The sequence below is a fragment of the Streptomyces sp. UG1 genome, assembly GCF_049974585.1.
In the GTDB taxonomy this organism is placed as follows: Bacteria; Actinomycetota; Actinomycetes; order Streptomycetales; family Streptomycetaceae; genus Streptomyces.
On sequence record NZ_JBNGGG010000005.1, the window covers coordinates 1 to 57,671 of the forward strand.

Annotated in this window: 47 protein-coding genes, 1 pseudogene and 1 riboswitch (1 of these 49 running past the window's edge); of the genes and pseudogenes, 31 read left to right on the top strand and 17 right to left on the bottom strand. The window is 70.1% G+C overall.

Annotation, left to right across the window (positions count from 1 at the left end):
- Positions 1-178 precede the first annotated feature (178 nt).
- A complete protein-coding gene (locus ACP4J3_RS06935; RefSeq protein ID WP_426531507.1) occupies positions 179-1,909 on the bottom strand; it encodes a recombinase family protein in 1,731 nt (576 codons plus the stop codon).
- 243 nt (positions 1,910-2,152) lie between these two features.
- Between ACP4J3_RS06935 and ACP4J3_RS06940 the strand changes: the two genes are divergently transcribed.
- The gene (locus tag ACP4J3_RS06940; RefSeq protein WP_426531509.1) at positions 2,153-3,847 is read left to right on the top strand and encodes a hypothetical protein; all 1,695 of its coding nucleotides are present in this window, start codon (positions 2,153-2,155) and stop codon (positions 3,845-3,847) included.
- A gap of 74 nt (positions 3,848-3,921) precedes the next feature.
- On the opposite strand, the gene def is transcribed toward ACP4J3_RS06940, so the two are convergent.
- Complete coding sequence (gene def, locus ACP4J3_RS06945; protein WP_426531511.1) at positions 3,922-4,548, bottom strand: peptide deformylase; 627 nt, start codon at positions 4,546-4,548, stop codon at positions 3,922-3,924.
- 88 nt (positions 4,549-4,636) lie between these two features.
- Between def and ACP4J3_RS06950 the strand changes: the two genes are divergently transcribed.
- Complete coding sequence (locus tag ACP4J3_RS06950) at positions 4,637-6,463, top strand: hydroxysqualene dehydroxylase (protein WP_426531513.1); 1,827 nt, start codon at positions 4,637-4,639, stop codon at positions 6,461-6,463.
- Between the two features lie 55 nt (positions 6,464-6,518).
- Here the strand turns inward: ACP4J3_RS06950 and ACP4J3_RS06955 are convergent, their stop codons facing one another.
- Entirely contained in the window at positions 6,519-7,346 is an 828-nt protein-coding gene (locus tag ACP4J3_RS06955) for a C40 family peptidase (protein ID WP_426531515.1), read from the bottom strand.
- A 724-nt stretch (positions 7,347-8,070) separates the two neighbouring features.
- Here ACP4J3_RS06955 and ACP4J3_RS06960 point away from each other — a divergent pair.
- From ACP4J3_RS06960 to recQ, 15 genes are all read left to right on the top strand, one after another.
- Complete coding sequence (locus ACP4J3_RS06960) at positions 8,071-8,430, top strand: NADH-quinone oxidoreductase subunit A (RefSeq protein ID WP_003992243.1); 360 nt, start codon at positions 8,071-8,073, stop codon at positions 8,428-8,430.
- A 15-nt stretch (positions 8,431-8,445) separates the two neighbouring features.
- A complete protein-coding gene (locus ACP4J3_RS06965; RefSeq protein WP_030174336.1) occupies positions 8,446-9,000 on the top strand; it encodes a NuoB/complex I 20 kDa subunit family protein in 555 nt (184 codons plus the stop codon).
- Entirely contained in the window at positions 8,997-9,758 is a 762-nt protein-coding gene (locus ACP4J3_RS06970; RefSeq protein WP_426531518.1) for an NADH-quinone oxidoreductase subunit C, read from the top strand. The genes ACP4J3_RS06965 and ACP4J3_RS06970 overlap by 4 nt, the downstream gene beginning before the upstream one ends.
- Complete coding sequence (locus ACP4J3_RS06975; RefSeq protein ID WP_426531520.1) at positions 9,755-11,077, top strand: NADH-quinone oxidoreductase subunit D; 1,323 nt, start codon at positions 9,755-9,757, stop codon at positions 11,075-11,077. The genes ACP4J3_RS06970 and ACP4J3_RS06975 overlap by 4 nt, the downstream gene beginning before the upstream one ends.
- Positions 11,074-11,946, top strand: coding sequence for an NADH-quinone oxidoreductase subunit NuoE (gene nuoE / locus ACP4J3_RS06980; protein ID WP_426531522.1), 873 nt, complete (start codon positions 11,074-11,076; stop codon positions 11,944-11,946). Before ACP4J3_RS06975 ends, nuoE begins: the two co-directional genes overlap by 4 nt.
- The gene (gene nuoF / locus ACP4J3_RS06985; RefSeq protein ID WP_426531524.1) at positions 11,946-13,295 is read left to right on the top strand and encodes an NADH-quinone oxidoreductase subunit NuoF; all 1,350 of its coding nucleotides are present in this window, start codon (positions 11,946-11,948) and stop codon (positions 13,293-13,295) included. The genes nuoE and nuoF overlap by 1 nt, the downstream gene beginning before the upstream one ends.
- Entirely contained in the window at positions 13,292-15,796 is a 2,505-nt protein-coding gene (locus tag ACP4J3_RS06990; RefSeq protein WP_426531526.1) for an NADH-quinone oxidoreductase subunit G, read from the top strand. The genes nuoF and ACP4J3_RS06990 overlap by 4 nt, the downstream gene beginning before the upstream one ends.
- Positions 15,793-17,157: an NADH-quinone oxidoreductase subunit NuoH gene (gene nuoH / locus ACP4J3_RS06995; RefSeq protein ID WP_426531528.1), complete on the top strand. Its 1,365-nt coding sequence runs from the start codon at positions 15,793-15,795 to the stop codon at positions 17,155-17,157. The genes ACP4J3_RS06990 and nuoH overlap by 4 nt, the downstream gene beginning before the upstream one ends.
- Positions 17,150-17,752, top strand: coding sequence for an NADH-quinone oxidoreductase subunit NuoI (nuoI, locus tag ACP4J3_RS07000; RefSeq protein WP_426531530.1), 603 nt, complete (start codon positions 17,150-17,152; stop codon positions 17,750-17,752). Before nuoH ends, nuoI begins: the two co-directional genes overlap by 8 nt.
- Positions 17,749-18,591 (top strand): NADH-quinone oxidoreductase subunit J, encoded by an 843-nt coding sequence (locus ACP4J3_RS07005; protein ID WP_426531532.1) that lies wholly within the window; start codon positions 17,749-17,751, stop codon positions 18,589-18,591. The genes nuoI and ACP4J3_RS07005 overlap by 4 nt, the downstream gene beginning before the upstream one ends.
- Positions 18,588-18,887, top strand: a complete 300-nt coding sequence (nuoK, locus tag ACP4J3_RS07010; RefSeq protein ID WP_426531534.1) for an NADH-quinone oxidoreductase subunit NuoK — start codon at positions 18,588-18,590, stop codon at positions 18,885-18,887. The genes ACP4J3_RS07005 and nuoK overlap by 4 nt, the downstream gene beginning before the upstream one ends.
- A 15-nt stretch (positions 18,888-18,902) precedes the next feature.
- On the top strand, positions 18,903-20,849 hold the full coding sequence (gene nuoL / locus ACP4J3_RS07015) for an NADH-quinone oxidoreductase subunit L (RefSeq protein ID WP_426531536.1): 1,947 nt from the start codon (positions 18,903-18,905) through the stop codon (positions 20,847-20,849).
- Positions 20,850-20,854: 5 nt separating this feature from the next.
- Positions 20,855-22,426, top strand: a complete 1,572-nt coding sequence (locus tag ACP4J3_RS07020; protein WP_426531538.1) for an NADH-quinone oxidoreductase subunit M — start codon at positions 20,855-20,857, stop codon at positions 22,424-22,426.
- The gene (gene nuoN / locus ACP4J3_RS07025; protein ID WP_426531540.1) at positions 22,423-24,072 is read left to right on the top strand and encodes an NADH-quinone oxidoreductase subunit NuoN; all 1,650 of its coding nucleotides are present in this window, start codon (positions 22,423-22,425) and stop codon (positions 24,070-24,072) included. Before ACP4J3_RS07020 ends, nuoN begins: the two co-directional genes overlap by 4 nt.
- Before the next feature lie 160 nt (positions 24,073-24,232).
- Positions 24,233-26,233 (top strand): DNA helicase RecQ, encoded by a 2,001-nt coding sequence (gene recQ, locus ACP4J3_RS07030; RefSeq protein WP_426531542.1) that lies wholly within the window; start codon positions 24,233-24,235, stop codon positions 26,231-26,233.
- A gap of 63 nt (positions 26,234-26,296) precedes the next feature.
- On the opposite strand, the gene ACP4J3_RS07035 is transcribed toward recQ, so the two are convergent.
- Both ACP4J3_RS07035 and fahA read right to left on the bottom strand, forming a co-directional pair.
- Positions 26,297-27,235: a M56 family metallopeptidase gene (locus ACP4J3_RS07035; RefSeq protein WP_426531544.1), complete on the bottom strand. Its 939-nt coding sequence runs from the start codon at positions 27,233-27,235 to the stop codon at positions 26,297-26,299.
- Positions 27,236-27,499: 264 nt separating this feature from the next.
- Positions 27,500-28,720: a fumarylacetoacetase gene (fahA, locus tag ACP4J3_RS07040; protein ID WP_426531546.1), complete on the bottom strand. Its 1,221-nt coding sequence runs from the start codon at positions 28,718-28,720 to the stop codon at positions 27,500-27,502.
- Positions 28,721-29,045: 325 nt separating this feature from the next.
- Here fahA and ACP4J3_RS07045 point away from each other — a divergent pair, with 325 nt between their 5' ends.
- Complete coding sequence (locus ACP4J3_RS07045) at positions 29,046-29,876, top strand: HAD family hydrolase (protein WP_426531548.1); 831 nt, start codon at positions 29,046-29,048, stop codon at positions 29,874-29,876.
- A gap of 3 nt (positions 29,877-29,879) precedes the next feature.
- Here ACP4J3_RS07045 and ACP4J3_RS07050 read toward each other — a convergent pair whose 3' ends face one another.
- Entirely contained in the window at positions 29,880-30,596 is a 717-nt protein-coding gene (locus tag ACP4J3_RS07050; protein ID WP_426531550.1) for a transglycosylase SLT domain-containing protein, read from the bottom strand.
- A gap of 5 nt (positions 30,597-30,601) precedes the next feature.
- Positions 30,602-30,786: riboswitch (cyclic di-AMP (ydaO/yuaA leader) on the bottom strand.
- Positions 30,787-31,525: 739 nt separating this feature from the next.
- Between ACP4J3_RS07050 and ACP4J3_RS07055 the strand changes: the two genes are divergently transcribed.
- From ACP4J3_RS07055 to ACP4J3_RS07075, 5 genes are all read left to right on the top strand, one after another.
- Entirely contained in the window at positions 31,526-32,536 is a 1,011-nt protein-coding gene (locus ACP4J3_RS07055; RefSeq protein WP_426531552.1) for a polyprenyl synthetase family protein, read from the top strand.
- 139 nt (positions 32,537-32,675) lie between these two features.
- Positions 32,676-33,710: a CHRD domain-containing protein gene (locus ACP4J3_RS07060; RefSeq protein ID WP_426531554.1), complete on the top strand. Its 1,035-nt coding sequence runs from the start codon at positions 32,676-32,678 to the stop codon at positions 33,708-33,710.
- A 282-nt stretch (positions 33,711-33,992) separates the two neighbouring features.
- Positions 33,993-35,258, top strand: a complete 1,266-nt coding sequence (locus tag ACP4J3_RS07065) for a LolA family protein (RefSeq protein ID WP_426531556.1) — start codon at positions 33,993-33,995, stop codon at positions 35,256-35,258.
- Positions 35,259-35,790: 532 nt separating this feature from the next.
- Positions 35,791-36,711: an ABC transporter ATP-binding protein gene (locus ACP4J3_RS07070; RefSeq protein WP_426531913.1), complete on the top strand. Its 921-nt coding sequence runs from the start codon at positions 35,791-35,793 to the stop codon at positions 36,709-36,711.
- Complete coding sequence (locus ACP4J3_RS07075; protein ID WP_426531558.1) at positions 36,698-37,630, top strand: ABC transporter permease; 933 nt, start codon at positions 36,698-36,700, stop codon at positions 37,628-37,630. The genes ACP4J3_RS07070 and ACP4J3_RS07075 overlap by 14 nt, the downstream gene beginning before the upstream one ends.
- Before the next feature lie 95 nt (positions 37,631-37,725).
- Here the strand turns inward: ACP4J3_RS07075 and ACP4J3_RS07080 are convergent, their stop codons facing one another.
- Positions 37,726-38,967, bottom strand: a complete 1,242-nt coding sequence (locus tag ACP4J3_RS07080; protein WP_426531560.1) for an amidase — start codon at positions 38,965-38,967, stop codon at positions 37,726-37,728.
- 71 nt (positions 38,968-39,038) lie between these two features.
- Positions 39,039-39,560, bottom strand: a complete 522-nt coding sequence (locus ACP4J3_RS07085) for a DUF6668 family protein (protein ID WP_426531562.1) — start codon at positions 39,558-39,560, stop codon at positions 39,039-39,041.
- A 270-nt stretch (positions 39,561-39,830) separates the two neighbouring features.
- On the opposite strand from ACP4J3_RS07085, the gene ACP4J3_RS07090 reads away from it, so the two are divergent.
- Entirely contained in the window at positions 39,831-41,543 is a 1,713-nt protein-coding gene (locus ACP4J3_RS07090; RefSeq protein ID WP_426531564.1) for a tetratricopeptide repeat protein, read from the top strand.
- A gap of 12 nt (positions 41,544-41,555) precedes the next feature.
- Here ACP4J3_RS07090 and ACP4J3_RS07095 read toward each other — a convergent pair whose 3' ends face one another.
- The 4 genes from ACP4J3_RS07095 to ACP4J3_RS07110 form a co-directional block, all read right to left on the bottom strand.
- Positions 41,556-42,506 (bottom strand): M28 family metallopeptidase, encoded by a 951-nt coding sequence (locus ACP4J3_RS07095; protein ID WP_426531566.1) that lies wholly within the window; start codon positions 42,504-42,506, stop codon positions 41,556-41,558.
- Between the two features lie 163 nt (positions 42,507-42,669).
- A complete protein-coding gene (locus tag ACP4J3_RS07100; RefSeq protein ID WP_426531568.1) occupies positions 42,670-43,146 on the bottom strand; it encodes a VOC family protein in 477 nt (158 codons plus the stop codon).
- A gap of 73 nt (positions 43,147-43,219) precedes the next feature.
- Positions 43,220-44,182 carry an EamA family transporter RarD gene (gene rarD / locus ACP4J3_RS07105; RefSeq protein ID WP_426531570.1) on the bottom strand — a complete coding sequence of 321 codons (963 nt, stop codon included), beginning with the start codon at positions 44,180-44,182 and terminating at the stop codon, positions 43,220-43,222.
- Between the two features lie 191 nt (positions 44,183-44,373).
- On the bottom strand, positions 44,374-45,228 hold the full coding sequence (locus tag ACP4J3_RS07110; protein WP_426531572.1) for an SDR family oxidoreductase: 855 nt from the start codon (positions 45,226-45,228) through the stop codon (positions 44,374-44,376).
- Positions 45,229-45,317: 89 nt separating this feature from the next.
- Between ACP4J3_RS07110 and ACP4J3_RS07115 the strand changes: the two genes are divergently transcribed.
- The 3 genes from ACP4J3_RS07115 to ACP4J3_RS07125 all read left to right on the top strand — a co-directional run bounded on the left by ACP4J3_RS07115 (position 45,318) and on the right by ACP4J3_RS07125 (position 46,612).
- Complete coding sequence (locus tag ACP4J3_RS07115) at positions 45,318-45,713, top strand: winged helix-turn-helix transcriptional regulator (protein WP_426531574.1); 396 nt, start codon at positions 45,318-45,320, stop codon at positions 45,711-45,713.
- 95 nt (positions 45,714-45,808) lie between these two features.
- Positions 45,809-46,324 carry a DUF6082 family protein gene (locus ACP4J3_RS07120; RefSeq protein ID WP_426531576.1) on the top strand — a complete coding sequence of 172 codons (516 nt, stop codon included), beginning with the start codon at positions 45,809-45,811 and terminating at the stop codon, positions 46,322-46,324.
- A gap of 15 nt (positions 46,325-46,339) precedes the next feature.
- The gene (locus ACP4J3_RS07125; protein WP_426531578.1) at positions 46,340-46,612 is read left to right on the top strand and encodes a hypothetical protein; all 273 of its coding nucleotides are present in this window, start codon (positions 46,340-46,342) and stop codon (positions 46,610-46,612) included.
- A gap of 108 nt (positions 46,613-46,720) precedes the next feature.
- Here ACP4J3_RS07125 and ACP4J3_RS07130 read toward each other — a convergent pair whose 3' ends face one another.
- From ACP4J3_RS07130 to ACP4J3_RS07150, 5 genes are all read right to left on the bottom strand, one after another.
- Positions 46,721-47,800 carry a 2-oxoacid:ferredoxin oxidoreductase subunit beta gene (locus ACP4J3_RS07130; protein WP_426531580.1) on the bottom strand — a complete coding sequence of 360 codons (1,080 nt, stop codon included), beginning with the start codon at positions 47,798-47,800 and terminating at the stop codon, positions 46,721-46,723.
- Positions 47,793-49,721 (bottom strand): 2-oxoacid:acceptor oxidoreductase subunit alpha, encoded by a 1,929-nt coding sequence (locus ACP4J3_RS07135; RefSeq protein WP_426531582.1) that lies wholly within the window; start codon positions 49,719-49,721, stop codon positions 47,793-47,795. The genes ACP4J3_RS07130 and ACP4J3_RS07135 overlap by 8 nt, the downstream gene beginning before the upstream one ends.
- Positions 49,722-49,995: 274 nt before the next feature.
- Positions 49,996-50,694 (bottom strand): LuxR C-terminal-related transcriptional regulator, encoded by a 699-nt coding sequence (locus ACP4J3_RS07140; protein ID WP_426531584.1) that lies wholly within the window; start codon positions 50,692-50,694, stop codon positions 49,996-49,998.
- 240 nt (positions 50,695-50,934) lie between these two features.
- Positions 50,935-52,299, bottom strand: a complete 1,365-nt coding sequence (locus tag ACP4J3_RS07145) for a sensor histidine kinase (protein ID WP_426531586.1) — start codon at positions 52,297-52,299, stop codon at positions 50,935-50,937.
- Between the two features lie 159 nt (positions 52,300-52,458).
- Complete coding sequence (locus ACP4J3_RS07150) at positions 52,459-53,688, bottom strand: sensor histidine kinase (protein ID WP_426531588.1); 1,230 nt, start codon at positions 53,686-53,688, stop codon at positions 52,459-52,461.
- A 368-nt stretch (positions 53,689-54,056) separates the two neighbouring features.
- On the opposite strand from ACP4J3_RS07150, the gene ACP4J3_RS07155 reads away from it, so the two are divergent.
- From ACP4J3_RS07155 to ACP4J3_RS07170, 4 genes and pseudogenes are all read left to right on the top strand, one after another.
- The gene (locus ACP4J3_RS07155; protein ID WP_426531590.1) at positions 54,057-54,479 is read left to right on the top strand and encodes an NADH-quinone oxidoreductase subunit A; all 423 of its coding nucleotides are present in this window, start codon (positions 54,057-54,059) and stop codon (positions 54,477-54,479) included.
- Complete coding sequence (locus ACP4J3_RS07160; RefSeq protein WP_426531592.1) at positions 54,470-55,162, top strand: NADH-quinone oxidoreductase subunit B; 693 nt, start codon at positions 54,470-54,472, stop codon at positions 55,160-55,162. Before ACP4J3_RS07155 ends, ACP4J3_RS07160 begins: the two co-directional genes overlap by 10 nt.
- Positions 55,159-56,319 (top strand): annotated as a pseudogene (locus tag ACP4J3_RS07165) (NADH-quinone oxidoreductase subunit C); the annotation flags it as partial. The gene ACP4J3_RS07160 and the pseudogene ACP4J3_RS07165, both read left to right, overlap by 4 nt.
- A 962-nt stretch (positions 56,320-57,281) precedes the next feature.
- Positions 57,282-57,671, top strand: partial view of a complex I subunit 1/NuoH family protein gene (locus ACP4J3_RS07170; protein ID WP_426531594.1) — the 5' end (the start) only. The gene runs 579 nt beyond the window's last position; 390 of the gene's 969 nt are visible here — the first part of the coding sequence; it begins with the start codon at positions 57,282-57,284; the stop codon falls past the right edge of the window.

A 57,671-nucleotide genomic window follows, 5' to 3' on the forward strand; every position in this document is an offset into this window, starting at 1 on the left:
GCGGGGCGCCGCCCCGGCCCCCCCCCGCCCCCCCCCCGCGCCCCCCCCCCCCCCCCGCCCGCCGCCCCCCCCCCCCCCCCCCCCCCCCCCCCCCCCCCCCCCCCCCCCCCCCCCCCCCCCCCCCCCCGCGCCCCCGCCCCCCCCCCCCCCCCCCCCCCCCCCCCCGCTGGTCTACGCGCTAAGCGGCCTTTACGAGCTCACGCTGCGCGGGCCGCTTCGGCAGGACCGACAGCCGTTGCTCGATTGGTACCGTGCCGCCCTTGGCGCCCTTCTTGAGGCGAACGTCGAGCAGCGCCTCGGCGACGAGTCGACGCTGAGCGATTGCGATGCGGCTCCATGCCGCGGCTACCTCGTCGGGTGTCGCCGCCACGAGATCCCGGACAACGGAGGGTGCCTTAAGGGCGTTTGCCTTCGTCTCGGCATCCTTGATCTTGGGCAGCAGGCCAGCCTCGACCGCCGCGAGGCTGTCGGCCGATAGCGTGCCGGCGATCGCGCGATCTTGGAATTCCTTGAGTCGAGCACGGAGCACTTTGACCTCGGCCTCGGCCTCTTCTAGCTGCTTCATGGCCTCGGCGTCGTCCCGGTTGAACGCGGCCACGAACGACGGCGACGACAACCACTCGAACAACTTCTTCTCCACGAACGGGTCGACGTCACTCGTCTTGCCGGACACGTGGTAACCCTTGCCCTCGTGCAGCCCCTCGACGGCCGGTTGCATACAGCGGTAGTAAGGGCCGTACTTGTTGCGCCCCGATCCGACCTCCACACCGCAGACGTCACACTTCATGGAGCCAGAAAGCCAGTTGACGGCCTTGCCGGGGCGGGAATTGTGCTTCTTCCCCTTCCGCTCGGCGATGATCGCCAGACACCGGACATGCGTGGCCTTCGAGACGATCTGCGGCCACGCGTCCTCGGCGGTCACCTGCCCATGGTGCGTCCGCGCGCCCAAGTACCGGGGGTCGCTGGCGTAGTCAACGATCGTGGCCGCGTGCCACCTCGCGAGCAGCAGGGGCTCGCCTCGGCCGTTGAAGTCGCGAGCGATGTCGAGCGGCTGCTCGCCGGCCGCCAACCGTTCACGGGCCTCGTCCCGTAGGTCGACGTGATCGGCGATGCGCCGCACCCAATCAGGGTGCAGCTCGGCGTTTTCCGGCAGGTCCTCGTGCCACTCCGCCAGGCGCTTGATCTGTTCTTTCCGCCATTCACGAGCAGGCGGCGTGACCCCTCGCAGGTTGAGCTTTCGCCGAATCACCGCGTACGCCTCGCCCGCGGCTACGCATCGACAGATCTCACGAACGATCTTCGCCTCGTCCGGCTCCAACTCCGTACGGAGCAGCTCCCGAGTGTGGGGGTCATAGACGCGTCGGTACCCGTAGGCGCGCTGTCCGTGCGGGCGGCCGTTCACGGCGTTCGCTCGCAACGACCGGAGTACGTTCTTACGCATCTCGTCGACCTCGCGCTCGCCGAGCAGCGCGTCGAGACCGGTGCGGAATCGGTCGTCGGCGTTGCTGAGGTCGTAGACCTTTCCGCCGTAGCACCAGAGCACACCGTTCGCGGCGCAGGCGTCGCGCAGCCGGGCGTATACGGCGATGTCTCGTTGCAGGCGCGTGGATGCCCACGCGTACACGATGTCGAGCTTGCCGCCCTCGATCCACTCGATCATCCGCTCGAAGTCTTCGCGCTCTCTCTGGCGGTACGTCGAGGCGGATCGGTCGTCGTCGATGAACCTCTCAATGATCCGGACACCGTCGCGGTCAGCGTCCGCCTGGCCGGCGTCGAGCTGCTCACGGACCGAACGGCCCTTGTTCGCGACTTTCCCTCGGTATGCGCTCTTCCGGGCGTAGAGCCCACCGCGCAGACCGACGAGCGTCCTGTGTCCCCCTGTCTGACCTGCGAATGTCCCTATCGTCACTCGAACCCCCTTGCGAACCTCAGTATGCCTGCTAACGCGGCATTACCAAGGTGGCGCCGAAGGCGTGAAAAGGTCCTCCGGGGCCCTTTGGGGCCCTTTGGGGTTCTTGATGCGGTCGAGACCGGTGGTGTTTGCGGGAATGTGACCCCGCTGTGATCACTCTGTGGACAACGCACCGGCGCCGGCTCAGGTCGAAGGAGGTGTGCCCGCCCGGGCACCCTCCCATCGACGAGAGAGCACTCGATGACCCTCCAGTCAGTACGGCGGACCTGGCCGCTCAGATCCGTGGCGCTGCTGGCCGCCACGGGGCTGGCCGCCGCCGGTTTCGCGGGCACCGCCCAGGCCGCGGACGAGCCGCTGCCCGTGACGATCACCGGCGCGAACCGGGTCGACCTGTCGCTCGACGGCGACAACGGAGAGCCCACGGAGCCGCAGGTCGACCTGCGACTGAACGTCCCGGGTGAGGAGTTCGAGGGCGACGGCGACATCCCGACCGTCTTCCAGGGCGACTACAAGATCCGCATCGACGCCTCCGAACTCGCGGGCGTCGCCTCCGTGAAGCTGCCCTGCGCCGCCGACGGCCTCGTCGCGGTCTGCGACGGCTACGAGCTGTACGCCGGTGAGACGTACAACCGCGTCGGCGGCATCCGCGTCGACGTGGGCGACGACAGCGAGGTCGGCGACTTCGGCACCATCAAGGTCACCGGCGAGGGCGAGGGGCTGGAGTTCACGCCGCTCGACATCGATGTGCTGGTGGGCGGCGCCGAGTTCGTCAACCGCGAGCTGTCGCTGCCGAAGGACCTCAAGGCCGGCGACACCTATGAGGCGCCCGTGGGCCTGCGCAACAAGGGCGGCATGGACGCCGAAGGCGTGGTACTGCGCTTCCGCGGCTCCCGCGGCCTGTCCTTCCCCGACTCGTACGGCAACTGCGCCTACGCCGAGGTGACCACGGGATCCCTGCTGCGCCAGGGCACGGAGGCGATCTGCACCTTCCCCGACACCATCAAGGCGGGGACGGCGTACGCGCTGACCGAGCCGCTGAAGGTGAAGACCGCCGACTTCGCCCTGTACGACATCTTCAACTACTCCTTCACCGCAGTCAGCCCGGCCGAGGCGAAGAGCCTGCGCGAGGCCAAGGACTACCGGCCCGGCAGCGGCCCGGACCTGAAGCTGACGGAGGTCCCCGGCGCCGACCCGGCGGACTACACCCGCTACGCCGAGCTGGACCTGCCCACGACGAACAAGTACGACCTGGAGCTGACCGGCGCGTCGCTCAAGGGCGCGGCGGGCGACACCGTCACGGCGAAGCTCGGCTTCCGCAACAACGGTCCGGCCTGGATCAGCGCCCTGCGCTCGGGCGGCGAGCCGATCGGCTTCACGGTGGAGGTCCCCGAGGGGGCGAAGGTCACCAAGGCTCCTCAGGCCTGCCGTGAGACGGACATCGCCGAGGACACCAAGGGCTACCTCTGCTGGGTGAGCACCCCGCTGCTGGAGGACGCCGAGCTGAGCTTCCCGTTCGACCTGCGCATCGACCGCGTGGTGAAGAACGCCAAGGCGAAGGTGGCGCTGCCCGACTGGGACAACCCGCGTGAGTCCGACAAGTCCAACGACTCGGCCTGGATCGTGCTCAACGGCACCGACCAGTCGACCAACGGCGGCACCGGCTCGTCCGACGGCGGCACTTCGAACGGCGGTACGACGGGCGGCGGTTCCTCCTCCGGCACGGACGGCGGCTCCGGCTCCTCCGCCACCGGCGGCACGGGAGGCGACACCTCCGGCGGTGACACGGGAACCGACACCGACGGCGGTCTGGCCCTCACCGGTGCCGGCGGCGTGACGCTGATCGCCGGGAGCGCGGTCCTCGCCCTCGGCCTGGGAGCGGGCCTGGTGCTGTACCTGCGCCGCCGGGCGGGGCAGGGTGGCGGCACCGCCGCCTGACGTGCTCTCGTGCGCTGCCGGGTGCCGCTCCCGTGGGAGCGGCACCCGGCACGCGTTCCGGCGTGGTGGTGTGATCAGCCGCTGAGGGCGGAGGCCCTGACGGTGCGGCGGGCGAAGACCTCCTCGCGCCGGTCCGCCGACTGCCGCAGCGCGTCCCTCCGGTCCCGCTTGGACAGCCGGTCCAGATAGACGTGGCCGTTGACATGGTCGGTCTCGTGGGCGAGGCAGCGGGCGAAGTACCCCGTGCCCTCGATCACGAGCGGCGCGCCGTCCTTGTCGACGCCGCGCACCACGGCCCGGTCCGGACGCGGTACGTCCATCACGGCGCCCGGCACGGACAGACAGCCCTCGGTGTCGTCCAGCAGCCGCCGGTCCGGGGCCTCGAGCGGCTCCAGCACCGGGTTGACGATGTGCCCGACATGGCGGGCCCCGTCGTCGTCCGGGCAGTCGTAGACGAACAGCCGCAGGTCCACGTCGACCTGGTTCGCCGCGAGTCCGGCTCCCTCGGCCACGTACATCGTCAGGAACATGTCGTCGATGAGCGCGGCGAGATCGGGCCCGAACTCGGTCACGTCCCGGCACGGCTTGTGCAGCACCTCCTCACCCACCTCGGTGACCCTGCGCACCGACCCGCGCCGGGCCTCGGGCGCGAGGGGCGGATACGACTGGACGGGCCTGCCCTGTACGAAAACGCTCGGCATCTGTCTCTCCCTGTGGTTGTGAGGATGCTGTGGGTGGCCGGGAAACAGGCTTCCGACCTTCGAAGCCCCTGCCTACCCTCCGGGACTCATGACAACAGAACACGCGCAGGAGCCCCAGGAGAAGACAGGTCATACACCATCCGGCCACACCCGCAGACGCTTTCTGGCCGGTGCCGGGGGAGTCGCCGGCACCCTCGCCTTATGGCCCGCCGGCGGTGCGAGGGCGGCGGCCGGCAAGCGGGTCGCCGTCCTCGGCGGCGGAGTCTCCGGCCTGAGCGCCGCCCACGAACTCGCCGAACGCGGCTACGCCGTCACCGTCTACGAGTACTACGACGCCCTCGGCGGCAAGGCCCGCTCGATGCCCGTCCCCGGGACGGCGGCCGGCGGCCGCGCCGACCTCCCCGCCGAGCACGGCTTTCGCTTCTTCCCCGGCTTCTACCGGAACCTGCCGGACACCATGCGCCGCATCCCCGTCCCCGGCAACGCGCACGGCGTCCACGACAACCTCGTCAGCGGCACCGAGGCCCTCTTCGCCCGCTCCGGTGGCCGCCCCGACCTGCACTTCCCGCTCCGCCGCGCCACCACCCCGCCCCGTCCCGGCGACCTCACCCCAGGCTGGATCCGCGACCAGATCCTGTCGGTCCTTGACCTCGGCACCTGCCTGCCCGCCCACGAGGCGGCCTACTTCGCCGACCGCCTCCTGGTCCACCTCACAAGCTGCGACGCCCGCCGCGAGGAGCACTGGGAGAAGGTCGCCTGGTGGGACTTCATCCGCGCCGAGGAGATGAGCGAGGAGTACCGGACCGTCCTCGGCGTCGGCCAGACCCGCAACCTGGTCGCCACGCGCGCGGAGGTCGCGTCCACCCGCACCGTCGGCCGCGTCATCATCGAGGCCCTGCTCCTGTGGGGCCTGCTCGGCCGCGGCATGGACGGCGACGCCGACATCGACCGCGTCCTCAACGCCCCCACCAGCGAGGCCTGGATCGACCCCTGGGAGGCCCACCTGCGCTCCCTCGGCGTCGAATTCGCCCTCGGCACCCAGGTCCGCGAGGTCCGCTACGACTCCGGACGCGTCACCGGCGTCCGTGTCTCGGCCCGCGACGGCGGCGACGAACGTACGGTCGCCGCCGACCACTACGTCTCCGCGCTCCCGGTCGAGCACGCCCGCCTCACATGGGGCCCGGAACTGCGCGCGGCCGACCCGCAGCTCGCGCGCTGCGACGCCCTGGAGACCGACTGGATGACCGGCGTGATGTTCTACCTGCGCACGCCCACCCCCGTCGTGCACGGCCACATCAACTGCCTCGACTCACCGTGGTCGGTGACCGCCGTCGGCCAGGCCCAGTTCTGGCCCGGACGCGACTTCCCGCGCGACTACGGCGACGGGCGGGCCCACGACTGTCTCTCCGCCATCATCTCGGAGTGGGACAAGCCGGGCATCCTGTACGGCAAGACGGCCAAGGAGTGCACCAAGGAGGAGGTCGTCGCCGAACTCTGGGCCCAGTTGAAGGACGGCCTGAACGACGCCGGCAAGACCACGCTCCGGGACGAGGACCGCCTCGGCTGGTTCATGGACCCGGCGGTGACGGGCCTGGGCGGCCCCGATCCGCGCAACCGCGAACAGCTCCTGATCCACCCCACGGGCACCCTCTACAACCGCCCCACGGCCCGCACGAAGGTCCCGAACTTCTTCCTCGCGGGCGACTACGTCCGCACCGACGTGGACCTGGCGACGATGGAGGGCGCCAACGAGTCGGCACGCCTCGCGGTCAACGCGCTCCTGGACGCGGACCATTCGGACGCCGAGCGCTGCGAGATCCGGGAGCTGTACCGGCCCCCGGAGCTGGAGCCGCTCAAGCGGGTCGACGAGGTGCGCTACCGGCTGGGCCTGCCCAACACCTTCGACCTGGGATGAGGCAGAAGGGCCGCTGCCCCCGAGCGGCTGCGGCCCTTCCGGTGATCCCTGCGACTCAGAGGACGCGCACCGCGCCCGACGCCGGGTACCCCGACAGGTCCTGGATGACGACGCCCTTGGAGGGGTTGGCCGCGTCCAGGTACTGGCCGTTACCGATGTAGACACCCGTGTGGTACGCGGAGCCCTTGCCACCCCAGTAGAGGATGTCGCCGACCTGGATCTGCGAGAGCGGGATGTCGGTGCCGACCGTCGACTGGTCCTGAGAGACCCGCGGCAGGTCGACGCCGACCTGCTTGAACGCGGCCTGGACCAGGCTGGAGCAGTCCCACGCGTCGGGGCCGGTGGCACCCAGGACGTACGCGTCGCCCACCTGTGCCTTGAGGAAGGAGATGACCGTCGCGACGCTGCCGCTGGCGGGAGCGGACACGCTCGCGTTCGCGGAGGCGGACAGGGTGGCCCGCTCGGAGGAACGCGAAGCGGCGGCCTCCGCCGCGGCCTTGCGGGCCTCCTCGGCCTTCTTCTTCGCCTCGGCCTTCTTCTTGGCCTCCGCGAGGTCCTTCTTGGCTTCCTTGGCGGCCGCGGCGGCGGCCGCGTCACGCTCGGCGTCGAGCTCGTAGTTCGCCGCCGCCAACTGGGTGGCGTCGGCGGACTGGGCGAGCTGATCCGCCAGATCACCCGTGAGGGTGGGCAGTTCGATGGTCTGTGTCACCGGCTCGGCGGCGTTCGCCGTGGCCGACGCACCTGCCGCTGCCATGCTGAGGACGCCACCGGCAACTCCGGCGCGCATCGCGATCGACGTCGTCGCGTTGCGGCGGGGCTTCCGGTGGCTGCGTATGTGAGCGGTGTGGGACATGAGAACAACGGGTACCAGGGGCTCCTCCATACCTTCAAGAAACGTGTGCTGCGCCACAGTTGTTCAACGGAGGCCCGAAAATCCGGTCCGGGCGCCCCTTATTGACGCCGTAACGGACATTGCGGGCGCCCCTCACTGCGCCCGTGATCACGGGCTTTCATCATTAAGTCCGGATTGCCCGCCGCCTACCACTTGTTGGGACCGGTGGCCAAGCCCGGTTCTCATGGGTCTCTCATCGTGTGGCGGAGGTCACGCAACGGTTACGGCTTCGTGCGCGTCCTGTGCGCGGATCTTGCCCGCCGTGGGCTGGGTGTCGCTCGTGAACGCGTGCACGCGTCCACATTCGCGCCCGGCTCTCCCTCTGATGTGTGAACGGGCTCCTCTATCAAGGCGTGCCGTCCAGCACCAATTTGCATGCAAGGGAACCATCTTGATATGGAGACGCACCCTCCGAGCTGGGCTGATGAGCGAAAATGTCACCTCTGGTGATCACTCGGACGCTTCTCGTGCGAAGATCACCGCTCATCCGCGTTCATGATCCTTCGTCAGGTGGTGGAGATCACAAAGCTTGTGTAATACCCCGTGTCGCAGATCACAGAGCGGCGGGCATAAGATGCGAGGCAGTTGGGCTTGTGACCTGCTTCACATGTTCTCGATCTTCGCCGGGACGAGCGGAGCTCATGGGACTGGTGGGGCGGCTGTGAGCCCAGTGCAACCGCCAGCAGTCAGTGCCGACTGAGAGGAGCGAGGAGCGGTGAACGCGTATGCGCCCATCCTCGTACTGGGAGCCCTCGGGGCAGGCTTTGCGATCTTCTCCGTGGTCATGGCCACGCTGATCGGTCCGAAGCGGTACAACCGGGCCAAGCTCGAGGCCTACGAGTGCGGAATCGAGCCGACCCCCACGCCGGCCGGCGGCGGGCGCTTCCCCATCAAGTACTACCTGACGGCGATGCTCTTCATCGTCTTCGACATCGAGATCGTCTTCCTCTACCCCTGGGCCGTCACCTTCGACGCCCTGGGGATTTTCGGGCTCGTGGAGATGCTGCTCTTCGTGCTCACCGTCTTCGTCGCGTACGCGTACGTATGGCGGCGCGGCGGCCTGGAATGGGACTGAGGGGCCTTTAACGACATGGGACTCGAAGAAAAGCTGCCGAGCGGATTCCTGCTGACCACCGTCGAGCAGGCCGCGGGCTGGGTGCGCAAGGCGTCTGTCTTCCCGGCCACCTTCGGCCTCGCCTGCTGCGCCATCGAGATGATGACCACCGGCGCCGGCCGCTACGACCTGGCGCGCTTCGGCATGGAGGTCTTCCGCGGATCCCCGCGCCAGGCCGATCTGATGATCGTCGCCGGCCGGGTCAGCCAGAAGATGGCGCCGGTGCTCCGGCAGGTCTACGACCAGATGCCGAACCCGAAGTGGGTGATCTCCATGGGGGTCTGCGCCTCCTCGGGCGGCATGTTCAACAACTACGCGATCGTTCAGGGCGTCGACCACGTCGTCCCGGTCGACATCTATCTCCCGGGCTGCCCGCCACGGCCCGAGATGCTGATGGACGCCATCCTCAAGCTGCACCAGAAGATCCAGTCCTCCAAGCTCGGCGTGAACGCCGAGGAGGCGGCCCGCGAGGCGGAGGAAGCGGCGCTCAAGGCCCTGCCCACGATCGAGATGAAGGGGCTGCTGCGGTGAGCGACGCGAACGGCACCAACGGGGCGAACGGCTCCAACGGGGTCAACCCCGAGAAGGACCTCTCCGCCTCCAACCTCCCCGGCCAGCGCGGCCAGGGCGGCGAGGAGATCCGCGTCCAGCGCGGCATGTTCGGCGCCAACAACGGCGGCGACACCTCCGGCTACGGCGGCCTGGTCCGCTCGGTCCGGCTGCCGGGACCGGCGAGCCGCCCCTACGGAGGCTGGTTCGACGAGGTCGCCGACGAACTCGAGGGCGCCCTGGAGGAACAGGGCCTCCTGCCCGACAACGCCATCGAGAAGACGGTCGTCGACCGGGACGAGATCACCTTCCACATCGAACGCGAGCACCTGCTCCGCGTCGCCCGCACCCTGCGCGACGACCCGGCCCTGCGCTTCGAACTGTGCACCGGCGTCAGCGGCGTCCACTACCCCAGCGACAAGGGCCGCGAGCTGCACGCCGTCTACCACCTGCGCTCGATCACCCACAACCGGCTGATCCGCCTCGAGGTCAGCGCCCCCGACAGCGACCCGCACATCCCGTCGCTCGTCTCCGTGTATCCGACCAACGACTGGCACGAGCGCGAGACGTACGACTTCTTCGGCATCGTCTTCGACGGTCACCCCGCCCTGACGCGGATCATGATGCCGGACGACTGGCAGGGCCACCCGCAGCGCAAGGACTACCCCCTCGGCGGCATCCCCGTCGAGTACAAGGGCGCCCAGATCCCGGCTCCGGACCAGCGGAGGTCGTACTCGTGAGCACGCAGTCAGCATCCGCCCGTGAGACCACCGAGGGCACCGTATATACGGTCACCGGTGGCGACTGGGACGAGGTCGTCGAGTCCGCGGCCCGCGCCGACGACGAGCGCATCGTCGTCAACATGGGCCCCCAGCACCCCTCCACCCACGGAGTGCTGCGCCTGATCCTGGAGATCGAGGGCGAGACCGTCACCGAGGCCCGCTGCGGCATCGGCTATCTCCACACCGGCATCGAGAAGAACCTCGAGTACCGGACCTGGACGCAGGGCACCACGTTCGTGACGCGCATGGATTACCTGACGTCCTTCTTCAACGAGACCGCCTACTGTCTCGCCGTCGAGAAGCTCCTCGGCATCGAGGACCAGATCCCCGACCGCGCCACGATCATCCGGGTGCTCCTGATGGAGCTGAACCGGCTCTCCTCCCACCTGGTGGCCATCGCCACCGGCGGCATGGAACTCGGCGCCACCACGATCATGATCTACGGATTCCGTGATCGTGAAATGATTCTCGACATCTACGAGCTCATCACGGGCCTGCGCATGAACCACGCGTACATCCGGCCCGGCGGACTCGCCCAGGACCTGCCGCCCGGCGCGGTGGACCAGATCCGCGAGTTCGTCAAGAAGATGAGGAAGAACCTCCCGGAGTACGACAAGCTCGCCACCGGGAACCCCATCTTCAAGGCCCGCATGCAGGACATCGGCTACCTCGACCTGGCCGGCTGCATGGCCCTCGGCGCCACCGGCCCGATCCTGCGCTCCACCGGCCTGCCGCACGACCTGCGCAAGACACAGCCGTACTGCGGCTACGAGACCTACGACTTCGAGATCCCGACCGCCGACACCTGCGACTCCTACGGGCGCTTCCTGATCCGCCTGGAGGAGATGCGCCAGTCGCTCGGGATCGTCGAGCAGTGCCTGGACCGGCTGCAGCCCGGCCCGGTCATGGTCGCCGACAAGAAGATCGCCTGGCCCGCCCAGCTCGCCCTGGGTCCCGACGGGCTCGGCAACTCCCTCGACCACATCAAGAAGATCATGGGCACCTCCATGGAGGCCCTGATCCACCACTTCAAGCTGGTCACCGAGGGCTTTCGGGTCCCGCCGGGACAGGCGTACGCGGCCGTCGAGTCGCCCAAGGGCGAACTCGGGGTGCACGTCGTCTCCGACGGCGGCACCCGCCCCTACCGGGTCCACTTCCGCGACCCGTCCTTCACCAACATGCAGGCCATGGCGGCGATGTGCGAGGGCGGCCAGGTCGCCGACGTGATCGTCGCCGTGGCGTCCATCGACCCCGTGATGGGAGGCGTCGACCGGTGACCACCTCTTCTTCCGAGCGGGGCGTCAGCCTGGGCATGCCCCAACTGCCCGCGCCCGGCTACCCGGACGACGTCCGAGCCCGGCTGGAGTCCGACGCGCGCGAGATCGTCGCCCGCTACCCGGACTCCCGGTCCGCCCTCCTGCCGTTGCTGCACCTGGTGCAGTCGGAGGAGGGCCATGTCACGCGCACCGGGATGCAGTTCTGCGCGGACGTACTGGGACTGACCACGGCCGAGGTCACCGCGGTCGCCACCTTCTACACCATGTACCGGCGCAAGCCGGGCGGTGACTACCAGGTCGGCGTCTGCACCAACACCCTGTGCGCGGTGATGGGCGGCGACGCGATCTTCGAGGAGCTCCAGGAGCACCTGGGCGTCGGCAACGGCGAGACCACGGGTGACGGCAAGGTCACCCTGGAGCACATCGAGTGCAACGCGGCCTGCGACTACGCGCCGGTCGTGATGGTCAACTGGGAGTTCTTCGACAACCAGACCCCCGCGAGCGCCAAGAAGCTCGTCGACGACCTGCGCGAGGGCAGGACCGTCGAGCCGACGCGCGGGGCCCGGCTGTGCACCTTCAAGGAGACCGCGCGGATCCTGGCCGGCTTCCCCGACGAGCGGCCCGGGGCCGTCGAGGAGAGCGGCAGTGCGGGACCGGCGTCGCTGATGGGCCTCCGCCTGGCCAGGGGAGAGACCGCACCCGCGCGCGTGGTCCATCCGCGGGAGGGCGGCCCGCACGAGGAGCCGCGGGAGAGGGCAGTGCACGAACCGTCGCCGGCTGAACACCTCAGCTCGCACGACGCGCCGCAGGAATCGTCCGCGTCCGACCCCGCCCACCCGGCAGGGCCTGTCGCCGAGGAGGGGGAGTGATGACATTGGCACCAGAGCTGAAGGAAAACAGCCCCGAGAAGCTGCTCGCACCCGTGCTGTCGGCCTTCTGGGACGAGGACAGGTCCTGGACGCTGGACGTCTACCGAAGGCACGAAGGATACGAGGGCCTGCGCAAGGCACTCGCGATGTCGCCGGACGACCTGATCGCGTACGTCAAGGACTCCGGTCTGCGCGGGCGCGGTGGCGCGGGATTCCCGACGGGAATGAAATGGCAGTTCATTCCCCAAGGTGATGGAAAACCGCACTATCTAGTTGTCAACGCCGACGAATCGGAGCCCGGAACGTGCAAGGACATTCCGCTCCTCTTCGCGAACCCGCATAGCCTCATCGAGGGCATTGTCATCGCGTGTTATGCCATCAGGTCTTCGCATGCCTTCATCTATCTGCGTGGTGAAGTCGTCCCGGTTCTGCGGCGGTTGCACGAGGCCGTGCGTGAGGCCTACGAGGCCGGCTACCTCGGCGAGAACATCCTGGGCAGCGGCCTCAACCTGGAACTCACCGTGCACGCGGGTGCCGGCGCGTACATCTGCGGTGAGGAAACCGCACTGCTCGACTCGCTCGAAGGCCGCCGTGGCCAACCGCGGCTGCGTCCCCCCTTCCCTGCGGTGGCAGGTCTCTACGCCTGCCCGACTGTTGTGAACAACGTCGAGTCGATCGCGTCGGTTCCCGCGATTCTGCAGCGGGGCAAAGAATGGTTCCGGTCGATGGGCAGCGAGAAGTCCCCGGGCTTCACGCTCTACTCGCTCAGCGGCCATGTCGCCAGCCCCGGCCAGTACGAGGCGCCGCTCGGCGTCACACTCCGCCAGCTCCTGGAGATGAGCGGCGGCATGCGCCCCGGCCACCGACTGAAGTTCTGGACGCCGGGCGGCTCCTCGACGCCGATGTTCACCGACGAACACCTCGACGTCCCCCTCGACTACGAAGCGGTGGGCGCCGCCGGTTCCATGCTCGGCACCAAAGCGCTCCAGTGCTTCGACGAGACGACCTGCGTCGTGCGCGCCGTCACCCGCTGGACCGAGTTCTACGCCCACGAGTCCTGCGGCAAGTGCACACCCTGCCGCGAAGGCACGTACTGGCTCGTGCAGTTGCTGCGCGACATCGAGGCCGGCAAGGGCGTGATGAGTGACCTCGACAAGCTGAACGACATCGCCGACAACATCAACGGCAAGTCCTTCTGCGCCCTCGGCGACGGCGCCGCCTCGCCGATCTTCTCCTCGCTGAAGTACTTCCGCGAGGAGTACGAGCAGCACATCACGGGCCGTGGCTGCCCCTTCGACCCGGCCAAGTCGACGGCCTGGGCCGATCACCGCACGGAGGTGAACGCATGACCGTGACCACCAATGCTCCCTCGGGAGGGGGAGAGGCGGCGGTCCCGCCGGAAGATCTCGTGACGCTGACGATCGACGGCGTGGAGATCAGCGTGCCCAAGGGCACCCTGGTCATCCGGGCCGCCGAGCAGCTCGGCATCGAGATCCCCCGCTTCTGCGACCACCCGGCCCTCGACCCAGCCGGGGCCTGCCGCCAGTGCATCGTCGAGGTGGAGGGCCAGCGCAAGCCGATGGCGTCCTGCACGATCACGTGCACGGACGGCATGGTCGTCAAGACCCACCTCACCTCGCCGGTCGCCGAGAAGGCCCAGAAGGGTGTGATGGAGCTCCTGCTCATCAACCACCCGCTGGACTGCCCGGTCTGCGACAAGGGCGGCGAGTGCCCGCTGCAGAACCAGGCCATGTCGCACGGCCACTCCGAGTCCCGCTTCGAGGGAAAGAAGCGGACCTTCGAGAAGCCCGTGCCGATCTCCACGCAGGTGCTGCTCGACCGTGAGCGGTGCGTGCTGTGCGCCCGCTGCACCCGGTTCTCCAACCAGATCGCGGGCGACCCGATGATCGAGCTGCTGGAACGGGGCGCGCTGCAGCAGGTCGGTACCGGCGAGGGAGACCCCTTCGAGTCGTACTTCTCCGGCAACACCATCCAGATCTGCCCGGTCGGCGCGCTCACCTCGGCGGCGTACCGGTTCCGCTCCCGCCCCTTCGACCTGATCTCCTCGCCGTCGGTGTGCGAGCACTGCTCCGGTGGCTGCGCCACGCGCACCGACCACCGGCGCGGCAAGGTCATGCGCCGCCTCGCGGCCGACGACCCCGAGGTCAACGAGGAGTGGATCTGCGACAAGGGCCGCTTCGCCTTCCGCTACGCCCAGCAGCGCGACCGGCTTCAGACACCGCTGGTGCGCAACGCCGAGGGCGAGCTCGAAGCGGCCTCCTGGCCGGAGGCGCTGCAGATCGCCGCGCAGGGGCTGCTCGCCTCACGCGGCCGGACCGGCGTGCTGACCGGCGGCCGGCTCACCGTCGAGGACGCCTACGCGTACAGCAAGTTCGCGCGCGTGGCGCTCGACACCAACGACATCGACTTCCGCGCGCGCGTGCACAGCAGCGAGGAGGCCGACTTCCTCGCCGCACGGGTCGCCGGTCACGGCCGGGACCTGGACGGTACGGGCGCCACGTACACCTCCCTGGAGAAGGCTCCGGCGGTTCTGCTGGCCGGGTTCGAGGCCGAGGAGGAAGCACCCGGCATCTTCCTGCGGCTGCGCAAGGCATGGCGCAGGCACGGCCAGAAGGTCTTCTCCCTCGCCACCCACGCGACGCGCGGCCTTCAGAAGGCGGGCGGCACGCTGCTGCCCGCCGCTCCCGGCACCGAGACCGAGTGGCTGGACGCCCTCGCGAGCGGCGTCGGCCTGGACGAGGCGGGCGCCAAGGCCGCCGAGGCGCTGCGGGCCGAGGGCGCGGTGATCGTCGTCGGCGAGCGGCTGGCCGCCGTGGCGGGCGGGCTCACCGCCGCCGTACGGGCCGCGACCGCGATCGGCGCCGAGCTGGTGTGGGTGCCGCGCCGGGCCGGGGAGCGCGGTGCCGTCGAGGCGGGCGCGCTGCCGTCGCTGCTGCCGGGCGGACGTCCCGCGACCGACCCACGCGCGCGTGAAGAGGTCGCCGCCGCCTGGGGGCTCGCCGAACTCCCCCTGCGCTACGGCCGCGACACCGGCCAGATCGTGGAGGCCGCCGCGACCGGCGAACTCCAGGCCCTGCTCGTCTCGGGCGTCGAGGTCGCCGACCTGCCCGACCCGGCACGCGCGCGTGAGGCGCTCGCCGAGGTCGGATTCGTGGTGTCGCTGGAGCTGCGGCCCGGCGAGGTGACCGAGCTCGCCGATGTCGTGCTGCCGGTCGCCGCGGTCGCCGAGAAGGCCGGCACCTTCCTCAACTGGGAGGGCCGGGTGCGCTTCTTCGAGGCCGCGCTCAAGCCCGACCAGATGACCCGGCGCCTCGCCCCGACCGACGCGCGCGCACTGCAGATGCTGGCCGACGCCATGGACGTACACCTGGGCCTGCCGGATCTGCGCACCACGCGCGCGGAGATCGACCGGCTCGGCCCCTGGGACGGCCCGCGGGCCACCGAACCCCTGGCGACCGCCGGCCAGTTGCCGCGGCCCGCCGCTGGTGAGGCCGTTCTGGCCGGGCACCGGCTGCTGCTCGACCACGGCCTCCTGCAGGAGGGCGACGAAGCGCTCGCCGGGACCCGGCACGCCGCCCACGCGCGCTTGTCGGCCGCGACGGCCGCCGAGGCCGGCGTGAAGGACGGCGACACCCTCGCCGTGACCGGTCCCTCCGGGGCCGTCGAACTCCCGCTGCAGATCACGGAGATGCCCGACCGGGTGGTGTGGCTCCCGCTGAACTCCGTGGGCGGTGGTGTCGCCTCCGACACCGGGGCGCTGCCCGGCTCACTCGTCCGCATCGGCCCGGCGACCCTGGCGTCCGAGGCCCCCGAGGAGGTGGAGGCATGAGCCCTTTCCTCGCCGCTGAAGACCTCTCGATGTTCGGCCGCGACCCCTGGTGGCTGGTCGTCATCAAGGCGGTGTTCTGTTTCGCCTTCCTGATGCTGACGGTGTTGATCTCCATCGTCATGGAGCGCAAGGTCGTCGGCTGGATGCAGCGCCGCGTCGGCCCCAACCGGCACGGCCCCTGGGGCATGCTCCAGTCGCTCGCCGACGGCGTGAAGCTGATGCTCAAGGAAGATGTCGTCGTCAAACGCGCGGACAAGGTGGTCTACGTCCTCGCGCCGATCGTCGCGGCCATCCCGGCCTTCATGGCGATCGCGGTGATCCCCTTCGGGCCGGCCGGCAACGAGATCTCGATCTTCGGCCAGCGCACCACGATGCAGCTCACCGACCTGCCGGTGGCGATGCTCTACATCCTGGCCATCGGCTCCCTGGGCGTGTACGGCTTCGTCCTGGGCGGCTGGTCCTCCGGATCGACGTACCCGCTGCTCGGCGGCATCCGCTCGTGCGCCCAGATCATCTCGTACGAGATCGCCATGGGCGCGGCCTTCGCGTCGGTGTTCCTGTACTCCGGTTCGATGTCGAGCTCGGCGATCGTCGGAGCCCAGGAAGACCGCTGGTACATCGCGCTGCTGCCGGTGTCGTTCCTGATCTACATGGTGACGATGATCGGTGAGTCCAGCCGGGCGCCGTTCGACATGCCGGAGTCCGAGGGCGACCTCGTCGGCGGCTTCAACACCGAGTACAGCTCCATCAAGTTCGCGATGTTCATGCTCACCGAGTACATCCACATGGTGACCGTGTCGATGATCGCGGTGACGCTGTTCCTCGGCGGCTGGCGGGCCCCGTGGCCCATCAGCACCTTCTGGGAGGGCGCGAACCACGGCTGGTGGCCGATGCTCTGGTTCGTCGTCAAGCTCCAGATGCTGATCTTCTTCTTCGTCTGGCTGCGCGGCACCCTCCCGCGGGTCCGCTACGACCAGTTGATGAAGCTCGGCTGGAAGGTCCTCATCCCGGTCGCCGTGGCCTGGCTGATGCTCGTCGCCACGGTGCGTGCCTTCAGGAACGAGGGCTACGACTTCGCCGACATCGCCATCTACGTCGGCGGCGGTGTCCTTGGCCTGCTGCTGCTCTCGTTCGTCGTCGACATGTTCCGCGAGCGGGCGAAGGAGAGCGCGCGGCCCGCCGAGAAACCCGCCGCCTTCGACGCCATGGCGGGCGGATTCCCCGTACCACCGCTGCCGGGACAGGAGTTGCCGCCGGTGCCGCGGCGCCGCTCGCGCCGTGAGCCGGAGCTGATTGTCAGTGGCGGCCCCGATACTCAGAGTGACGGATCTCTGGATGGAAAGGAGGCGTCCGATGGCTGAGGAGCCCAAGGAGACCAAGCCCGGTTTCATGAACCCCGTCGCAGGCTTCGGCGTGACCTTCAAGGCCATGTTCAAGAAGCGGCTGACCGAGCAGTACCCGGAACAGCAGAAGACCACCGCTCCGCGATTCCATGGACGGCACCAGCTCAACCGCCATCCGGACGGCCTGGAGAAGTGCGTCGGCTGCGAGCTGTGCGCCTGGGCCTGCCCCGCCGACGCCATCTATGTGGAGGGCGCCGACAACACCGACGAGGAGCGCTACTCGCCGGGCGAGCGGTACGGGCGCGTGTACCAGATCAACTACGCCCGCTGCATCCTGTGCGGCCTGTGCATCGAGGCGTGCCCCACGCGCGCGCTGACGATGACCAACGAGTTCGAGCTCGCCGACTCCAGCCGCGCCAACCTCATCTACACCAAGGAGCAACTGCTCGCGGGCCTCGAGGACGGCATGGTCGACACGCCGCACGCGATCTACCCGGGGACCGACGAGCAGGACTACTACCGGGGTCTGGTGACGGAGGCCGCTCCGGGGACCGAGCGCCAGGTCGCCGTGTCCAAGGGTGAGAGGCCCGAGGAAGAGGAGGTGGACGCATGACCGAGCAGCTCGCCGCCTACTCCACCTCGACCGGCGAGGCCGTCCAGTTCTGGATCCTCGGCACCGTCGCCGTCATCGGCGCCCTGTGCACCGTGCTCATGAAGAAGGCCGTGCACAGCGCGCTGTGCCTCGCCGGGACCATGATCGTTCTGGCGGTGTTCTACCTCGCCAACGGCGCCTACTTCCTGGGCATCGTGCAGATCATCGTCTACACCGGCGCGATCATGATGCTGTTCCTGTTCGTGGTGATGCTGGTCGGCGTCACGGCCGCGGACTCCCTGAAGGAGACCATCAAGGGCCAGCGCTGGCTGGCCCTTCTGTGTGGGCTCGGCTTCGGCATCCTGCTGACCGCGGGCATCGGCAACGCCTCCCTGACGGAGTTCGGCGGCCTCGCCCAGGCGAACGCGAACGGCAATGTGGAGGGCCTCGCGGCCCTCATCTTCACCAAGTACGTCTTCGCCTTCGAGATCACCGGCGCCCTGCTCATCACGGCCACCGTCGGCGCGATGCTGCTCACCCACCGCGAGCGCACCGAGCGCGCCAAGACCCAGCGCGAGCTGGCCGAAGAGCGCGTACGCGAAGGCAAGTACATCCCGCCGCTGCCGGCGCCCGGCGTGTACGCCCGGCACAACGCCGTGGACATCGCGGGGCTGCTGCCCGACGGCACCCCGTCCGACCTCACGGTCAGCAAGACGCTGCGCGAACGCGGCCAGATCCGCGACGTGTCCGCCGAGGCGCTCAACGACCTGCGGGCGCTGGAGCAGCGCGCGGAGGAACGGCTGGAGCGGACCGCGATCGAGCCGTCGACCTTCAAGCGGCCCGAGGAGGCGTCCAAGTGAATCCGGTCAACTACCTCTACCTCGCCGCCCTGCTGTTCACGATCGGCGCCACCGGCGTGCTGATCAGGCGTAACGCGATCGTCGTGTTCATGAGCATCGAGCTGATGCTCAACGCCTGCAACCTCGCGCTCGTCGCCTTCTCCCGGATGCACGGCAATCTCGACGGCCAGATCATCGCCTTCTTCACGATGGTCGTCGCCGCCGCGGAGGTCGTCGTCGGGCTGGCGATCATCGTGTCGCTGTTCCGTTCCCGCCACTCGGCCTCGGTCGACGACGCCAGCCTGATGAAGCTCTAAGGGGTCGGAAGAATCGTGGAGAACCTGATTGCGCTGCTGATCGCGGCGCCATTGCTCGGAGCGGCCCTCCTGCTGTGCGGCGGCCGGCGTCTGGACGCCGTCGGCCAGTGGATCGGCACGCTCCTGTCGTTCGTCTCCTTCGTCTTCGGCGTGATCCTCTTCGCCGACCTGCTCGGCAAGGGCGCCGAGGACCGGACGCTGACCCAGCACCTGTTCACCTGGGTCCCGGTCGAGGGCTTCCAGGCGGACGTCGCCTTCCGCCTGGACCAGCTGTCGATGACGTTCGTGCTGCTGATCACCGGCGTGGGCTCGCTGATCCACCTGTACTCGGTCGGGTACATGGAGCACGACGAGCGGCGCCGCCGCTTCTTCGGCTATCTGAACCTGTTCCTCGCGGCGATGCTGCTGCTCGTCCTCGCCGACAACTACCTGCTGCTGTACGTCGGCTGGGAGGGCGTCGGTCTCGCGTCGTACCTGCTGATCGGCTTCTGGCAGCACAAGCCCAGCGCCGCCACCGCCGCGAAGAAGGCCTTCCTGGTCAACCGCGTCGGCGACATGGGCCTGTCGATCGCGATCATGCTGATGTTCCTGTGGTTCGGCACCTTCGCGTTCGGGCCGGTGCTGGAGGCCACCGGTGAGACCTCCGAGGGCAAGCTCACCGCGATCGGCCTGATGCTGCTGCTCGCCGCGTGCGGCAAGTCCGCCCAGGTGCCGCTGCAGTCCTGGCTCGGGGACGCGATGGAGGGCCCGACCCCGGTCTCGGCCCTCATCCACGCCGCGACCATGGTGACCGCGGGCGTCTATCTGATCGTCCGCTCCGGGGTCATCTTCAACGCCGCGCCCGACGCACAACTGGTCGTCACCATCGTCGGCGCCGTCACGCTGCTGTTCGGTGCGATCGTCGGTTGCGCGAAGGACGACATCAAGAAGGCGCTGGCCGGCTCGACCATGTCGCAGATCGGCTACATGATCCTCGCCGCGGGCCTCGGCCCCATCGGCTACGTCTTCGCGATCATGCACCTGGTGACGCACGGCTTCTTCAAGGCCGGGCTCTTCCTCGGCGCCGGTTCCGTCATGCACGGCATGAACGACGAGGTCGACATGCGCAAGTACGGCGGCCTGCGCAAGTACATGCCGGTCACCTTCGTCACCTTCGGCCTCGGCTACCTCGCGATCATCGGCTTCCCGGGTCTGTCCGGCTTCTTCTCCAAGGACAAGATCATCGAGGCGGCGTTCGCCAAGGGCGGCACCGAGGGCTGGATCCTCGGCGGCTGCGCGCTGCTGGGCGCGGCGATCACGGCGTTCTACATGACGCGCGTGATGCTGATGACGTTCTTCGGAGAGGAACGCTGGCGCCACGCCCCGACCGCGTCCCCGGCCGAGCCCAGCGTGGAGCCCGCGGCCGAGACGCGCGGCGAGCACGCGGAGCCGCACCCGCACGAGTCGCCCAGGGTCATGACGATCCCCATGATCCTGCTGGCCGTCGGATCGGTGGCCGCCGGTGGCTTCTTCAGCATCGGTGACCGCTTCATCCACTGGCTGGAGCCCATCACCGGGCACGACCACGGCCATGCGCCGCTCAGCGCGGGAGCCATCACCGGCGCGACCGTCGCATGCATGGTCATCGGCGTCGCCATCGCCTACGCCCAGTACGGCCGCCGCCCGGTCCCGGTCGTCGCCCCGCGCGGGTCGCTGCTCACCCGGGCCGCCCGGCGCGACCTGCTCCAGGACGACTTCAACCACGTCGTCCTCGTACGCGGCGGCGAGCACCTCACGCGCTCCCTGGTGTACGTCGACCACACCCTGGTCGACGGCGTCGTCAACGGCACGGCGGCCTCGATGGGCGGCCTGTCCGGACGGATGCGCAGACTCCAGAACGGCTTCGCGCGGTCGTACGCGGTCTCGATGTTCGGCGGTGCGGCGATCCTCATCGCCGCGACCCTGCTGATGAGGGCGGTCTGATACCGATGTCCTTTCCTCTGCTGACAGCCACGGCGGTGCTCCCGGCGATCGGGGCGATCGCCACGGCCGCCGTACCGGCCGCGCAGCGCACCGTCGCCAAATGGCTGGCGCTGCTCGTCTCGCTCGGCACACTCGCCCTCGCGATCACCGTCCTGGTCCGCTTCGACCCGGACGGCGAGCGCTACCAGCTCACCGAATCCCACGCCTGGATCGCGGACTTCGGGGTCCGCTACGAACTCGGTGTGGACGGCATCGCGGTCGCGCTGATCGCGCTGACGGCGCTGCTCATTCCGTTCATCGTCCTCGCGGGCTGGCACGACGCCGACCCGCTGGAGACCGGAAGCAGGCGCTGGCGGCCGACGCAGGGCTTCTTCGCCCTGATCCTGGCCGTAGAGGCGATGGTGATCCTCTCGTTCGAGGCCACCGACGTCTTCCTCTTCTACATCTTCTTCGAAGCCATGCTCATCCCGATGTACTTCCTCATCGGCGGCTTCGGGGACCGTGCCCACGAGCACGGCGAGAAGGTGGCGTCGACGCAACGGTCGTACGCCGCGGTGAAGTTCCTGCTCTACAACCTGGTCGGCGGTCTGATCATGCTGGCCGCGGTGATCGGCCTCTACGTGGTCGCCGGGAACTTCTCGCTCACTGAGATCGCCGAGGCCCGCGCCAACGGCTCACTCGACATGGCGACCAACACCGAGCGCTGGCTGTTCCTCGGCTTCTTCTTCGCCTTCGCGGTGAAGGCGCCGCTGTGGCCGCTGCACACCTGGCTGCCCAACGCGATGCAGGAGGCCACCGCTCCGGTCGCCGTCCTCATCACCGCGGTCGTCGACAAGGTGGGCACCTTCGCGATGCTCCGCTTCTGCCTCCAGTTGTTCCCGGAGGCCAGCAAGTGGGCGACGCCCGCGATCCTCGTCCTGGCGTTGATCAGCATCGTCTACGGGGCGTTGCTCGCGGTCGGCCAGCGGGACATGAAGCGCCTGATCGCCTACGCGTCGATCTCGCACTTCGGCTTCATCATCATGGGCATCTTCGCGATGACCAGCCAGGGCCAGTCCGGCGCGACGCTCTACATGGTCAACCACGGCATCTCCACCGCCGCGTTGATGCTGGTGGCAGGCTTCCTGATCTCGCGGCGCGGCTCGCGGCTCATCGCCGACTACGGCGGTGTGCAGAAGGTCGCCCCGGTACTCGCCGGCACCTTCCTGATCGGCGGCCTTGCGACCCTGTCACTGCCGGGCCTGGCGCCCTTCGTTAGTGAGTTCCTGGTCCTGGTCGGCACGTTCACGCGCTACCCGGTGGTCGGCATCATCGCCACCTTCGGCATCGTGCTCGCCGCGCTCTACACCCTCGTCCTCTACCAGCGGACGATGACGGGCCCGGTGAAGCCGGAGGTCTCCGCGATGCCCGACCTGAGGGTGCGCGAACTCGTGGTCGTCGCCCCGCTGGTCGTACTGCTGATCTTCCTGGGTGTCTACCCGAAGCCCGTCACGGACATCGTCAACCCGGCGGTCAAGCAGACCATGTCCGACGTACAGAAGAAGGATCCCCAGCCCGAGGTGGAGGCGGCCAAGTGAGCGCAACAGCCGTCCACAGCCTGTGGACAACCGCGGCCGACCCGATCTCGAAGATCGACTCGCCGAAGATCGAGTATGCCCAGCTCTCGCCCACCCTGATCGTCGTCGGCGCGGCGGTCGTCGGGGTGCTGATCGAGGCGGTGCTACCGCGCAAGGCGCGTTACCACGCGCAGGTGTTCGTCGCCGCCGTGGCGCTCGTCGCGGCCTTCGCCGCGGTCGTGGCGCTGTCGATCGACGGATACGCCACGACCAAGTCGGGCATCGCGGCGATGGGCGCGATCGCCGTCGACGGACCGGCCCTGTTCCTCCAGGGCACGATCCTGCTGGCCGGACTGGTCGGACTGTTCACCTTCGCCGAGCGGCGGCTCGACCCGGCGGCGCACGGCAACCGGGTCGACTCCTTCGCCGCGCAGGCCGCGTCCGTGCCGGGCAGCGACAGCGAGAAGGCCGCGGTCAAGGCCGGGTTCACCACCACCGAGGTGTTCCCGCTGCTGATGTTCGCCGTCGCGGGCATGCTGGTCTTCCCGGCGGCCAACGACCTGCTGACGCTGTTCATCGCCCTGGAAGTGTTCTCGCTCCCGCTGTACCTGATGTGCGCGCTGGCCCGCCGCAAGCGGCTCATGTCGCAGGAGGCCGCGGTCAAGTACTTCCTGCTCGGCGCCTTCGCCTCCGCGTTCACACTGTTCGGGATCGCGCTGCTCTACGGCTACGCGGGCTCCGTCTCCTACGCGACGATCGCGCAGGTCGTCGACGGCACGGTGCCGGAGGTCACGCCGGCGCTCGCGGACACGATGGGCAACGACGCGCTGCTGCTCATCGGCGCCGCGATGATCGTCATGGGTCTGCTGTTCAAGGTGGGCGCGGTGCCGTTCCACATGTGGACGCCGGACGTCTACCAGGGCGCGCCGACGCCGCTGACCGGGTTCATGGCGGCGGCGACGAAGGTGGCCGCGTTCGGTGCGCTGCTGCGCGTTCTGTACGTGGTGCTGCCCGGCCTGCGCTGGGACTGGCGGCCGGTCATGTGGGGCGTGGCGATCGTCACGATGCTGGGCGGTGCGATCGTCGCGATCACCCAGACCGACATCAAGCGGCTGCTGGCGTACTCGTCGATCGCGCACGCCGGTTTCATCCTCGCGGGTGTCATCGCGACCACGCCGGACGGGGTGTCGTCCGTCCTCTTCTACCTGGCCGCGTACTCGTTCGTGACGATCGGGGCGTTCGCGGTGGTGACGCTGGTGCGCGACGCCGGCGGAGAGGCGACGCACCTGTCCAAGTGGGCCGGCCTGGGCCGCCGCTCGCCGCTGGTCGCGGCGGTGTTCGCGGTGTTCCTGCTGGCCTTCGCCGGCATTCCGCTGACCTCCGGCTTCGCCGGGAAGTTCGCCGTGTTCAAGGCGGCGGCGGAGGGCGGCGCGGGACCGCTGGTCGTGGTCGGTGTGATCTCGTCCGCGATCGCGGCGTTCTTCTACATCCGCGTGATCGTCCTGATGTTCTTCAGCGAGCCGAAGCCGGAGGGGCCGACGGTCGCGGTGCCGTCGCCGCTGACGATGACGGCGATCGGGGTCGGTGTGGCGGTCACTCTGGTGCTGGGTGTGGCGCCGCAGTACTTCCTGGACCTGGCGAGCCAGGCGGGGGTGTTCGTGCGCTGACGCGGCGCTCCCGGGCACGGCGGCGGCCTGGCTTCTCTCGGGGAGAGAAGCCAGGCCGTTCTCCTGTACGGGACGTGAGCCTGTGGATAACTCCGGCGCTGTCGGTCCTGCCCCCTATCGTGGAGGCAGTGGTCGAGGGACGACGTACGGGGGACATGCGATGGGTGCGACGGGTGGGATCAGGGAGATGCCAAGGGTGACCGAGGTGGCGCCGGCGGGCGGTGGTGAGGCGCTGGCCGCGCTGCATCGGGTCTTCGGGTACGAGGCCTTCCGCGGGGAGCAGGAAGCGGTCATCGAGCATGTGGTGGCGGGCGGCGACGCCGTCGTGCTCATGCCGACCGGCGGCGGCAAGTCCCTCTGCTATCAGATTCCGTCCCTGGTCAGACCAGGTACGGGAGTGGTCGTCTCCCCGCTCATCGCGCTGATGCAGGACCAGGTGGACGCGCTGCGGGCGCTGGGCGTGCGCGCCGGGTTCATGAACTCCACGCAGGACTTCGACGAGCGGCGGGTGGTGGAGGCGGAGTTCCTCGCGGGCGAGCTCGACCTGCTCTACCTCGCCCCCGAGCGGCTGCGGCTCGACTCCACGCTGGATCTGCTGTCGCGCGGCAAGATCGCGGTGTTCGCGATCGACGAGGCGCACTGCGTGTCCCAGTGGGGCCACGACTTCCGCCCCGACTATCTGGCCCTGTCGCTGCTCGGCGAGCGCTGGCCGGACGTCCCGCGGATCGCGCTCACGGCGACGGCCACGCGGGCGACGCACCAGGAGATCACCCAGCGGCTGAACATGCCGGCGGCCCGGCACTTCGTGGCGAGCTTCGACCGGCCCAACATCCAGTACCGGATCGTGCCGAAGGCGGACCCGAAGAAGCAGCTTTTGAGCTTCCTGCGGGACGAGCACGCGGGCGACGCGGGCATCGTGTACTGCCTGTCCCGCAAGTCGGTGGAGGCCACGGCCGAGTTCCTGACCCGCAACGGCATCGAGGCGGTGCCCTATCACGCGGGCCTGGACGCGGGCACGCGCGCGGCGCACCAGTCCCGGTTCCTGCGGGAGGAGGGCCTGGTCGTGGTGGCGACCATCGCCTTCGGGATGGGCATCGACAAGCCGGACGTGCGGTTCGTCGCCCACCTCGACCTGCCCAAGTCGGTCGAGGGCTACTACCAGGAGACGGGGCGTGCGGGACGTGACGGCCTGCCCTCCACGGCCTGGATGGCCTACGGCCTCAACGACGTCATACAGCAGCGCAAGCTGATCCAGTCCGGCGAGGGCGACGAGGCGTTCCGGCGCCGGGCCGCCGCACACCTGGACGCGATGCTGGCGCTGTGCGAGACGGCCCAGTGCCGGCGCGGTCAGTTGCTCGCCTACTTCGGCCAGGACCCCGATCCGGTGGGCTGCGGCAACTGCGACACCTGCCTGACGCCGCCGGAGACCTGGGACGGCACGATCGCGGCGCAGAAGGTGCTGTCGACGGTGGTGCGGCTGCAGCGCGAGCGCGGGCAGAAGTTCGGCGCGCTGCAGATCGTCGACATCCTGCTGGGCAAGCGCACCGCCAAGGTGATCCAGTTCGACCACGACCAGCTCTCCGTGTTCGGCATCGGCGAGGAGCTGAACGAGGGCGAATGGCGCGGCGTCGTCCGGCAGTTGCTGGCGCAGGGGCTGCTCGCGGTCGAGGGGGAGTACGGGACGCTCGTGCTGACCGAGGCCAGCGGGACGGTGCTGCGGCGCGAGCGGGAGGTGCCGCTGCGCAAGGAGCCGAAGAAGCCGGCAGCCTCGCGGTCGGGGTCCACGGGTTCCGGACGCGGGGAGCGCAAGGCGAAGGCCGCGGCGGCCGAGCTGCCCCAGGAGCTGGCGCCGGCCTTCGAGGCACTGCGGGCCTGGCGTGCCGAGCAGGCCCGGGAGCAGGGCGTTCCGGCGTATGTGATCTTCCACGACGCGACATTGCGGGAGATCGTGACGGTGTGGCCCGCCTCCGTGCGGGAGCTCGGGGGCGTCAGCGGGGTCGGCGAGAAGAAGCTGGCCACGTATGGCGAGGGGGTGCTCGAGGTGCTGGCCTCGATGCGCGGGGACTCCGGTGCCGGGGCGGCGGACGGCGCGGCACCCGCGGCCGATCACGGGGAGGACGACTGGCCCGACATCGAGCCTGAGCCGGAGGACTGGGCCTAGGCGCGGGGAGCTGTCGAGCGCCGGTCGGCTCGTCTCAGCTCGTCCGGCGCTCGGGGGCGACGGTCAGGCCAGCGCCGTCAGCCCGGGCGCGAACGTGATCAGCAGCGGCAGCAGCGGCACCAGTGCGGCCAGCGTCGTCGTCAACGCCCGATGACGGCGACCCAGGCGCGGGGGCGGCTGGAGCAGGCGGTTGACGCGCTCGCCCAGGAGGCGGTGGGTGGAGGCGCAGGACAGGACGCCGCGGTGCTGGTTGAGCTCGATCAGGGCCAGGGCTGTCGTCAGATGACCGCAGCGGCGGGACGCCGTGTCGTCGGCGGCGAGTTCGACCAGGCGGTGGGTCTGGTCGCAGAAGTGGGCGAACAACGGGATGCGGGGGAATCCGGTGGCGAGCGCGGTGGACAGGTGCAGCAGCCAGTCGTGGCGGGCGCGGGCGTGGCCGCGCTCATGGGTGAGGACGGCGTCGAGCTGGTGGTCGGTCAGACGGTGCAGGGCGCCCGTGGTGACGATGAGCTGGGGCGGGTTGCCGGGCATCCACCAGGCGTCCGGGTACTCGTCCTCCAGCACCAGCAGCGGGCCGCGCGCCGAGCCCAGCCCGGCCGGCAGGTCGGGGGCGCGTTCGCGCAGGTGGGCCCTGGCGTGGCCGCGCCGCCGACGGGCCTCGACCAGCTCACGGGCCAGCATCGCGGTCGTCCAGGCGGCGCCGCAGGCCAGCAGCAGGGTGAGGGCGGCCGCCCAGGCCGGCGTGGTCGTCAGGTCGTACGCCTCCGTCACCGGCGGCGGCGCCGGAGCGAAGAGCTGGGCGCGTACCGTGCCGAAGACGGCGGCGGTGCCCAGGGCCAGGGCCGTCAGGCAGCACAGCAGGACGGTGGCGACCAGGCACTGCCACACCCAGAGCGCGACCACGGGTTCCCGTTCCGGCCAGGCGGCCCGGGTCAGCGCGCGGGGGACGGGCAGGGCGGCCGTCAGGGCGACGATGCTCAGCAGGAGCATGCAGACGGTCATGCCGAGGTCTCCGGATCCTGGACAGGGGAGGTACGGGAGTGGCGGTGCGGGGCGGCGGGCCGCGAACGCCGGTCCCGGCTCGCTTCCCACCGCCAGCCAGTATGACGGTGACCGTCTCAGGAGTCAGGGGGAAAGACTCGCCGAATCCCCTGTCACGGCCGTTTTCCTACGTGACCGCCGAAGCGCCCGGCACAGACATCACACGGTGCGCCACGCCGCGAACCACCAGACGGCAGCCGCGCGTTGGGCCCGGCGGCTCCGCCGTCACCCCGCCACGATCCGCCCCGTGACGTCCCCCAGACCCACCCGGGCCCCACCGGGTCCCGGTGCCCAGGCGGACAGCGTCACCACGTCGCCGTCCTCCAGGAACGTCCGCTTGCCGCCGGGGAGTTCGAGAGGGTCCCGGCCGTTCCAGGTCAGCTCCAGCAGCGAGCCGCGCTCGCGTTCAGTTGGGCCGCTGACCGTGCCGGAGCCGTACAGGTCGCCGGTGCGCAGGGAGGCTCCGTTCACGGTCATGTGGGCGAGCTGCTGGGCGGCGGTCCAGTACATGGTGGAGAAGGGCGGCTCGGCGATCACGTGGCCGTTGACGGCCACCGAGATACGCAGGTCGTAGCCGCCGGGCTCGGTCTCGGAGCCGGAGTCGTCCAGGTACGGCAGCAGGGGGTGGGTCCGCTCCGGCGGTGCCACCCGCGCCTCCTCCAGCGCGTCCAGCGGGGTGATCCACGCCGACACCGACGTGGCGAAGGACTTGCCGAGGAAGGGGCCGAGGGGGACGTACTCCCAGGCCTGGATGTCGCGTGCCGACCAGTCGTTGAGCAGGCACAGGCCGAAGACGTGCTCCCGGTAGTCGCCCAGCGCCACCGGCCTGCCCATCCGCGACGGAGTGCCGACCACGAAGCCGACCTCGGCCTCGATGTCCAGGCGGACCGACGGGCCGAAGACCGGTGCCGGATCGGTGGGGGCCTTGCGCTGGCCCGAGGGCCGTACGACATCGGTGCCGGACACCACGACCGTGCCGGAGCGGCCGTGGTAACCGATGGGCAGGTGCTTCCAGTTGGGGGTCAGGGAGTCCGCGGCGTCGGGGCGGAAGATCTGGCCGACGTTCCGGGCGTGGTTCTCGGAGGCGTAGAAGTCGACGTAGTCCGCGACCTCGAAGGGGAGGTGCAGGGTCACCGAGGAGAGGGGATGGAGGAGGTCCTGGACGGCCTCGTGGTGTGCCGGGACCGTCACCCAGGCCGTCAGCGCGCGCCGCACGTCGGACCAGGTGGTGCGGCCGGCCGCGAGCAGGGGGTTCAGGGAGTCCTGGGCGAGCAGCGGGGAGTACGGCGAGCCGAGCGCGTAGGCCGCCTTGCCCGCGTCGAGGACGTGGTCGCCGAGCCGGACGCCGACGCGTCGCGCGGAGTCCGAGCCGGGCAGGGAGAAGACGCCGTACGGAAGGTTGTGCGTGCCGAAGGGGTCGCCCTCGGGGAGATCGAAGGGGGGCATGGGGTGCTGCCTCACTCTCATCCGCTCCGTATGCCATGTGGTCGGGCCACACGTTACGGGTGAGTCGCCGGTCTTGGGCAGTACGGCGGCCGAGTCGCCGGGCCCGGTGAATCAGCAGGTCGGCGCGGCTTTGGGCGGATCGATGGCCGCGGTGGCGCGGTCATGGGCCCCGCCACGCCCCTGCGGAGGTGAAATCGCAACAAACGAAAGGAAGTTGTACGCGTGGAGACAGAAGCGGAACCGGAACAGGTGTCAACGGATGTGAACACAGCAGCCGTCCGGTTCAGGTCGAGTCGTTGGGGCGTCCTGTCCGTATTCTCTGATCATGGCAGCACCCATCGCATATTCACTCATCGCCACTGACCTGGACGGGACGTTGCTCCGCGGTGACGACACGCTCTCCGACCGGACCCTCGAATCGCTCGCGCGGGTGGCGGTGGCCGGTGCCCAGCACCTCGTCGTGACCGGCCGGCCGGCGCCCAGAGTGCGGCCGTTGCTCGACGTCCTGGGCAGCAGGGGGCTCGCGGTGTGCGGACAGGGCGCGCAGTTGTACGACGCCGGCGCCGACCGTCTGCTGTGGTCCGTGACGCTGGACCGGGAGCTGGCGGAGACCGCGCTCGGCAAGATCGAGGCCGAGGTGGGGCAGGTGTACGCGGCCGTCGACCAGGACGGCGTCGACGGGCTCACGCTCATCGAGCCCGGGTACCTGATGCCGCACCCCACCCTGCCCGCCGTGCGCGTGATGCACCGGGACGACCTGTGGTGCGAGCCGATCAGCAAGGTGCTGCTGCGCCATCCCAGCCTGTCCGACGACGAGTTGGCGGCAACGGCGCGTTCGGTGGTCGGCTCCCTGGCGACGGTCACGATGTCGGGGCCCGGCACCGTCGAACTCCAGCCATGCGGCATCACCAAGGCGACCGGTCTCGCGCTCGCCGCCGAGCACCTCGGTCTCGGTCCGCGCGACACCGTCGCCTTCGGTGACATGCCCAACGACATCCCCATGTTCGACTGGGCCGCCCACGGTGTCGCGATGGCCAACGCGCATCCCGAACTCAAGGCGATCGCCGACGAGATCACCCTCTCGAACGAGGACGACGGCATCGCCGTCGTCCTCGAGAGACTCTTTACGGGCGAATTGGTGGATTTCGCCCCATAGGGCCTAGTAGGGGCCGTTCACGTTGTCGATGGAGCCGTAACGCGCGGCCGCGTAGTTGCATGCGGCCACGATGTTCGCGACCGGGTCGAAGGGGTCGTACACCGTCCCCGGCACGTGGTAGCTGGCGAAGGTGGGGTCGATGACCTGGAGCAGGCCCTTGGACGGGGTGCCCGCCACGGCGTTGGAGTCCCAGTTGTTGATGGCCAGCGGGTTGCCGGAGGACTCGCGGAGGATGTTGCGGTGAATGCCCTCGTACGACCCGGGAATTCCGTTCTGCGCCATGATGTCCAGCGCGTTGCGGATCCAGCCGTCGAGGTTGTTCGGGTACGACTTCACGGAGGACTGGGTGGCCTTGGCGACGCCGGACCGCTTGGCGGGCGCGGACGCCTTGCTCGGCGCGGACGCCTTCTTCGTCGTCCGGACCTTCAGGTCCATGCCCGGGTGGATCAGCCGCGGGTCGTCCCCGATGACCTTGCGGTTGTCCTTGTAGAGCTGCCGCCAGCCGCCCTGGGCGTCGTAGCGGTCCGCGATGCCGTAGAGCGTGTCGCCCTTCTTCGTGGTGTACGTGACGGGGCCGGGCTTGGCTGCGGTCGACTCCGCCGCGCCCGCGCCGGTCGCGCTCAGGAGCGGGAGGGCGAGGGCGGCGGTGCCGGTTCCGGCGATGGCGACACGGCGGGTGAGCGGGTTGGTGCGGGGGCGGCGGTGCTTGCCTCGGGGCATGGCGCTGTTCCTCTCCGTCGCCTGCGAGGTGAGCTGTCGGGTTCGGGCGGGAGATGCCCGGCCGCGCCGCCGTGCGACGGTGCGAATTCACCCCTAGCCGGTTCGGCGCGCCATCAAGGCGTCCGGTCCGGCGACTTACCTGGGTCCCCCGCTCCTGCCGTGCGTGTGTGAGTTGCGTCGATGGATGACTGGGCGGCGGCAGGATTCGGCGTCCGCCCGACGAGCGGGAACGTATGCGAGAGCACATGCCCGGAACAAGTGCCATGGCTGTCTGACGTGCGGATTGACCATGGTCTGAGAGGAATGGGGCGCTTGATCCTTTGCGGTTGCCAAGCTTCAACTTGCGTTCCGTGCAAGGGTGGAAGGGGGGATGCCCGGTCGGGTCGCGAAGTGGGCGCGAGTGACCCAATTCACTGGCGATCACAAGAATGGCAAATCGGGCAATGCCTCCAACTCGCCTTTAACTGGCTGTCCGTGGAGTCCGTTTTTCCCATGTCCAGCTGAAAACCACCTCTTCGCCCTCCATGCGGATGACCTCGTTGGAGGCGGCGAAGGACGGAACCTCCCAGGTGATGCACGTCGTTGTCATAGCGATCGGAAGGGAGGCGAAGTCACCCCTGGCGGGTGCCGGGCATCCCGGCCTTGTCGGCCGGTCGGGCGGGCGGTGCGACAGGTATTCGAGGAGCGCTGGGAAGGGTGTGCGGATGTGCAGGGCGGGATACGGGCCGCGGCTTCCCTATATGTCGATACTTATCCGGCCTTATCGGATGATCAAAAAAATACCGGCCGTGATCCGATACCGCCCGTGGTGGACGGGTGGGTGGCATCGGTGATCGAAACATGACCGGATACGCTGACTCGAGTGATGGCAGCGACCTATCGACAAACCGTGTAACCGCCAGTAGACACCAGCAGACAGGAGACCCCTCGTGACCGTCGTCGGGCCGTTCGGGCTGAGCGTGCGGGACCAGGCTCTGGAAGCCGATGTCCAGGCCGGATTGGCGGCTGTCGAGGAGGGATTGCTCGAAGCCACCAAGAGTGAGGTCCCCTTCATCACCGAGGCCGCCCAGCATCTGGTGCGAGCGGGTGGAAAGCGCTTCAGGCCGTTGCTCGTGATGCTCACCGCCCAGTTCGGTGACCCGTATGCGCCGGGCGTCGTGCCGTCGGCGGTGGTGGTCGAGCTCACCCATCTGGCGACCCTGTACCACGACGACGTGATGGACGAGGCGGCCGTACGGCGCGGGGTCGACAGCGCGAACGCCCGCTGGGGCAACTCGGTCGCCGTACTGACCGGCGACTTCCTGTTCGCCCGGGCCTCGCACATCCTGGCCGACCTCGGGCCCGAGGCGGTGCGGGTGCAGGCCGAGGCGTTCGAGCGGCTGGTCACCGGGCAGATCCTGGAGACCGCGGGGCCGCAGGACGGCCGGGACCCGGTCGAGCACTACCTGGACGTGCTGAGCGGGAAGACCGGGTCGCTGGTGGCGGTGTCGTGCCGGTTCGGGGCGATGATGTCGGGCGCCGACGAGACCGTGGTCGACGTGCTGACCCAGTACGGGGAGCGGCTGGGGGTCGCCTTCCAGCTCGCGGACGACGTACTGGACATCGCCAGCGACTCCCACGAGTCCGGCAAGACGCCGGGGACGGATCTTCGCGAGGGCATTCCCACGCTGCCCGTGCTGCGGCTGCGGGAGCGGGCCGAGCGGCTCGGGCTGGCGGATGACATCGCGTTGTGCGAGCTGCTGGACTCCGATCTGAACGACGACGCGCGGCACGCGCAGGCGCTGGCCGCGCTGCGAGCGCACCCTGCGCTGGAGCAGGCTCGGCGGGACACGGTGCGGTACGCGGAGGATGCGCGGGCCGCGCTGGCGCCGTTGCCGGATGTCGGGGCCAAGGCCGCGTTGATGGAGTTGTGCGACGCGGTGGTGCATCGGGCCGGCTAGGGGTTCTCACCCTCGTCGACGACGTGACGCGCGTCACAAAGCTGGACTGAGTCCAAACTGAGATCACCTCCGTATCCATGCCCAGAAGCTGACGCAGGGGGCGTCAGCCGCATTACGGGGAGAAAACAGAATCATGGGCATGAAGACGACGTTCTCGAAGCGCCGTAAGAGCCTGATGGTCACCGCCGTCGCGGTGACCGCCGCCGGTGGTGTCGCCGCCGCGGTGATTCCCGCCTTCGCCGCCGGAGGCGACCGCGCCGACCACGCGGGCCACGCCGGCGGCGACACGCGGGGGATCGTGAACCAGAGCGCGACCGCCGGGGGCGGCACCGGGGGCACGATCCTGGCCGCCGGCCTTCGCGGGGCGAACGAGGTTCCCGTCGAGGGCGGGCCCGCCGTCGGGGACAAGGACGGAACCGCTCTGCAGTTCGTGAAGGTCAAGGGGGACAAGGTGTCCGTCGCCGTCACCTGGCGCGGCACCGGCAGGCCGACCGCCCTCCACATCCACCAGGGAGCCAAGGGCACCAACGGCGGCATCAAGGTCGACTTCGGCGGCCTGCTCGGCAAGAGCAAGAACGAGGGCCATGGACATGATCATGGCGGCAGCCTCACCGGCACCGTCCAGGTGAAGGACCCCGCCCTCCTCAACGCCCTGAAGACCGACCCGAGTTCGTTCTACGCCAACCTGCACACGGCCGAGTTCCCGGGCGGCGCCGTCCGCGGCCAGCTCCACAAGGTCACCGTCGCCGAGTTCGACTTCCGGGACGCGCTCGACAACTTCCAGGCGTCCGTCATCAAGGGCAAGCAGATCTACGAGTGCAAGCCGGCCGAGGGCGGCGGGTACGCCTTCGCCCAGCGCGACGTCAGCGCCGTACTGGGCGGTCGTATCGCGCACTCCTTCGTCGCGCCCAACTCCGGTACGCCGCAGTGGGTCGCGCGGGACGGCAGCGCGGTGACCGGGGCCGTCATCTCCAGGACCCCGAACGGTGACAAGAACATCCCCGAGCTGGATCTGAAGGCCACTCAGTCCGGCAAGCACCGCGGCCTGCTGGCCCGCACCGTCGAGATCCTGCGGCTGAACACCGTCGGCGGCGTGGCCCCGAGCGGTTCCTGCACACCGGGCGCGATCGTCGGCGTGCCGTACCAGGCGGACTACGTGTTCCTCAACGGCTGACCCGGTCGCCGGCGCGCACGCACAGCGGCGTCTTCCCCTCAACCCCTACGGGTCGGGGGAGGCGCCGCCTCCTCGTGTCATACCGCAGGTGTACGCGGAGTTGGCTCCGAAGGTTGACGAATCTCTCTGGCCGATTTGGTCAGATGGAAACCACGGAAAACACCACTCCTCACCGATTCGGGTGAGAATGGCGGCTCAGGGGTGGGCGAGTGCGGGGTCGTGAGACTCGCGGGCGAGGAAACGAGACGGGCAGCCGCCGCCGACGACGGAGGTAAGGCACACATGGCACCGTACGAATCCGACGACAGTACGACCGCCGCGGAGGTCGACGACCTGCGGGCGGGGCGGCGCAAGGCCGCGCGGTACGTCGTTCCGGTCGCGGTTATGGGAGTCGCGGCGGCGACGATCGGGCTCGTCCCGGCGATCGCCGACTCCGGCGACCCGGACCTGCCGGACATCACCGCGCAGCAACTCATCGAGAAGATCGCCCAGTCGGACGTGCAGCAGCTCTCCGGCACCTTCAAGATCACCACCGATCTGGGCCTGCCCGACCTCGGCGGGCTGGAGTCCAGCCTCACCTCCGGCGCCATGCCGTCGGGATCAGGTGAGGGTTCGTCCGCCGACCCCTCGGCCAAGCTCACCGAGCTGGCGTCCGGCACGCACACGCTGCGCGTGGCCGTCGACGGCGAGGACAAGCAGAAGCTCTCCCTGCTGGAGAACGCCTCCGAGTACAGCCTCATCCACAACGGCAAGGACATCTGGGGCTACGACAGCAAGTCGAACGAGGTCTTCCACGGCACCGCCGACGAGGCACCGGGGCAGAAGGAGAAGGGGAGGACCGAAGAGGTCCCCGCGACTCCCAAGGAGTTCACCGAGGAAGCCCTCAAGGCGGTTGACGACACCACGTCCGTCACCGTCGACGGCACCGCGCAGGTCGCGGGCCGGGACGCCTACCGGCTGCTCATCAAGCCGAAGCAGTCCGGGACCACGGTCGGTGCGATCAGCGTGGCCGTGGACGCCAAGACCGGTATGCCGCTGAAGTTCACGCTGACCCCGTCCAGCGGTGGCGCGGCCGTGATCGACGCGGGCTTCACCCAGGTCAGCTTCGCCAAGCCGGACGCCTCCACCTTCGACTTCACCCCGCCCAAGGGTGCGAAGGTCACCGAGGAGGGCGAGTTGGAAGGGGAGGCTCAGAAGCACGGTTCCGCGAAGTCCGAGGACGAGTTCCGCAAGGAGTTCGAGAAGGAGTTCGGCGGCGCGAAGTCCGAGGGCAAGGCGGGCCAGGGCGGTCCCGAGATCATAGGCGAGGGCTGGAACTCCGTGGCCGTCTTCGACACCGGCGGCGAGGGCATCCCGTCCGGCTCCGAGGTCGGCGGCGACATGGGCGGCTTCCTGGACTCCCTGGGCGACAAGGCCACCGGTAAGTTCGGCTCGGGCACGGTCTTCAAGACGCGCCTGATCAACGCCCTGGTCACGGATGACGGCAAGGTCTATGTGGGCGCGGTCGACAAGGACGCGCTCGTGAAGGCGGCCGACTCCGGGAAGTAACCCGTAGCCGACCGCCGTACCCGCACCACGAACCGAGGAGCCCGAGGCGCCGATGCACGAACCGCCCGCCGGGGAGACCGACGAGGCCGCCCGGGCCGACTCGACCGCACCGGGTGACGAGGCCAGGCACACTGACGGCACGGCGCGGGCCGGCGAGCTCGATCAGCCCGGTCAGCCTGATCAGCCCGGCCAGTCCCATCGGGCCGATCAGCCCGATCAGCCTGGCCAGTCCCATCGGGCCGATCGGGTCGACCCGGTCGTGTCGGCCGGCGAGGCCGTGCACGCCGTTCCGGTTGCCGGGTCCGGTCAGGCCGGTGGGGTGGTGCGCGCCGGTGGGACCGACTCGGTCGCACCCGCTGGTGTGCATGCCGTTTCGGTCGCAGGGTCTGGTCAGGCCGACGGGGCCGACCCGGTCGTGTCGGCCGGTGAAGTCGCGCATGCCGATCCGGTTGCCCGGTCCGGCCAGGCCGCCGCGGCGCCGCGTGCCCACCGACTCGGCCAGTCAGGCCCGTTCCGTGAGGGTGACGCCGTCATCGCCACCCACGGGCTGACCAAGCGCTACCGCGGCGGGCAGCTCGCTGTGGACGGTCTCGATCTGGCCGTCCCGGCGGGCAGCGTCTTCGGGTTCCTCGGGCCCAACGGTTCGGGCAAGACCACCACCATTCGCATGCTGATGGGGCTGATCGAGCCCACCTCGGGTACCGCGCACGTACTCGGCCGGCCCATGCCGCGGGCGGTGCGCACCGTACTGCCGCACGTCGGCGCGCTCATCGAGGGGCCCGCCCTGTACGGCTTCCTCTCCGGCCGCGACAACCTCCTGCGCTACGACGCCGCCGACCCGACAGCCGATCCACGCACCCGGCGCGCTCGCGTCGCGGCCGCGCTGGACCGGGTGGGCCTGACGGCCGCCGCGGGCAAGAAGGCCAAGGCGTACTCGCTCGGCATGAAGCAGCGGCTGGGGCTCGCGGCCGCGCTGCTCCAGCCGCGCCGGCTCCTCGTCCTCGACGAGCCGACCAACGGCCTCGACCCACAGGGCATGCGCGAGATCCGTTCGCTGATCCGGGAGCTGGCCTCCGACGGCACGACCGTCTTCCTCTCCTCCCACCTCCTCGACGAGATCGAGCAGGTCTGCACACATGCGGCGGTGATGGCCCAGGGCAAGCTGATCACCCAGGGCGAGGTGGCGGAGCTGGCGGCCGGGATGCGCGGCCGGCTCGTCGTGACCACGCCCGACACCGCGGACGCGGCCCGGGTGCTGAAGGAGCAGGGCGCCGGTGACGTAGTCATCACCGACGACCAGGTGACCGCCGAACCTCCGGAGCGTGATCTCGCCGACGTCAACGCGGCGTTGGTGCAGGCCGGAGTCCGGGTCCGGGGCTTCGGGGTCGAACGGGCCTCACTGGAGGACGCGTTCGTGGCACTCACCGGGGAGGGGTTCGATGTCGCAGGCTGAAGTCATTCAACAGGGCGAAGTCATCCAGCAGGGCGAAGTCACCCGGCAGGGCGGCGCGCTCGACGGAGCCTGGAAGACCAGCCCCTTGTGGACCCTCGGCCTCTTCCGCAGCGAACTGCTCACCACCTTCCGACGCTGGCGCACCCTCGCGCTGCTCGCCGTCCTCGCCGCCGTGCCGATCCTGGTCGGGATCGCCGTGAAGATCGAGACCGGCGACGGCTCCGGTGGCGGTGGCCCGCAGGGCGGCGGCCCGGCGTTCATCTCGCAGATCACCAACAACGGCCTGTTCCTGGTCTTCACCGCACTGGCCGCGACGCTCCCGTTCTTCCTGCCGATGGCGATCGGCGTCATCGCGGGCGATGCGATAGCCGGCGAGGCGAACGCGGGCACGCTGCGCTATCTCCTCGTCGCCCCCGCCGGACGCACCCGTCTGCTCCTCACCAAGTACGCGACCACGATGGCCTTCTGCCTAGTGGCGACCCTCGTGGTCGCGGTCTCGGCGTTCGCGGTCGGGGCGCTGCTCTTCCCGCTCGGTGACCTGACGACCATCTCCGGCACCCGGATCAGCTTCGCGGAAGGGCTGGGCAGAGCCCTGCTGATCGCCCTGGTCGTCGCCTTGTCACTCATAGGGGTGGCGGCGCTGGGCCTGTTCGTCTCGACGCTGACCAACAGCGGCATCGCGGCGATGGCGACGACCGTGGGCCTGCTGATCACCGTCCAGATCCTCGACCAGATCCCTCAGCTTCACGCGTTGCAGCCGTACTTCTTCTCCCACTACTGGCTGTCCTTCGCCGACCTGATGCGCGACCCCGTCTACTGGGACGACCTGGTCAAGAACCTCGGCATACAGGGCCTGTACGCGGCGGTGTTCGGCTCGGCGGCCTGGGCGAGGTTCACGGCGAAGGACATCACGGCCTAGTCGTTCTCGTGCGGGAAGCGCGCGAGCAGTTCGGTGTTGCCGTCGGTGCGGCTGCTGCCGAGCGTACGGCTACGGCAGCACTCGGTGCACGGCAGCTAACCGCGGGTACAGGGCCCGATGTTCCGCTCCGCCACGCCGGCCACCCTGAGCAGCAGTGACTCCTCGCCGTGCGCCGCCACCAACTGGAGCCCCACCGGGCAGCCGTCCGGCCCGAGCCCCGCCGGGATGCTGATCGCCGGATGTCCGCTCAGGTTGAACGCCCAGGTCAGAGCGGTGGAGTAGCGCTCGCCGGGCCCGTCGTGGCCGTGCGGTGGGGTGGGGGCGGTCGGTGTCATCAGCAGTTGGGCGTCGGCGAAGAAGGCGGCCAGGCGGTCGTCGTTCGCGGCACGGATGCGCTGGACGTCGGGGGTGGGCTCCGCGCCCGGAGCCGCCCGCAGAGCGAGCCAGGCCGAGGCCGGATCGTCGAGGCGGAAGGGGATGCGCGGGTGCGCGGCCCTGATCACGCCGGTCTCGGCGAGCCGTACGGCGGCGGCGTGGGCAACGGCCACGACGTCCGGGTCGGGAGAGTCGAAGCCGAGGTCGGGGGACCATACGGCGCTCGGGGCGTCGTACCATCCGGCGGACTGGGCGGACTGGGCCGACGCACCAGTGCCGTGTGTGCCGTGTGTGCCGTGTGCTGCCGTCCCGGGCGGTCGTGTCCCGTCCCCCGACATCACCCGCCAGTACGCCGCCGCATCCCCCACGCACCGCGCGAGCACGCCCGGCGCTCTGAGTCCGCTGCGGTCGGTCGATGGCCAGAGCCCGTTGCTGACCTTCAGCCCGACGACCCCGCACCACGCCGCGGGAATGCGGACCGACCCGGCTCCGTCGTATCCCGTCGCGAGCGGCACCAGGCCCGCCGCCACGGCCGCCGCGGAACCGGCCGAGGAGCCGCCCGGCGTACGGTCGTGGCGCCAGGGGTTGACGGTACGGCCGTGCCGCCCAAGTCCCCAGGTCTGCCAGACGGTTCCCGGCCCGGGCACGGACGTCGCCCCTACCGGCACACATCCCGCCGCGAGCAGCGGTCCCGCCGTCCGCAGCCCCCGCCGTCCCTTGACGCCGATCGGCACACCGGCCAGCGGCAGCCACTCGCCGGCGCCGACCCGCGCGTCCACTTCGGCGGCCCGGCGAAGAGCCTCGTCGGCCCACACCTCGATGAACGCGGAGAGGGTCGGGTCCGTTCGCTCGATCCGGTCGAGGGCTTCGGCGACGATGTCGACCGCGCGGAGCGACTGTGAGCGTACGGCGGTGGCGATTTCCTCGGCCGAGGGGGCGGTGGCGTCGGGTGTGGTCGTCATGGGGTGATTGTCTGGGAAGGCGGGTTTCCTTGGGGGCGTTGCGGGCGCGGCACAAGCGCACACCGCCGACCTCAGCGAGTGCGCCCGGTCAGCCGCGCCAACGCCGCCGTCTCCCTCGGCGGCCGGCCGCTCGGATCGCCGAGTCGCCAAGCCGGCACCCACGGCACCCGGTACACATCGATCACCGACTCGATGACCTTGACCTGCTCGGCGAGTGGTCGCGGCAGCCGGCCCGGCGCGTCCGCGACCAGGACCACCGCGTCGAGATCGAGCCCGTGCGGAGCCTCGCCGCGCCGGAAGACCTCGAGGGCGCCCAGCGCTGCGGCCAGCCCGGTCGCGTGGGTGCGGGCCACGAGCAGTACCGACGGCGGATCGGCGGGCCCGGGCCAGTCGCGTCCGCAGTCGTGGCCGCCGTAGACCGAGGCGAGGGTGGTGACACCCGCCCCGCCGTGCACACCGACCCAGGAGAAACGCCGGGGCGTGACGGCGGCGGGGGAGGGCGGCGGCTCCTCCGGGAGGGCCACCGGCCCGCGGATCCAGATCTCCGGCCCGGGCTGCGGCCGGTCCTGCTGTACGCGCATGTCAGTCCGCATGCCCGCACTCCTCGCTCGTCACGCCATCGATCTTCGTGCCAGGCATGGGAACGCTGTGACGTGGCACAAGGTCCTGGAACGAGTCTGTGACGCCACGGTGACGTCCGCACCGCGCGCGGCCGGAGAGACTCGAGAGTACGTGTACGACGAGTCCGACCTGTACGACGGACCTGGACGCCGGGGGAAGCGGAGCCCGACGGCGGGAGGGAGCACCATGGAACCCGAACGCGCCGTCCGCGCACTCCCCGACGGATGCGAGTGAGGGAAGCGATGCCTCGACTGAGCCGCGCGAAGAAGCGGGAACAGAAACGCGCCGCCGCCGCGGGCCCCGTGACCGCGCCGATCGACGTGCACGTCCCCGTCGCCGGTCCGGGCGCGGGCGGTGCGTCGATCGGTGGGGTGCCCGTCATGGCGGCGCCCGGCGAGGAGATCCAGCAGGTCGTGCTGGCCCACCTCCAGCGCATCGCCGTCGCCGGCGGCCACCCCGTGCACGCCACCGTCCACGACGAGCGCATCGGGTACGTCGTCCCGCTGCTGGTGGAACAGGACGGTTCCAGCCGCTTCACCGCCGAGCCCGTACGGACGGCTCCGCCGGGGGAGACGCCGACGCCGACCCCGACCCCGACGGAGCCGCCCGCCTCAGCGGCTAGTGACCCCGCGCCATATCGGGACAGTCCCACCCAAATCCTGCGCCCGCTGTCGGGGGACTCGGCACAGGATGCCTCACCCACCTTCCGGCTGTGCCCCCTGCCCGAGCCGGTGCAGGACGCTGTACCCGGCACGGTCGCGCCCCCGCTGGGGGAGTTCGGCCCACCGCCCCGCATGGACGCGGCCCCGGAACCGACCGACGCACCGCAGGACGCCGTATCCGAGGCCGATCTGCCGCAGGATGCGGTACGGCAGGACGCCGTGTCCCAGACCGACCTGCCGCCGAATGCCGTACGGCAAGACGCCGTGCCACGAGTCGACTCGCCGCCGGACGCCGCACCGCAGGGCGCCGTACCGCAGGACGCCGCACCGCGAGCCGACGTACCACCGAACGCCGTACGCCAGGACGCCATACCGCCAGCCGACCCGCCGCAAGCCGCCGTACCCCAGGACGCCGCACCGCCAGCCGACCCGCCGCAAGACGCCGTACCCCAGGGCGCCGCACCGCGAGCCGGCCTCCCGGACTCCGCCGAACCCAAGGTCGATCAGCCGCCGGACGCGGCGCGCGGCTCCGCCCCGTACGTGCCCACCGACCCCATCCCCCTCTCCGCCCCCGCCCCGATCCCCGGCCGTGCCGCGGAGACGGCACCCGGCTCCCGGCCGGACCCCGCGTCCGCAACCGGTCCCGCGTCCGCAACCGGTCCCGGGCGCGCCATCGGTCCCGGGCCCGCCATGGTCCCCGCGACCGACCCCGACCCCGATCCCGACCCCAAACCGACCCCACCCCGCGGCTTCGACGCGGTGGCCGAAGCGGTCCTCGGCGATTCGCCGCCCGCCACCGCCAGCACCACCGCCACCACCGGCGCCTCCCCCTTCGCGGAGGCGAGTGCGCGGATCAACGACGCCGTGCGGGCGGGGCGGACGGAGGAGGCGGCTCGGGGCGCGGAGCGGACCGTGGCGGAGGCGTCGGCGGTGCTGGGGCCGGAGCACCCGGAGGTGCTCCGGATCCGTGAACTCTCCGCCTACATCGCCTATTTGGCGGGCGACCCGGAGCGTGCCTTCGCCCTCTCCCTGGACGTGGCGCGCAGACACCACCGCGCCCGCGACGCGGAGGCGGCGTACGGCAGCCTGCACGGCGCGGCCACGGCCTGGCGTGCCGTACGGGACCCGGCGCTCGGCCTGTACCTGGGCCGGGACCTGCTCGGCCTGTGGGACCAGCTCGCGGCCGAGGGCGGTCCGGCCGCCGACGACGTCGAGGAGCTGGAATCGGCCCGTGCCCGCATGGACCGTCTCGCCGCCCGAGCCGCCAAGTCGGCCGAACCGCCCAGGAGCTGAGCCGGCGGACGACTACTCCGACAGCTCCCACACCGCGTGCGCGACGGCGTCGCTGTTGCGGTCGAGGGCGGTGTCGTTGATGTTGGACGTGGTGTCGCAGGACGAGTGGTAGCAGCGGTCGAAGGACTGCCCGGACGTACCGCCCCACTTGGCCGCCTGCGCCGCCGTCTTCGTACGGCTCGCCCCCGTGAACAGTCCGCCCACCGGCACGCCGGCGCTCTTGAATGGCGCGTGGTCGGAGCGGCCGTCGCCCTCGGTCTCGATCTCGGTCGGGACGCCGAGCCCGGCGTAGTAGTCCTTGAAGGTCTTCTCGATCGCGGGGTCGTCGTCGTAGACGAAGTAGCCGGGGTTGGGCGAGCCGATCATGTCGAAGTTCAGATAGCCGCTGATCTTCGCGCGGTCGGTGGACGAGAGGTTGTTGACGTAGCGGCGGGAGCCGACGAGGCCCAGCTCCTCCGCGCCCCACCAGGCGAACCGCAGATGCTTGGTGGGCTGGTAGCCGGCCCGCGACACGGCGAGCGCGGTCTCCAGGACGGCGGCCGAGCCGGAGCCGTTGTCGTTGATGCCGGGGCCGGAGGAGACGCTGTCGAGGTGCGCGCCTGCCATGACGACCTGGTTGGCGTCGCCGCCGGGCCAGTCGGCGATCAGGTTGTAGCCGGTGCGGCCGGAGGCCGTGAACTGCTGGATGCTCGTGGTGTATCCGGCGGCGTCCAGCTTGGCCTTCACATAGTCGAGGGAGGCCTTGTAACCGGGGCGGCCGTGGGCGCGGTTGCCGCCGTTGGCGGTGGCGATGGACTGGAGCTGGGTGAGGTGGGCCTTGACGTTCGCCACGGGTATGTCGGGTGCGGCGGCGGCCTCGACATCGGCCGGGGTCGCCGCGCCGGCTATGGAACCGCCGGTCAGCAGTGTGGCGGCCGCGACTGTGGCGGCCGCCGACGCACGCCAGGAGACGGGGAGCTTCATGTGGGGGGCTCCGACTTCCAGGCGGAACCCTGTGGGATGGCCACAGGATTTCCACGGTGAATGGGGTGCCTGGATGGTGAAGGTAGCCTGACTCTCCGTCAAGAGCGCTATTTGGACGCGGAGTTCGGATAGGGAAAACCCTGTGTGAAACCCCGTGCGGCCGTCACTGCACGCAGAACTCGTTCCCTTCCGGGTCCGCCATCAGCACCCACTCCCCGGACGGCTCCTGGATTCGCCGCAGCACACTCGCCCCCAGCCCTTCGAGCCGCTCGACCTCTGCCTCACGCTCGCCGGCCGCCGCGTGCAGATCGAGGTGCAGCCGGTTCTTGACGGTCTTCTCCTCCGGCACGCGCTGGAACAGCAGCCGCCGCCCGAGCCCCGTGCCGGTCTCCTTGTCGTACGGGTCGTCCGGATGCCGTACGGCGACCAGGTCCCGGAAGGCGAGCCGGGCGTGGAACTCGACGGTGGCCTCCCGCGGCAGCGCGCCGAGTTCCAGGAGCCGCTCGATCAGGGCGTTGTTGTCCTCGGCCTCGTAGTGCAGCGCGGCGGCCCAGAAGTCGGCCTGGGACTGGGGGTTGGCGCAGTCGATGACGACCTTCCAGTGGAGGGGCGTCGGGGTGGTGCCGGGTTCCTGTGTCATGCGACCACTCATAGGGGGTGGGGGGAGGGGCCGCAACGAAGAATCGCCGGGTCGTCATATGGCAGCCCCCAGATCAGGCGTCCACCGCGTCCACTGCGGCAGAGGCCGGCTTCTCGACCCTCGGCACGCTCAACCGGGCCACCCTGCTCTGCCGAGCGGAGCGCCACGCATCCGCCGTCAGCAGCGACAACGCCAGCCACACCAACGCGAACCCGGCCCACCGCTCGGTCGGCATCGCCTCGTGGAAGTACAGGACCCCGAGCAGGAACTGGAAGACCGGCGCCAGGTACTGCAGCAGCCCCAGCGTCGACAGCGGCACCCGTATCGCGGCCGCGCCGAAGCAGACCAGCGGCAGGGCGGTGACGACTCCGGTGGCCGCGAGCAGCGCCACGTGCCCCGGTCCCTGCGAGGTGAACGTCGATTCCCCCTGTGCCGTCAGCCAGACCAGATACGCCACGGCGGGCAGGAACTGGATCGCGGTCTCCGCGGCCAGCGACTCGATGCCGCCGAGGTTGACCTTCTTCTTGACCAGCCCGTACGTGGCGAAGGAGAACGCGAGGACGAGAGAGATCCACGGCGGCTGGCCGTAGCCCACGGTCAGTACGACCACGGCCGCGAAGCCGATGCCGACCGCCGCCCACTGCACGGGCCGCAGCCGCTCCTTGAGGATCAGCACGCCCATCGCGATCGTGACGAGGGGGTTGATGAAGTACCCGAGCGAGGCCTCCACCACATGGCCCGTGTTCACGGACCAGATGTAGACGCCCCAGTTGACGGTGATCACGCCGGCGGCCACGGCGACCAGCGCCAGTCGCCGGGGCTGCCGTATCAGCTCACCCGCCCAGGCCCAGCGGCGCACGAAGACCAGCGCGACCGCCACGAAGACGAGGGACCAGGCCATCCGGTGGGCCAGGATCTCGACCGCCCCGGCGGGCTTCAGCAGGGGCCAGAAGAGGGGGACCAGCCCCCACATGCCGTACGCGGCGAAGCCGTTCAGCAGACCTATCCGCCGCTCACCCCTGGACTTCCCGGTCACGGCCCCTCCTCAGCACCCTCATGTGGCCGCGTCCCTACGTCGGCTCGCAAGAAGGTAACGCCGAATGCCCCCGCCTGTCATGCCCGTATCGGCATACGGTCATGACAGGCCGGGGGTGGCGGAAGTCCGAGGGCCTACGGGGTGCCTATGGGGCGCCTACGGGGCTCCTCGGGGCACCTACGGGGGGGGACTCAGCCCTTGAGCGCGGCCGCGATCGCGTCGGCGAGCGGCGTGGTCGGCCGTCCGGCCAGGCGGGACAGGTCCCCGCTGTCCACGACCAGTTCGCCCTTCGCCACGGAGGCGTCCACGCCGGCGATGATCGCGGCGAGCGGCTCCGGCAGCCCGGCGCCGGCCAGGATGCCGGTGAACGCCTCGACGGTGACGGGGTTCTCGGCGATCTCCTTGCCGGTCTGCCGGCTCAGCTCGGCCGCGTACTCGGCGAAGCTCCAGGCGACGTCGCCACCCAGCTCGTACGTCTTGTTCTCGTGGCCCTCGCCGGTCAGTACGGCGACCGCGGCGGCCGCGTAGTCGGCGCGGGAGGCGGAGGAGACGCGGCCCTCGCCGGCGGCGTGGGTGACCGCGTTGTACTGCAGGACCGGGGCGAGGTTCTCGGTGTAGTTCTCGTGGTACCAGCCGTTGCGCAGCAGCGTGTACGGCAGGCCGGACTCCAGGAGCGCCTTCTCGGTGCCGCGGTGGTCGTCGGCGAGGGCGGCGGTCAGGGTGCCGGGGGCGCTGGTGTAGGCGAGCAGGGCGACGCCGGCGGCCTTGGCGGCGTTGATGACGGCCTGGTGCTGGCCGACGCGGTCGTTGCCGACCTCGCTGCCGGATATGAGCAGCACCTTGTCGCCGGCCGCGAACAGTCCGTCGAAGGTCTCGGGGGCGCTGTAGTCGGCGACGGCGATCTTCACGCCGCGCTCGGTGAGGTCGGCGGCCTTCTCGGGGGTGCGGACGACGGCGGTCACCTGGTCGGCCGGGACCTTCTCCAGGAGCTGCTCCACGACGTGGCGGCCCAGGTTTCCGGTGGCTCCGGTGACGACGATGCTCATGATCAGAACTCCTTGTGGGGTGCGTTGGCACTAACCCTAGGATGTGCGCTTACTGAACGAAAGTACCCACTTTGAAGTAAGGTACTGGTATGGCAGTAAGTGAAGCGGTGAACAACAGGTACGACATCGGCGCCGGCGAGCAGATGTGTCCGCACCGGCTGGTCCTGGAGCATGTCACCAGCCGCTGGGGCGTCCTGGTTCTGATCGAGCTGCTGGAGCGCCCCTACCGCTTCAGCGAACTGCGCCGTGCGATCGGCCGGGTCAGCGAGAAGATGCTGACCCAGACCCTCCAGACCCTGGAGCGCGACGGCCTGGTCCACCGCGACGCCAAGCCGGTGATCCCCCCGAGGGTCGACTACTCCCTGACCGATCTGGGACGGGAGGCGGCGCAGCAGGTGCGGGGGCTGGCGCTGTGGACCGAGGAGCGGATGGGGGAGGTGCAGAAGGCGCGGGAGGTGTACGACGCGCGCAGGAGCACTTCCTGATCGGCAGGTTCGTCCTGGCGCCCTCTTCCCGCTTCGCGCGCCCGCTTGCACGCTGGGGTGGGAAGCGGAGTCTCTCAGCGGATCGGGGGCGGGGCATGACTGTGCCGAACCAGGAAGAGCGGATGGCGCCGTTACAGGAGCTGCTCGAACAGGCCGTTCGGCTGCTCGGGGGCGTGACGGAGGCGGTCGGCAGGCTGGCGGAGGAACTGCACCGGGCGAACCTGATCCAGTTGCAGGGCTTCCTTCTGGGGCGGCTGGACCGGGCGATCGACGATCCGTCCCTCGCCGACTCCCTGAGCACCTTCACGGATCTGTCCGACGAGAAGCGCCGCCAGATGCTGAACGCCAACGCGCAGTACGCGCTCATCCTGCTGGGCCATCGGGTCGGCGCCCTCGACCGCAGCGAACTCCTCGGTCATCTGAAGGTGCTGCGCCGCAATCCCGTCTTCGCGGAGTACTGGCAGCGCTCGGCGCACGGACGAGAGGACCTGCCCGCGGAATCCTTCGAGGCCCGCGTCGGCAGGGCCGTGGACGCCATCATGGACGAGCGCCTGGACGACCTGGACGAGTGGTGGGTCGTCGGCCCCGACTCCGGTTCGCCGTCCCACTGAGGAGGCTGGATCCCCATGGAGATTTCGTCCACTTCGGCGGGTACGTCGCCCCTTCGCATCGTGCGTCGTCTCGGTGACTCCCCACGGCTGCGGGGCAGCGCCTCAGGCGCGAACTGTCCCGACATCTTCGAGCTGAGCAACGGCGACTTCGCCGTCATCGGCACCGATGCCACCGCCGCCCTCGACCCCCACCTTCCCCCGGACGCGGCCCGCGCGGACCACGAGCGCATCGTCGTCATCACGCGCAACACCCTCATCCGCGCCAAGGGCGACATCCACGATGCATGACGAAGAACGAAGGGGGCTTGGGCGCCGCAGCGCGCCCAAGCCCCCTTCGTGTGTCGCTGGTCGGCCGGCCGACCGAGCCGGTACGGACCGACCGAGCAGGTACGCCGGTCAGCCGACGACGGTCCAGGTGTCGCCGCCCGCCAGCAGCGCCGCCAGGTCCCCCTTGCCGTTCTGCTCGATGGCGGTGTCGAGTTGGTCGGCCATCTGGGTGTCGTAGACGGGACGTTCGACGCTGCGGAAGACGCCGATGGGGGTGTGGTGCAGGGTGTCCGGGTCGGCCAGCCGGGACAGGGCGAAGGCCGTGGTCGGGGACGCGGAGCGGGCGTCGTGGGTCAGGATCCGCGCCTCGTTCTCCGGGGTGACCGTGACCACCGTCAGGTCACCGGTCTGCGCATCACGCACGACGCCGCGCGAGCCGTCCGCTCCGAAGCGGATCGGCTGTCCGTGTTCCAGGCGGATCACGGCCTCCTCGGCCTGCTGTTTGTCCTTGAGGGCCTCGAAGGCGCCGTCGTTGAAGATGTTGCAGTTCTGGTAGATCTCGATCAGTGCGGTGCCCTGGTGGGCGGCCGCCTCGCGCAGGACCTGGGTGAGGTGCTTGCGGTCGGAGTCGATGGTGCGTGCCACGAAGGAGGCTTCCGCGCCGATGGCGAGGGAGACCGGGTTGAAGGGCGCGTCCAGGGAGCCCATCGGCGTGGACTTGGTGATCTTGCCGACTTCGGAGGTCGGGGAGTACTGGCCCTTGGTCAGGCCGTAGATCCGGTTGTTGAACAGCAGGATCTTCAGGTTCACGTTGCGGCGCAGGGCGTGGATGAGGTGGTTGCCACCGATCGACAGTGCGTCCCCGTCGCCGGTGACCACCCACACACTCAGATCCCGGCGCGAGCTGGCCAGGCCGGTCGCGATCGCGGGGGCGCGGCCGTGGATGGAGTGCATGCCGTAGGTGTTCATGTAGTACGGGAAGCGGGAGGAGCAGCCGATGCCGGAGACGAAGACGATGTTCTCCCTGGCCAGTCCCAGCTCCGGCATGAAGCCCTGGACCGCGGCCAGGATCGCGTAGTCACCGCAGCCGGGGCACCAGCGCACCTCCTGATCGGACTTGAAGTCCTTCATGGACTGGCGGGCCTCGGCCTTGGGGACGAGCGAGAGCGCCTCGATCGTGCCCGTGCCTTCCGCGGACGTCTCAGGCATCGATGGCCTCCTTGAGAGCCTTGGCAAGCTGTTCCGCCTTGAACGGCATGCCGTTGACCTGGTTGTACGAGTGCGCGTCCACCAGGTACTTCGCCCGGATGAGGGTGGCGAGCTGGCCGAGGTTCATCTCGGGGATCACCACCTTGTCGTAGCCGCCGAGTACCACGCCCAGGTTGCCCGGGAACGGGTTCAGATGCCGCAGATGGGCCTGCGCGATCGACTCACCCGCCGCGCGCAGCCGACGCACCGCGGCCGTGATCGGCCCGTACGTCGACCCCCAGCCCAGCACCAGCGTCGCCGCCCCGTGCGGATCATCCACCTCGAGATCCGGCACCTCGATGCCGTCGATCTTGGCCTGGCGGGTGCGGACCATGAAGTCGTGGTTGGCCGGCGCGTAGGAGATGTTGCCCGTGCCGTCCTCCTTCTCGATCCCGCCGATGCGGTGCTCCAGACCCGGCGTGCCCGGAATCGCCCACGGCCGGGCGAGGGTCCGCGCATCGCGCTTGTACGGCCAGAACACCTCACTGCCGTCATCGAGGGTGTGGTTCGGTCCCTGGGCGAACTGCACGGTCAGGTCCGGCAGTTCCTCCAACTCCGGGATCCGCCACGGCTCCGAGCCGTTGGCCAGATACCCGTCCGACAGCAGCATCACCGGCGTGCGATACGTCAGCGCGATCCGCGCCGCCTCCAGCGCCGCGTCGAAGCAGTCGGCCGGGGTGCGCGGGGCGATCACCGGCACCGGCGCCTCCCCGTTGCGGCCGAACATCGCCTGCAGCAGATCCGCCTGCTCGGTCTTTGTCGGCAGACCCGTCGACGGCCCACCACGCTGGATGTCGATCACCAGCAGCGGCAGCTCCAAAGACACCGCCAGCCCGATGGTCTCCGACTTCAGGGCCACCCCAGGCCCGGACGTGGTGGTCACCGCCAGCGAGCCGCCGAAGGCCGCCCCCAGCGCCGCACCGATCCCGGCGATCTCGTCCTCGGCCTGGAAGGTCCGCACCCCGAAGTTCTTGTGCCGGCTCAGCTCATGCAGGATGTCCGAGGCCGGAGTGATCGGATACGAGCCCAGATACAGCGGCAGGTCCGCCTGCCGGGACGCCGCGATCAGCCCGTAGGACAGCGCGAGGTTCCCGGAGATGTTGCGGTAGGTGCCGGTCGGGAACGCCGTCGTCGCCGGTGCGACCTCGTAGGAGACCGCGAAGTCCTCGGTCGTCTCACCGAAGTTCCAGCCCGCCCTGAACGCCGCCAGGTTCGCCTTCATGATGTCGGGCTTCCTGGCGAACTTGGCCTTCAGGAACCGCTCCGTGCCCTCGGTCGGCCGGTGATACATCCACGACAGCAGCCCGAGCGCGAACATGTTCTTGCTCCGCTCGGCCTCCTTACGGGACAGGTCGAACTCCTTCAGCGCCTCCACCGTCAGCGTAGTCAGCGGCACCGGATGCAGGCTGTAGCCGTCCAGTGACCCGTCCTCCAGGGGCGAGGTGGCGTAGCCGACCTTCTGCATCGCCCGCTTGGTGAACTCGTCGGTGTTGACGATGATCTCCGCACCCCGCGGCAGATCGCCGATGTTCGCCTTCAGCGCGGCCGGGTTCATCGCCACCAGCACGTTCGGAGCGTCACCCGGAGTGAGGATGTCGTGATCGGCGAAGTGCAACTGGAAGGACGACACCCCCGGCAGAGTCCCGGCGGGAGCACGGATCTCGGCGGGGAAGTTCGGCAGCGTCGACAGGTCATTGCCGAAGGACGCCGTCTCCGACGTGAAACGGTCCCCGGTGAGCTGCATACCGTCACCCGAGTCCCCCGCGAATCGAATGATCACTCGGTCCAGCCGGCGGACGTCCTTTGTCCCTGCCGGTTTGCGCTGCTCTCCCACGACGGCTTCGTCGGCCTGCTCCGCTGGGCTACTGACCTGGCTGGTCACTGAACTGGACCTCCTTCGAGGCGGCTGTCTGGGCATGGCCTTCCCGCAAGCCTTCCCAGGATCAACCCTACGTCCGCAAAGGTCGCCCTCCCCGGGCCATTCGCATGACGGACATGGATTTGAGACGCTTCGCCACCCTGAGTTGTCATGATTGACACGCCCCCCGGCGCTCTTTGGAAGACGCTCCCTGTTCTTTGTTCGGTTGCCGTGCTCGCGTCCGCCCGGTGGCTGCCGCGGGAGCGCTCCCCCACTTCACTGACACGGTGCCGCTCCGTCAGGAGTTCAGGTAGGTCAGCACCGCGAGCACGCGCCGGTGGTCCCCGTCGCTCTGGGACAGCCCGAGCTTGAGGAAAATGTTGCTGACGTGCTTCTCCACGGCGCCGTCGCTCACCACGAGCTGCCGGGCGATGGCGGAGTTGGTCCGCCCCTCGGCCATCAGCCCCAGGACCTCCCGCTCCCGTGGCGTGAGCCCCGCGAGCACGTCCTGCTTACGGCTGCGGCCCAGCAACTGGGCGACGACCTCCGGGTCGAGGGCCGTACCCCCCTGGGCGACGCGCACCACCGCGTCCACGAATTCCCTGACCTCCGCCACGCGGTCCTTCAGCAGATAGCCGACCCCGTGGCTGGAACCGGCCAGCAGCTCCGTGGCGTACCGCTCCTCCACGTACTGCGACAGCACGAGTACCCCGAGCCCGGGATGTGACTTGCGCAGCAGCACGGCCGCCCGCACCCCCTCGTCGGTGTGCGTCGGCGGCATCCGTACGTCCGCGACCACCACGTCCGGCAGTTCGCCCTGTGCGTCCAGCTCCGTGATGGTCTTGACCAGCGCGTCGCCGTCCCCGACCCCCGCGACGACCTCATGCCCACGGTCGGTCAACAGCCGGGTCAGCCCCTCCCTGAGCAGCACCGAGTCCTCGGCGATGACCACCCGCACCCTGTCCTCCACGATCCTCGGCCCCCCGAGCCTTGGCATTCGGCCGAGCGTCCCCCGGCCCTGTCGTCCCTCGCGACCTCAGTATCTCGCGATCGGCTCTTCCGCACCGGGCCTGTGGATAACCTGCCGGACCCGGTTCGGATCGTGTGGGGACGAAGGGGTGACTTCAATTCGACAATTCGGCAATTCAGCAATTCGGCAGACGGAAATCCGGCTCCGAACCGTCCGGAGCCGGATGCCACCCACGGAGGGCCGAACGGCCCGCCCGGACTACACCGCCTACACGGCCCGCCAGGGCAGCTCCGCCGTCACCCGGGTCGGCCCTCCGACCGGCGAGTCCACCACCAGAATCCCGTCCACCGCGTCCAGCCGCCCGGCCAGCCCCGCGAGTCCCGAGCCGGCGGAGGTGTCCGCGCCGCCGATCCCGTTGTCCACGACCTGCAGCATCAGCCGGTTCTCCACCCGCCACACATCCACGGCCGCCCACGTGGCCCGCGAGTGCTTGCTGATGTTCTGCAGCAGCTCCGACACCGTGAAGTACGCGATCCCCTCGATCGCCGGCACCGGCCGCTCCTCCAGGTCGACCTGGACCTCCACCGGCACCGTGCACCGCGAGGCCACCGCAGACAGCGCCGCGTCCAGACCGCGGTCGGTCAGGACCGCCGGATGGATCCCGCGCGCCAGATCGCGCAGCTCCTGAAGCGCGGTCTTCACCTCGCCGTGCGCCTCGTCCACCATCCGCGCGGCGGCCTGCGGGTCCTCCGCCAGCTTCTCCTTCGCCAGGCCCAGATCCATGGCCAGGGCCACCAGCCGGGCCTGGGCGCCGTCGTGCAGGTCGCGCTCGATGCGCCGCAGGTCGGCGGCGGCCGTATCGACCACGACACCGCGGTCGGACTCCAGCTCCACCACGCGCGTGGCCAGCCGCGTCGGCCCGAGCAGGCCGTGCACCAGCAGCCGGTCCACCGTGGTCAGCGCCCGTACGATCCACGGCGTGGCCAGCGTGAACAGCAGGCCCACCAGCGCGGTCACCGTGATCTCGAAGGGGTTGTCGAGGTAGATGCTGTGGGTCTCGTCGCCGAAGACCTGAAGGCCGTCCTGACCGGCCCACAGCGGGAAGACCCAGAACCACAGCGGATACGTCAGCAGCGCCCAGCCGTACGCCCACACGTTCAGGGCGACGACGAAGGAGAACACCGCCCACGGGAAGTGCAGCACCGCGTACAGCAGGGCCCGCCACGAGGTGCCGCTCTTCAGCACGGCGCCCATCCACCCCATGAAGCCGCCCCGCCGTATCCGCAGCGGCTCCGGCTCGGCCACGTCCAGCTTCAGCAGCGCACGCGCGCGTGCCCGCTCCAGCACCCCGAAGCCCCGGCAGCCGGCCAGGGCGGCCGCCAGCACCGGGATGCCGAGGAACGTCACCAGCAGGCCGGCGCCCAGCGCCACCATCGTGATGGCGTACACGAACAGCATGAGGCTGATCGGGAAGCTCAGCAGCACATATACGAACTCGCGCCAGCTACGTGCCTCGAACGGCGCCCGCAGCCCGGCCGGCAGCCGGTGTCGTCGCGTGCCGCGCTGCTCGGGAAGGCCGCGCTCGGGGAAGTCGAGCCCCTGCCCGTAGCCCTGTCCGTAATCCGTGGCCATCGGCGTCGTCCGTTCTCCTCGTCCCATCAGCCCCGCCGGGGGCTGTGCCGTCGTATCTCCACCCTGCTGCAGCGCAGGTCCGGGGAACATGGAGGCCGTCGGCGTCTTGAACGGGGGGTTTTCCCCACCCCTGCCCGGGCTCTACTCCCGCTCGGTGCCCTACTCCCGCCCGGGCGTGCGATCCCGCCAGGGCAGCTCGGCCGTCACGGTCGTGGGGCCGCCATGCGGTGACTCGATGACGAACAGCCCGTCCACGGCGTCCAGCCGGTCGGCGAGCCCGCGCATGCCCGTACCGCCGTCCAGGCGCGCGCCTCCGCGGCCGTCGTCCCACACCTGGATGAGCAGCCGGTCGTCCGCCCGCCACACGTCCACCGACGCCGACCTCGCCCCACTGTGCTTGCTCACGTTCTGCAGCAGCTCGGAGACGGTGAAGTAGGCGATGCCCTCGATGGCCTGGACCGGCCTGGACACCAGGTCGACCGTCACCTTCACCGGCACCGTGCAGCGCGAGGCCACCGCCGACAGGGCGGCGTCCAGGCCCCGGTCCGTCAGTACGGCCGGATGGATGCCGCGCGCCAGATCGCGCAGCTCCTGAAGGGCGAGCTTCACCTCGCCGTGCGCCTCCTCGACCATCGAGGCGGCCGAGTCGGGGTCCTCCAGGAGCTTCTCCTTGGCCAGGCCCAGCCCCATGGCGAGGTTGACCAGCCGGGCCTGGGCGCCGTCGTGCAGGTCGCGCTCGATGCGCCGCAGATCGGCGGCCGCCGTATCCACGACGACCCCCCGGTCCGACTCCAGCTCGGCGATCCGGCGCTCCAGCTCGTCGGAGGGCGACAGCAGGCCGCGCACCATCGCCCGGTCCGCGTTCGCCAGCCCCCGCGCGATGAACGGCAGCACCGGCCACAGTACGAACAACGAGGTCAGCGTGATGACGAAGGTGAGGATGCCCCAAGGCAGCCGGATGAAGTCGTACAGGATCGTGCGCCAGCCGACCGGATCCTTCAGCGCCTGCCAGAGCTGCGGGAAGAAGCCGTCCCGGCCGCCGCGCAACGGCAGCGGACTCGGCTCGGCCACCTCCACGTCCAGCAACGCACGCGCGCGTGCCCGCTCCAGCTTGCCCAACTGCCGCGCGCCCACCAGGCCGGCCGCGAGCAGCGGGAGGCCGATCACCGTCAGCGTCAGCATCGCACCGGTGAACAGCACGACCGTGACGTAGGTGAAGCCGAGCAGACACAGCGGAAGGTTCGCCAGGAGGTGCGCGATCTCCTTCCAGGTGTGCCGGTCGAAGGCGAATCGGGCGGGCGGCAGCGGCGCTTGCCGGCCGTCGAGCAGCGCTTTCTCGCCGTAGGACCGCCGGGAGGCGTCCCGCGAAGGGCTGGGGCTTTCGGTCATATGGGCTAGCGTGCCGCGCGGTGCGCCGCCGCGCCATGGAGCGGGCCGCCGCGGCCTGCGGGGGAAAACCCCACCCCCGCGCCCGACCGGGTGACCGCGGCCGGCCGGCGTCGGCGTGTCCCTACAAGCATCTCGACGAGATCTCAACGCGTGACGGGCTGCTTACGGTGTCTTTAGCAGGGCCTAGACTCCCGTGCGTACAGATCGTCGAACAGCGGTGTTCGTCGTGGACAGCGGTGTTCGTCGAGAACAGCGGGTTCATCGAGAACAACGGTGTTCACGAGGTCACGCATCGCAGGACACTGGTCCCAGGGCCCAGGGACTGTTCCTGGGGCATCGGTCACGAGGTCAGGGAGCGAGGGGCGGACGTGTCGGAACAGACCGTCGTCGTCACGGCGGATGTGCACAACGTCGTCGTCTCGGCGGACTACTTCCAGTCCTACTCGGTCGTCGGACTGCTCGCCGTCATCGGCATGCTGTTCGTCGCCGTCGCCTTCGGGGCGGGCCGCCTGCTGCGCCCCGTGGTCCCCACGCCCGAGAAGCTCATGACGTACGAGTGCGGCGTCGACCCCGTCGGTGAGGGCTGGGCCCACACCCAGGTCCGCTACTACGTCTACGCCTTCCTGTACGTGATCTTCGCCATCGACTCGATCTTCCTGTTCCCCTGGGCGACGATCTTCGCCGCCCCCGGCTACGGCGCGACCACGCTCGTCGAGATGTTCGTCTTCCTCGGCTTCCTGGCCGTCGGCCTGCTCTACGCATACAAGAAGGGCGTTCTGGCATGGACGTGACGCCAGACACCGAGGGACAGCAGCCGGTTCTGCTGCCGGAGCCGAAGCGGCTGGGCGCGCTGGCCCGCCTCGCGCCCGAGCCGATGAAGGTGATCCTCAACTGGGGCCGCCGCTACTCCCTCTGGGTCTTCAACTTCGGCCTCGCCTGCTGCGCGATCGAGTTCATCGCCGCGTCGATGGCCCGCCACGACTTCATCCGCCTCGGCGTGATCCCCTTCGCGCCGGGCCCCCGCCAGGCCGACCTGATGGTGGTCTCGGGCACGGTGACGGACAAGATGGCCCCCGCCGTGAAGCGCCTGTACGAACAGATGCCCGAGCCGAAGTACGTCATCTCCTTCGGCGCCTGCTCCAACTGTGGCGGCCCCTACTGGGACTCCTACTCCGTCACCAAGGGCGTCGACCAGATCATCCCGGTCGACGTCTACGTCCCCGGCTGCCCACCACGCCCCGAGGCCCTGCTCCAGGGAATCCTGAAGCTCCAGGAGAAGATCGCCCGAGAGTCCCTGGGCGAGCGCTACGGAACGACCACGACACGACCGTCCACAGCGGCACTGCAGAGCGGGCTGGTCCGGGCGCCGGAGGTCGGCGGCAGCGGTCGGGCCGGTGATTCCGGTGATTCCGGTGGTGCCGGTACCGGTGGTGCCACTGGTACCGACCCTGGTGCGGGGGAGGCCGACCGATGACGACGATCGGCTGGCTGCCCGCCCCCGTCGAGGACCTCTTCGGCCCGGAGGCCACGGCCGAGGAGTCGTACGACGTCCTGACGGTCGACGTACCCCCGACATCCTGGATCGCGGCGCTGGAGGCCGCCCGTGACGAGCTGGGCTGCACCTACTTCGACTGGCTGAGCGCGGTCGACGAACCGGGCACGGGCTTCCGCATCGCGGCCCACGTCGCCGCCCTGTCACCGGTACGGCGGCTGCTGGTCCGTACGACCGTCCCGCACGAGGCACCGACGCTGCCCTCGGCGGTGGGCGTCTACGCGGGCGCGGCCTGGCACGAGCGCGAGACGCACGAGATGTTCGGCGTGCTGTTCGCCGACCACCCGGCCCTGAACCACCTGCTCCTCCCGGACAGCTTCGAGGGCCACCCCCTCCGCAAGGACTTCGTCCTCGCCGCGCGCGTGGCCAAGGCCTGGCCCGGCGCCAAGGAACCCGGCGAGTCCGAACACGGCGGCCCCAAGCGCCGCCAGATGCTCCCACCCGGCGTACCCGACCCGAACGAATGGGGCCCCCTGAAGGGCCAGCTCCCCCCGGCCCCGTCCCGCCCGACCCGAGGCACACCACGCCCCGCCGGCGAGCGCCCGACACGGGCAGCGGGAGAACGACCGGCACGGCGTACTCGTTCGACTGCGGAGGGTTCGGCGAGTCAGGCCGGGTCTGGGGCGGGTGGGTCTGCGGCGGCGGGTGGTGCGCCGCGTCGTGCTCGTTCGGCCGCTGAGGGTTCCGCGAGCCAGACCGGGGCTGCGTCGGGTGGTGCCCCGCGCCGCGCGCGCACGGCTGCCGAGGGCTCGGCCGGCCAAGCGGAGGCTTCGGCTGGTGGGGCTCCTGCGTCGGGTGCGGTACGGCGTGCCGGTACGGCGGCGGAAGGGCCGGTCGGTCAGCAGGGGGCGGCTTCCGGGGCGGAGGCCTCGGCAGCGGCCGGCGAGACCACCCCTGCCGCCGAGACCTCTCCTGCGGACACCGGCACATCGCCGGCCCCGTCCGGCAGGCCTGCCGGGCCACGCCGCGCGCGCAGTGCCAGCGAGGGCTCGGCCAGCCAGCGAGCGGGGGCCCCGGCCGACACGACCACCGGCGGTGAGGGCGAGGGGCCGGAGACATCCGTGCCCGGCACCCAGCCCACCCGCCGCGCGCGGAGCGCCGGCGAGGGCTCGGCCAGCCAGCGAGCGGGGGCCCCGGCCGACACGACCACCGGCGGTAAGGGCGAGGGGCCGGAGACATCCGTGCCCGGCACCCAGCCCACCCGCCGTGCGGGCAGCGCCGGCGAAGGCTCGGCGTCGCAACGCTCGGCACCGGGCACCACCCCGACCGGCCCCCGCCGATCGCGCAGCACCTCGGAGGGCTCGGCGAGCCAGAGGGCCGCTGCCGCTGCCGATGAGACCGCCGCCGATACGGCTGCCGCGGTGCCAGAGGCGCCGGGCAGTGCGGCGTCCGGGACGGCCCCATCCGGCACGGAGGCTTCCGACACGCAGGCGTCCGACACGGCTACGGCTCCAGCCCTCGACGCCCCGTCGGCTGACGCGGGCGACGGGGCCTCAACGCCCCCGACCCCTGCCGCCCCCTCGACCACCCCGAAGCCCTCCACGGCCCCCCGCAGCCCGGACGCCCCGTGGCACCACGCCCGCCCGGCCTTCGACGAGCCGGCACCGAAGCCACGAACCGAGCCGGAACCGGAGCGCCGTGCTGAGCCGGGGCCGGATGCCGAGCCGGCACCGAAGCCACGACCCGAGCCGGAATCGGATCGCCGGACTGAGCGGCGGCCGGATGCCGAGCCGGAACCGGAGCATCGAGCTGAGCCAGGGCCGGGTGCCGAGGCTGAGCCCGAGGCCGGGCGCCGAGTCGGGCCTGGGCCGGACCCCCGGGGGCGAGCCGAGCCCGACCCGCAATCTGAGCCGGTCCCCGAGCAATCTGGCCCGCAACCCGAGTCGGCACCCGAGCAGTCCGCCCCGCCCTCCAGGGCGACCCCCCAGCCCGACCCCGGCGACGCGGCCCCCACCGACCCCGAGCCGAAAACCGGCCCGGCCGTCACCCCCGGCCAGTCCCCGGAATCCGACGACCGCATCGACCCCGCAGGAGGCCCGCAGTGAACGACGCGCTCGACGTCACCCTGCGACTCCTGATCGTCTTCGTCGTCTTCCTGACCTTCCCCCTGATCGTCGGTCAGACCGAGCACAAGGTGATGGCCCACATGCAGGGCCGCGTCGGCCCGATGTACGCCGGTGGCTTCCACGGCTGGGCCCAGCTCGTCGCCGACGGCGTGAAGTTCGCGCAGAAGGAGGATGTCGTCCCGGCAGGCGCGGACCGCCGCATCTTCCAGCTCGCCCCGGCCGTGGCCCTCCTGCCTTATCTGCTCGTTCTGCTCGCCATCCCCATCGGCCCGAGCGAAGGCGCGGTCGGCGCGGTCATCGACGCCGGCATCTTCTTCGTCCTCGCCGTGATGGGCGTCGGCGTCCTCGGTTCGCTCATGGCCGGC

Coding starts and splice junctions, on each gene's coding strand:
- ACP4J3_RS06990 (WP_426531526.1), top strand. CDS start 13,292: ATGACCGTGACCACCAATGCTCCCTCGGGAGGGGGAGAGGCGGCGGTC.
- ACP4J3_RS07140 (WP_426531584.1), bottom strand. CDS start 50,694: ATGCCAAGGCTCGGGGGGCCGAGGATCGTGGAGGACAGGGTGCGGGTG.
- ACP4J3_RS07145 (WP_426531586.1), bottom strand. CDS start 52,299: ATGGCCACGGATTACGGACAGGGCTACGGGCAGGGGCTCGACTTCCCC.
- recQ (WP_426531542.1), top strand. CDS start 24,233: ATGGGTGCGACGGGTGGGATCAGGGAGATGCCAAGGGTGACCGAGGTG.
- ACP4J3_RS07150 (WP_426531588.1), bottom strand. CDS start 53,688: ATGACCGAAAGCCCCAGCCCTTCGCGGGACGCCTCCCGGCGGTCCTAC.
- nuoF (WP_426531524.1), top strand. CDS start 11,946: ATGACATTGGCACCAGAGCTGAAGGAAAACAGCCCCGAGAAGCTGCTC.
- ACP4J3_RS07110 (WP_426531572.1), bottom strand. CDS start 45,228: ATGAGCATCGTCGTCACCGGAGCCACCGGAAACCTGGGCCGCCACGTC.
- ACP4J3_RS07060 (WP_426531554.1), top strand. CDS start 32,676: ATGAAGACGACGTTCTCGAAGCGCCGTAAGAGCCTGATGGTCACCGCC.
- nuoI (WP_426531530.1), top strand. CDS start 17,150: ATGGCTGAGGAGCCCAAGGAGACCAAGCCCGGTTTCATGAACCCCGTC.
- ACP4J3_RS07120 (WP_426531576.1), top strand. CDS start 45,809: ATGACTGTGCCGAACCAGGAAGAGCGGATGGCGCCGTTACAGGAGCTG.
- ACP4J3_RS07160 (WP_426531592.1), top strand. CDS start 54,470: ATGGACGTGACGCCAGACACCGAGGGACAGCAGCCGGTTCTGCTGCCG.
- ACP4J3_RS07090 (WP_426531564.1), top strand. CDS start 39,831: ATGCCTCGACTGAGCCGCGCGAAGAAGCGGGAACAGAAACGCGCCGCC.
- ACP4J3_RS07045 (WP_426531548.1), top strand. CDS start 29,046: ATGGCAGCACCCATCGCATATTCACTCATCGCCACTGACCTGGACGGG.
- ACP4J3_RS07085 (WP_426531562.1), bottom strand. CDS start 39,560: ATGCGGACTGACATGCGCGTACAGCAGGACCGGCCGCAGCCCGGGCCG.
- ACP4J3_RS07075 (WP_426531558.1), top strand. CDS start 36,698: ATGTCGCAGGCTGAAGTCATTCAACAGGGCGAAGTCATCCAGCAGGGC.
- ACP4J3_RS07065 (WP_426531556.1), top strand. CDS start 33,993: ATGGCACCGTACGAATCCGACGACAGTACGACCGCCGCGGAGGTCGAC.
- ACP4J3_RS06950 (WP_426531513.1), top strand. CDS start 4,637: ATGACAACAGAACACGCGCAGGAGCCCCAGGAGAAGACAGGTCATACA.
- fahA (WP_426531546.1), bottom strand. CDS start 28,720: ATGCCCCCCTTCGATCTCCCCGAGGGCGACCCCTTCGGCACGCACAAC.
- ACP4J3_RS07125 (WP_426531578.1), top strand. CDS start 46,340: ATGGAGATTTCGTCCACTTCGGCGGGTACGTCGCCCCTTCGCATCGTG.
- ACP4J3_RS07005 (WP_426531532.1), top strand. CDS start 17,749: ATGACCGAGCAGCTCGCCGCCTACTCCACCTCGACCGGCGAGGCCGTC.
- ACP4J3_RS07130 (WP_426531580.1), bottom strand. CDS start 47,800: ATGCCTGAGACGTCCGCGGAAGGCACGGGCACGATCGAGGCGCTCTCG.
- nuoH (WP_426531528.1), top strand. CDS start 15,793: ATGAGCCCTTTCCTCGCCGCTGAAGACCTCTCGATGTTCGGCCGCGAC.
- ACP4J3_RS06965 (WP_030174336.1), top strand. CDS start 8,446: ATGGGACTCGAAGAAAAGCTGCCGAGCGGATTCCTGCTGACCACCGTC.
- ACP4J3_RS07035 (WP_426531544.1), bottom strand. CDS start 27,235: ATGACCGTCTGCATGCTCCTGCTGAGCATCGTCGCCCTGACGGCCGCC.
- ACP4J3_RS07115 (WP_426531574.1), top strand. CDS start 45,318: ATGGCAGTAAGTGAAGCGGTGAACAACAGGTACGACATCGGCGCCGGC.
- ACP4J3_RS07080 (WP_426531560.1), bottom strand. CDS start 38,967: ATGACGACCACACCCGACGCCACCGCCCCCTCGGCCGAGGAAATCGCC.
- ACP4J3_RS07100 (WP_426531568.1), bottom strand. CDS start 43,146: ATGACACAGGAACCCGGCACCACCCCGACGCCCCTCCACTGGAAGGTC.
- ACP4J3_RS06940 (WP_426531509.1), top strand. CDS start 2,153: ATGACCCTCCAGTCAGTACGGCGGACCTGGCCGCTCAGATCCGTGGCG.
- ACP4J3_RS07095 (WP_426531566.1), bottom strand. CDS start 42,506: ATGAAGCTCCCCGTCTCCTGGCGTGCGTCGGCGGCCGCCACAGTCGCG.
- ACP4J3_RS07050 (WP_426531550.1), bottom strand. CDS start 30,596: ATGCCCCGAGGCAAGCACCGCCGCCCCCGCACCAACCCGCTCACCCGC.
- def (WP_426531511.1), bottom strand. CDS start 4,548: ATGCCGAGCGTTTTCGTACAGGGCAGGCCCGTCCAGTCGTATCCGCCC.
- ACP4J3_RS06955 (WP_426531515.1), bottom strand. CDS start 7,346: ATGGAGGAGCCCCTGGTACCCGTTGTTCTCATGTCCCACACCGCTCAC.
- ACP4J3_RS07020 (WP_426531538.1), top strand. CDS start 20,855: ATGTCCTTTCCTCTGCTGACAGCCACGGCGGTGCTCCCGGCGATCGGG.